61 protein-coding genes, 1 tRNA gene and 7 pseudogenes are annotated in these 53,336 nt (G+C 42.2%); 53 read left to right on the top strand and 16 right to left on the bottom strand.

All coding sequences use genetic code 11. The features are described 5' to 3' along the window. The 20 genes and pseudogenes from JCM10512_RS22170 to JCM10512_RS24310 form a co-directional block, all read left to right on the top strand. A partial coding sequence (locus JCM10512_RS22170) for a DUF4134 family protein (RefSeq protein WP_004315125.1) occupies positions 1-102 on the top strand: 102 nt, incomplete at its 5' end. A gap of 20 nt (positions 103-122) precedes the next feature. Continuing rightward, the gene (locus JCM10512_RS18355) at positions 123-458 is read left to right on the top strand and encodes a DUF4133 domain-containing protein (protein WP_081741475.1); all 336 of its coding nucleotides are present in this window, start codon (positions 123-125) and stop codon (positions 456-458) included. Beyond that, a complete protein-coding gene (locus tag JCM10512_RS18360; protein WP_044165187.1) occupies positions 451-2,955 on the top strand; it encodes a TraG family conjugative transposon ATPase in 2,505 nt (834 codons plus the stop codon). Before JCM10512_RS18355 ends, JCM10512_RS18360 begins: the two co-directional genes overlap by 8 nt. 41 nt (positions 2,956-2,996) lie before the next feature. After that, the gene (locus JCM10512_RS18365; protein WP_044165189.1) at positions 2,997-3,185 is read left to right on the top strand and encodes a hypothetical protein; all 189 of its coding nucleotides are present in this window, start codon (positions 2,997-2,999) and stop codon (positions 3,183-3,185) included. Positions 3,186-3,197: 12 nt separating this feature from the next. Further along, positions 3,198-3,503: a DUF3876 domain-containing protein gene (locus JCM10512_RS24955; RefSeq protein ID WP_081741470.1), complete on the top strand. Its 306-nt coding sequence runs from the start codon at positions 3,198-3,200 to the stop codon at positions 3,501-3,503. Positions 3,504-3,567: 64 nt separating this feature from the next. Continuing rightward, positions 3,568-4,188, top strand: coding sequence for a DUF4141 domain-containing protein (locus JCM10512_RS18375; RefSeq protein ID WP_044165193.1), 621 nt, complete (start codon positions 3,568-3,570; stop codon positions 4,186-4,188). Between the two features lie 26 nt (positions 4,189-4,214). Continuing rightward, a pseudogene (gene traJ, locus JCM10512_RS18380) lies at positions 4,215-5,260 on the top strand (conjugative transposon protein TraJ). 19 nt (positions 5,261-5,279) lie between these two features. Further along, positions 5,280-5,902, top strand: a pseudogene (gene traK, locus JCM10512_RS18385) (conjugative transposon protein TraK). A 7-nt stretch (positions 5,903-5,909) separates the two neighbouring features. Further along, on the top strand, positions 5,910-6,200 hold the full coding sequence (locus JCM10512_RS18390) for a TraL conjugative transposon family protein (RefSeq protein WP_158332239.1): 291 nt from the start codon (positions 5,910-5,912) through the stop codon (positions 6,198-6,200). Then, the gene (locus JCM10512_RS24285) at positions 6,178-6,957 is read left to right on the top strand and encodes a hypothetical protein (RefSeq protein WP_244437295.1); all 780 of its coding nucleotides are present in this window, start codon (positions 6,178-6,180) and stop codon (positions 6,955-6,957) included. The genes JCM10512_RS18390 and JCM10512_RS24285 overlap by 23 nt, the downstream gene beginning before the upstream one ends. 20 nt (positions 6,958-6,977) lie before the next feature. Next, a complete protein-coding gene (locus JCM10512_RS25165; RefSeq protein WP_439644388.1) occupies positions 6,978-7,187 on the top strand; it encodes a hypothetical protein in 210 nt (69 codons plus the stop codon). Further along, positions 7,166-7,558 carry a conjugative transposon protein TraM gene (gene traM, locus JCM10512_RS24290; protein WP_439644389.1) on the top strand — a complete coding sequence of 131 codons (393 nt, stop codon included), beginning with the start codon at positions 7,166-7,168 and terminating at the stop codon, positions 7,556-7,558. The genes JCM10512_RS25165 and traM overlap by 22 nt, the downstream gene beginning before the upstream one ends. Positions 7,559-7,618: 60 nt before the next feature. Then, positions 7,619-8,568, top strand: a pseudogene (gene traN, locus JCM10512_RS18400) (conjugative transposon protein TraN). Between the two features lies 1 nt (position 8,569). Further along, a complete protein-coding gene (locus JCM10512_RS18405) occupies positions 8,570-9,154 on the top strand; it encodes a conjugal transfer protein TraO (protein ID WP_044165197.1) in 585 nt (194 codons plus the stop codon). A 142-nt stretch (positions 9,155-9,296) separates the two neighbouring features. Continuing rightward, positions 9,297-9,617, top strand: coding sequence for a DNA N-6-adenine-methyltransferase (locus tag JCM10512_RS18410; protein WP_244437297.1), 321 nt, complete (start codon positions 9,297-9,299; stop codon positions 9,615-9,617). 29 nt (positions 9,618-9,646) lie between these two features. Further along, a complete protein-coding gene (locus tag JCM10512_RS18415) occupies positions 9,647-10,087 on the top strand; it encodes a DUF3872 domain-containing protein (protein ID WP_044165199.1) in 441 nt (146 codons plus the stop codon). Positions 10,088-10,145: 58 nt separating this feature from the next. Beyond that, on the top strand, positions 10,146-10,508 hold the full coding sequence (locus JCM10512_RS24295; protein ID WP_244437298.1) for a M23 family metallopeptidase: 363 nt from the start codon (positions 10,146-10,148) through the stop codon (positions 10,506-10,508). Then, the gene (locus JCM10512_RS24300) at positions 10,504-10,722 is read left to right on the top strand and encodes a M23 family metallopeptidase (RefSeq protein WP_244437311.1); all 219 of its coding nucleotides are present in this window, start codon (positions 10,504-10,506) and stop codon (positions 10,720-10,722) included. Before JCM10512_RS24295 ends, JCM10512_RS24300 begins: the two co-directional genes overlap by 5 nt. Positions 10,723-10,787: 65 nt before the next feature. Then, entirely contained in the window at positions 10,788-10,952 is a 165-nt protein-coding gene (locus JCM10512_RS24305; RefSeq protein ID WP_244437299.1) for a hypothetical protein, read from the top strand. Continuing rightward, positions 10,949-11,239, top strand: coding sequence for a PH domain-containing protein (locus JCM10512_RS24310; RefSeq protein WP_500778532.1), 291 nt, complete (start codon positions 10,949-10,951; stop codon positions 11,237-11,239). The genes JCM10512_RS24305 and JCM10512_RS24310 overlap by 4 nt, the downstream gene beginning before the upstream one ends. A gap of 94 nt (positions 11,240-11,333) precedes the next feature. Here the strand turns inward: JCM10512_RS24310 and JCM10512_RS24315 are convergent, their stop codons facing one another. From JCM10512_RS24315 to JCM10512_RS18460, 6 genes are read right to left on the bottom strand one after another with little or no spacing between them, the layout of a single operon-like run. Next, positions 11,334-11,702 carry a hypothetical protein gene (locus tag JCM10512_RS24315; protein ID WP_244437301.1) on the bottom strand — a complete coding sequence of 123 codons (369 nt, stop codon included), beginning with the start codon at positions 11,700-11,702 and terminating at the stop codon, positions 11,334-11,336. Positions 11,703-11,705: 3 nt separating this feature from the next. Further along, a complete protein-coding gene (locus JCM10512_RS18440) occupies positions 11,706-11,972 on the bottom strand; it encodes a DUF8466 domain-containing protein (RefSeq protein WP_044165203.1) in 267 nt (88 codons plus the stop codon). An 18-nt stretch (positions 11,973-11,990) separates the two neighbouring features. Then, positions 11,991-12,221, bottom strand: a complete 231-nt coding sequence (locus JCM10512_RS18445) for a hypothetical protein (protein WP_044165204.1) — start codon at positions 12,219-12,221, stop codon at positions 11,991-11,993. A 46-nt stretch (positions 12,222-12,267) separates the two neighbouring features. Next, the gene (locus tag JCM10512_RS18450) at positions 12,268-12,675 is read right to left on the bottom strand and encodes a hypothetical protein (RefSeq protein WP_044165206.1); all 408 of its coding nucleotides are present in this window, start codon (positions 12,673-12,675) and stop codon (positions 12,268-12,270) included. A 12-nt stretch (positions 12,676-12,687) separates the two neighbouring features. Next, positions 12,688-13,299, bottom strand: a complete 612-nt coding sequence (locus JCM10512_RS18455) for a hypothetical protein (protein ID WP_148298469.1) — start codon at positions 13,297-13,299, stop codon at positions 12,688-12,690. A gap of 11 nt (positions 13,300-13,310) precedes the next feature. Continuing rightward, entirely contained in the window at positions 13,311-13,538 is a 228-nt protein-coding gene (locus JCM10512_RS18460; RefSeq protein WP_244437303.1) for a hypothetical protein, read from the bottom strand. A 399-nt stretch (positions 13,539-13,937) separates the two neighbouring features. Here JCM10512_RS18460 and JCM10512_RS18465 point away from each other — a divergent pair, with 399 nt between their 5' ends. From JCM10512_RS18465 to JCM10512_RS18475, 3 genes and pseudogenes are all read left to right on the top strand, one after another. Next, on the top strand, positions 13,938-14,357 hold the full coding sequence (locus JCM10512_RS18465) for a hypothetical protein (protein WP_044165209.1): 420 nt from the start codon (positions 13,938-13,940) through the stop codon (positions 14,355-14,357). Between the two features lie 146 nt (positions 14,358-14,503). Further along, positions 14,504-14,820 (top strand): annotated as a pseudogene (locus JCM10512_RS18470) (helix-turn-helix domain-containing protein). Then, positions 14,810-15,106, top strand: a complete 297-nt coding sequence (locus tag JCM10512_RS18475; RefSeq protein WP_044165210.1) for a helix-turn-helix domain-containing protein — start codon at positions 14,810-14,812, stop codon at positions 15,104-15,106. Before JCM10512_RS18470 ends, JCM10512_RS18475 begins: the two are co-directional and overlap by 11 nt. Before the next feature lie 65 nt (positions 15,107-15,171). Here the strand turns inward: JCM10512_RS18475 and JCM10512_RS18480 are convergent, their stop codons facing one another. The 3 genes from JCM10512_RS18480 to JCM10512_RS18490 are packed head-to-tail and all read right to left on the bottom strand — an operon-like array spanning position 15,172 to position 18,014. After that, complete coding sequence (locus tag JCM10512_RS18480) at positions 15,172-15,555, bottom strand: virulence RhuM family protein (RefSeq protein ID WP_044165211.1); 384 nt, start codon at positions 15,553-15,555, stop codon at positions 15,172-15,174. Positions 15,556-15,566: 11 nt separating this feature from the next. After that, entirely contained in the window at positions 15,567-16,775 is a 1,209-nt protein-coding gene (locus JCM10512_RS18485) for a site-specific integrase (protein WP_044165212.1), read from the bottom strand. A gap of 21 nt (positions 16,776-16,796) precedes the next feature. Continuing rightward, a complete protein-coding gene (locus JCM10512_RS18490) occupies positions 16,797-18,014 on the bottom strand; it encodes a site-specific integrase (RefSeq protein WP_244437304.1) in 1,218 nt (405 codons plus the stop codon). Between the two features lie 245 nt (positions 18,015-18,259). Between JCM10512_RS18490 and JCM10512_RS18495 the strand changes: the two genes are divergently transcribed. From JCM10512_RS18495 to JCM10512_RS18525, 8 genes and pseudogenes are all read left to right on the top strand, one after another. Then, a complete protein-coding gene (locus JCM10512_RS18495) occupies positions 18,260-19,540 on the top strand; it encodes a site-specific integrase (RefSeq protein WP_081741472.1) in 1,281 nt (426 codons plus the stop codon). A gap of 282 nt (positions 19,541-19,822) precedes the next feature. Further along, entirely contained in the window at positions 19,823-21,040 is a 1,218-nt protein-coding gene (gene mobV, locus JCM10512_RS18500) for a MobV family relaxase (RefSeq protein WP_044165214.1), read from the top strand. A gap of 71 nt (positions 21,041-21,111) precedes the next feature. Further along, the gene (locus tag JCM10512_RS18505; RefSeq protein WP_044165216.1) at positions 21,112-21,687 is read left to right on the top strand and encodes a GNAT family N-acetyltransferase; all 576 of its coding nucleotides are present in this window, start codon (positions 21,112-21,114) and stop codon (positions 21,685-21,687) included. Beyond that, on the top strand, positions 21,680-22,150 hold the full coding sequence (locus JCM10512_RS18510) for a GNAT family N-acetyltransferase (protein ID WP_081741478.1): 471 nt from the start codon (positions 21,680-21,682) through the stop codon (positions 22,148-22,150). Before JCM10512_RS18505 ends, JCM10512_RS18510 begins: the two co-directional genes overlap by 8 nt. A 680-nt stretch (positions 22,151-22,830) precedes the next feature. After that, positions 22,831-23,019: pseudogene (locus JCM10512_RS22180) on the top strand (tyrosine-type recombinase/integrase); the annotation flags it as partial. 468 nt (positions 23,020-23,487) lie between these two features. Further along, positions 23,488-26,457: a SusC/RagA family TonB-linked outer membrane protein gene (locus JCM10512_RS18515; RefSeq protein ID WP_262482622.1), complete on the top strand. Its 2,970-nt coding sequence runs from the start codon at positions 23,488-23,490 to the stop codon at positions 26,455-26,457. Between the two features lie 12 nt (positions 26,458-26,469). After that, positions 26,470-28,137 (top strand): SusD/RagB family nutrient-binding outer membrane lipoprotein, encoded by a 1,668-nt coding sequence (locus JCM10512_RS18520; protein WP_044165219.1) that lies wholly within the window; start codon positions 26,470-26,472, stop codon positions 28,135-28,137. Positions 28,138-28,186: 49 nt separating this feature from the next. Further along, positions 28,187-29,038, top strand: coding sequence for a hypothetical protein (locus JCM10512_RS18525; RefSeq protein ID WP_244437308.1), 852 nt, complete (start codon positions 28,187-28,189; stop codon positions 29,036-29,038). A 159-nt stretch (positions 29,039-29,197) separates the two neighbouring features. Here JCM10512_RS18525 and JCM10512_RS18530 read toward each other — a convergent pair whose 3' ends face one another. From JCM10512_RS18530 to JCM10512_RS18550, 5 genes and pseudogenes are all read right to left on the bottom strand, one after another. Beyond that, a complete protein-coding gene (locus JCM10512_RS18530) occupies positions 29,198-29,860 on the bottom strand; it encodes a MarC family protein (protein ID WP_044165222.1) in 663 nt (220 codons plus the stop codon). A 10-nt stretch (positions 29,861-29,870) separates the two neighbouring features. Beyond that, a complete protein-coding gene (locus JCM10512_RS18535) occupies positions 29,871-30,563 on the bottom strand; it encodes a YjjG family noncanonical pyrimidine nucleotidase (protein ID WP_044165263.1) in 693 nt (230 codons plus the stop codon). Between the two features lie 93 nt (positions 30,564-30,656). Beyond that, entirely contained in the window at positions 30,657-31,514 is an 858-nt protein-coding gene (locus JCM10512_RS18540; protein WP_044165224.1) for a Cbp1 family collagen-binding glycoprotein adhesin, read from the bottom strand. Positions 31,515-31,548: 34 nt separating this feature from the next. Further along, a pseudogene (gene rsmI / locus JCM10512_RS18545) lies at positions 31,549-32,221 on the bottom strand (16S rRNA (cytidine(1402)-2'-O)-methyltransferase). 7 nt (positions 32,222-32,228) lie between these two features. Next, on the bottom strand, positions 32,229-32,879 hold the full coding sequence (locus JCM10512_RS18550) for a DUF8457 domain-containing protein (protein ID WP_044165225.1): 651 nt from the start codon (positions 32,877-32,879) through the stop codon (positions 32,229-32,231). 237 nt (positions 32,880-33,116) lie between these two features. On the opposite strand from JCM10512_RS18550, the gene JCM10512_RS18555 reads away from it, so the two are divergent. The 4 genes and pseudogenes from JCM10512_RS18555 to JCM10512_RS18570 all read left to right on the top strand — a co-directional run bounded on the left by JCM10512_RS18555 (position 33,117) and on the right by JCM10512_RS18570 (position 35,998). Further along, positions 33,117-33,710, top strand: coding sequence for a thymidine kinase (locus JCM10512_RS18555; RefSeq protein ID WP_044165227.1), 594 nt, complete (start codon positions 33,117-33,119; stop codon positions 33,708-33,710). Positions 33,711-33,725: 15 nt separating this feature from the next. Continuing rightward, positions 33,726-34,858: pseudogene (locus JCM10512_RS18560) on the top strand (AI-2E family transporter). Positions 34,859-34,951: 93 nt separating this feature from the next. Beyond that, positions 34,952-35,027: transfer RNA gene (locus JCM10512_RS18565), tRNA-Lys, on the top strand. A 206-nt stretch (positions 35,028-35,233) separates the two neighbouring features. Beyond that, positions 35,234-35,998: a LuxR C-terminal-related transcriptional regulator gene (locus JCM10512_RS18570; protein ID WP_044165229.1), complete on the top strand. Its 765-nt coding sequence runs from the start codon at positions 35,234-35,236 to the stop codon at positions 35,996-35,998. A gap of 30 nt (positions 35,999-36,028) precedes the next feature. Here the strand turns inward: JCM10512_RS18570 and JCM10512_RS18575 are convergent, their stop codons facing one another. Both JCM10512_RS18575 and JCM10512_RS18580 read right to left on the bottom strand, forming a co-directional pair. Further along, a complete protein-coding gene (locus tag JCM10512_RS18575) occupies positions 36,029-36,334 on the bottom strand; it encodes a TIGR04076 family protein (protein WP_044165231.1) in 306 nt (101 codons plus the stop codon). 79 nt (positions 36,335-36,413) lie between these two features. Next, positions 36,414-37,007 (bottom strand): nucleotidyltransferase domain-containing protein, encoded by a 594-nt coding sequence (locus tag JCM10512_RS18580; protein ID WP_081741480.1) that lies wholly within the window; start codon positions 37,005-37,007, stop codon positions 36,414-36,416. A gap of 129 nt (positions 37,008-37,136) precedes the next feature. On the opposite strand from JCM10512_RS18580, the gene JCM10512_RS18585 reads away from it, so the two are divergent. From JCM10512_RS18585 to JCM10512_RS22185, 18 genes are all read left to right on the top strand, one after another. Continuing rightward, positions 37,137-39,185, top strand: a complete 2,049-nt coding sequence (locus JCM10512_RS18585; RefSeq protein WP_044165234.1) for a HelD family protein — start codon at positions 37,137-37,139, stop codon at positions 39,183-39,185. Between the two features lie 80 nt (positions 39,186-39,265). After that, positions 39,266-40,099, top strand: a complete 834-nt coding sequence (locus JCM10512_RS18590; RefSeq protein WP_044165235.1) for an AraC family transcriptional regulator — start codon at positions 39,266-39,268, stop codon at positions 40,097-40,099. Positions 40,100-40,182: 83 nt separating this feature from the next. Next, positions 40,183-40,656, top strand: a complete 474-nt coding sequence (locus JCM10512_RS18595) for a DinB family protein (protein ID WP_044165237.1) — start codon at positions 40,183-40,185, stop codon at positions 40,654-40,656. 238 nt (positions 40,657-40,894) lie between these two features. After that, a complete protein-coding gene (locus JCM10512_RS18600; protein ID WP_044165238.1) occupies positions 40,895-42,187 on the top strand; it encodes an MATE family efflux transporter in 1,293 nt (430 codons plus the stop codon). Between the two features lie 13 nt (positions 42,188-42,200). Continuing rightward, entirely contained in the window at positions 42,201-42,842 is a 642-nt protein-coding gene (locus tag JCM10512_RS18605) for a CatB-related O-acetyltransferase (RefSeq protein WP_044165239.1), read from the top strand. 265 nt (positions 42,843-43,107) lie between these two features. After that, positions 43,108-43,341 (top strand): hypothetical protein, encoded by a 234-nt coding sequence (locus JCM10512_RS18610; protein WP_081741482.1) that lies wholly within the window; start codon positions 43,108-43,110, stop codon positions 43,339-43,341. Continuing rightward, positions 43,316-43,738, top strand: a complete 423-nt coding sequence (locus JCM10512_RS18615) for a hypothetical protein (protein ID WP_044165240.1) — start codon at positions 43,316-43,318, stop codon at positions 43,736-43,738. The genes JCM10512_RS18610 and JCM10512_RS18615 overlap by 26 nt, the downstream gene beginning before the upstream one ends. A 162-nt stretch (positions 43,739-43,900) precedes the next feature. Next, positions 43,901-44,233, top strand: a complete 333-nt coding sequence (locus tag JCM10512_RS18620) for a helix-turn-helix domain-containing protein (protein WP_044165242.1) — start codon at positions 43,901-43,903, stop codon at positions 44,231-44,233. A 282-nt stretch (positions 44,234-44,515) separates the two neighbouring features. Then, complete coding sequence (locus tag JCM10512_RS18625) at positions 44,516-45,100, top strand: BfmA/BtgA family mobilization protein (RefSeq protein ID WP_044165243.1); 585 nt, start codon at positions 44,516-44,518, stop codon at positions 45,098-45,100. A 4-nt stretch (positions 45,101-45,104) separates the two neighbouring features. Then, positions 45,105-46,055 (top strand): DUF5712 family protein, encoded by a 951-nt coding sequence (locus tag JCM10512_RS18630; protein WP_044165244.1) that lies wholly within the window; start codon positions 45,105-45,107, stop codon positions 46,053-46,055. A 114-nt stretch (positions 46,056-46,169) separates the two neighbouring features. Then, positions 46,170-46,388 (top strand): helix-turn-helix transcriptional regulator, encoded by a 219-nt coding sequence (locus tag JCM10512_RS18635; protein ID WP_044165245.1) that lies wholly within the window; start codon positions 46,170-46,172, stop codon positions 46,386-46,388. After that, on the top strand, positions 46,381-47,034 hold the full coding sequence (locus JCM10512_RS18640; protein ID WP_044165247.1) for a hypothetical protein: 654 nt from the start codon (positions 46,381-46,383) through the stop codon (positions 47,032-47,034). Before JCM10512_RS18635 ends, JCM10512_RS18640 begins: the two co-directional genes overlap by 8 nt. Before the next feature lie 11 nt (positions 47,035-47,045). Then, on the top strand, positions 47,046-47,687 hold the full coding sequence (locus tag JCM10512_RS18645; RefSeq protein ID WP_044165248.1) for a hypothetical protein: 642 nt from the start codon (positions 47,046-47,048) through the stop codon (positions 47,685-47,687). Between the two features lie 12 nt (positions 47,688-47,699). Beyond that, positions 47,700-49,481 (top strand): ATP-binding protein, encoded by a 1,782-nt coding sequence (locus JCM10512_RS18650; protein ID WP_044165250.1) that lies wholly within the window; start codon positions 47,700-47,702, stop codon positions 49,479-49,481. A 28-nt stretch (positions 49,482-49,509) separates the two neighbouring features. Continuing rightward, complete coding sequence (locus tag JCM10512_RS18655; protein ID WP_044165252.1) at positions 49,510-50,403, top strand: hypothetical protein; 894 nt, start codon at positions 49,510-49,512, stop codon at positions 50,401-50,403. 11 nt (positions 50,404-50,414) lie between these two features. Next, complete coding sequence (locus tag JCM10512_RS18660) at positions 50,415-51,953, top strand: RNA/DNA-binding domain-containing protein (protein WP_052517292.1); 1,539 nt, start codon at positions 50,415-50,417, stop codon at positions 51,951-51,953. A 64-nt stretch (positions 51,954-52,017) separates the two neighbouring features. Continuing rightward, the gene (locus JCM10512_RS18665; protein WP_044165267.1) at positions 52,018-52,764 is read left to right on the top strand and encodes a Shedu anti-phage system protein SduA domain-containing protein; all 747 of its coding nucleotides are present in this window, start codon (positions 52,018-52,020) and stop codon (positions 52,762-52,764) included. Between the two features lie 454 nt (positions 52,765-53,218). Next, the coding region (locus JCM10512_RS22185; RefSeq protein WP_244437313.1) for a TetR/AcrR family transcriptional regulator at positions 53,219-53,336 on the top strand (118 nt) is incomplete at its 3' end.

Raw genomic sequence — 53,336 nt, forward strand, 5'->3', positions numbered from 1 at the left:
AGTTCGGGCGACCCCGACACATCGAAAACCGCCGCGTCGTGGTTCGGCGCGTGTATCTTCCTGATTGTAGCCGCTACCATCCTGCGCTCCTTCTTCCTGTAATCTTCATAATAACAATGATTATGGAGTACAATATAAATAAAGGAATCGGAAAGAGCGTCGAGTTCAAGGGTTTGAAAGCGCAATACCTGTTTATTTTCGCGGGCGGACTGCTCTCCGTGTTCGTCGTCTTCGTCATCCTTTACATGGCGGGCGTCGATCAATGGTTTTGCATCGGCTTCGGCGTTATTGCCGCTTCCGCGCTGGTATGGCTGACCTTCAACCTGAATGCGAAATACGGCGAGTACGGGCTGATGAAACTGCTGGCAAAACGCCAGCACCCGCATTATCTGATTAACCGCAAGAACTCGCGCCGCTTCTTCCTGCACCGTAAGAGAAAGGAGGCCGTGTATGCGTAACACACTAAAAGCAGCCACCATCGAAAGCAAGTTCCCCTTGCTTTCGGTGGAACACGGCTGCATCATCAGCAAGGACGCGGATATTACGGTAGCTTTCCGGGTGGACTTGCCCGAACTGTTCACCGTAACCTCCGCCGAATATGAAGCGATACACTCGGCATGGGCGAAAGCGGTGAAGGTGTTGCCGGATTACTCGGTTATCCAAAAGCAGGATTGGTTCACAAAAGAGAACTACAAGCCGGAAACGGACAGGGAAGACATGAGTTTCCTGTCCCGGTCTTTTGAAAGGCATTTTAACGAACGTCCCTACCTGAACCACACCTGTTTCCTCTACCTGACAAAGACGACGAAAGAGCGGATGCGCATGCAAAGCAACTTTTCCAGCCTTTGCCGGGGTAACATCATCCCAAAGGAAGTCAATAAGGACACGGCGGTAAAATTTCTGGAGGCTGTCGGCCAGTTCGAGCGCATTGTAAACGACAGCGGGTTTGTCCGCCTCACGCGCCTTGCTTCGGACGAAATAACGGGAACGCCGGAAAGCGCGGGGCTTATCGAAAAATACTTTGCCCTGTCGCTCGACGACACAACCTGCCTGGAGGATATGGAACTCGGTGCGGACGGCCTTCGTGTGGGCGATAAACATATTTGCCTGCACACGGTGTCGGACGTGGAAGACTTGCCCGGAACGGTCGGAACGGATATGCGCTATGAACGTTTGTCCACCGACCGGAGCGACTGCCGGTTGAGTTTTGCCGCACCCATCGGACTGCTGTTGTCCTGCGATCATGTGTACAATCAATACATTTTCTTGGATGACAGTGCCGAAAACCTGCGGAAATTCGAGAAGTCTGCCCGCAACATGCAATCCCTGTCCCGCTATTCAAGGGGTAATCAAATCAATAAGGAGTGGGTCGATAAATATTTGAATGAGGCTCACTCGTTTGGTTTAACTTCTGTCCGGGCGCATTTCAACGTCATAGCGTGGTCGGATGATGCCGAAGAATTAAAGCATATCCGTAACGACGTCGGCAGCCAGTTGGCTTTAATGGAATGCAAGCCGCGCCACAACACGACGGACGCGGCAACGCTCTATTGGGCGGCGATGCCGGGCAATGCGGGGGATTTTCCGAGTGAAGAATCGTTTTATACATTCATAGAGCCTGCCCTGTGCTTCTTCACCGGGGAAACGAATTATAAATCTTCGCCTTCCCCTTTCGGGATCAAGATGTGCGACCGCGTGTCGGGAAAGCCCCTCCATGTGGATATTTCCGACCTTCCGATGAAAAAGGGAATTACCACCAACCGCAACAAGTTTGTCTTGGGGCCATCCGGCAGCGGGAAATCCTTCTTTATGAACCACCTTGTGAGGCAATACTGGGAACAGGGAACGCACGTCGTCCTCGTGGACACGGGTAACAGCTATCAGGGCTTGTGCGAAATGATACGCCGCAAGACCAAAGGGGAAGACGGTATCTATTTCACCTACACCGAGGAAAGCCCGATTTCGTTCAATCCGTTCTACACGGACGACTGTGTGTTCGACGTCGAGAAGAAGGACAGCATCAAGACGCTGCTGCTCACGCTCTGGAAGTCCGAGGACGACAGGGTCAGCAAGACCGAAAGCGGGGAACTCGGCAGCGCGGTATCGGCCTATATCGAGCGGATAAGGGCAGACCGTTCTATCGTCCCCTCGTTCAACACCTTCTACGAGTTTATGCGGGACGATTACCGCCGGGAACTGGAAGAAAGGGAAATCAAGGTAAGCAAAGAGGATTTTAATATCGACAACATGCTGACCACCCTGCGCCAGTATTACCGGGGCGGACGTTTCGACTTCCTCCTCAACTCGGACAAAAACATCGACCTGCTTTCCAAGCGCTTCATTGTCTTCGAGATAGATTCCATAAAAGAGAACAAGGAATTGTTTCCCGTGGTTACGATTATCATCATGGAGGCGTTCATAAACAAAATGCGCCGCCTGAAAGGTGTCCGCAAGCAACTGATTGTGGAGGAGGCGTGGAAAGCCCTTTCGTCCGCGAATATGGCTGAGTATCTGAAATATATGTACAAAACGGTAAGGAAATATTTCGGGGAAGCCGTCGTCGTAACGCAAGAAGTGGACGACATCATCGCCTCGCCCGTCGTGAAGGAAAGTATCATCAATAACTCCGACTGCAAGATACTGTTAGACCAACGCAAGTACATGAACAAGTTCGACAGTATCCAAGCCCTTTTGGGACTTACCGAAAAGGAAAAGGGGCAAATCCTTTCCATCAACATGGCCAACAACCCTTCAAGAAAATACAAGGAGGTGTGGTTTGGTCTGGGCGGGGTGCAGTCAGCGGTGTACGCCACCGAGGTCAGCGCCGAGGAATACATGACCTACACGACCGAGGAAACGGAGAAGCTGGAAGTGATGCAAAAAACCGAAGAATTGGGTGGCAATATTGAACTGGCTATTAAACAGATAGCTGAAAGCAAGCGAAATAAAAATTAAGTATTAACCGGGGCTTTACGCCCCATAACCACTAAAAAATCATGTCAAGTAAATTCAGTAAAGAACAGTTGGAAAAGCTGGCGCTCTACACCGCGGGAATCAACAGTATCCTGTTGGAAGCGTTGCTGGCTTCGCCGTCGCCGGAATCGGAAGACGGGGAAGGAGAACGGGATGTTGAGGTAGAAATCTTCATTGTCGAAAAGGACAAAGAGCCTAAATCCCAAAAGTAAGGAGGATGCGCCATGTTCAGGAACAACAGTAACGTACCAGACCCATGTACCACGCGGACGCTTTTTCCCCTGCGGGAAATCGCCGGACGGTGGGTAAGCCCCGGCGGGTCGCCGGAAGTGCGTATAGTTTTCACGGGGACGCGCTACCGGCTGGAGTTTTCATACGATGCCGCCACGGTCTTTACCTGCCCGATCCGCAGGCAGTGGGGAGTTACGTTCTTTTGCCTGTACGGGCGCATCAGGATAAGTTATGACGCCGAAAGGGACGTACTCATACTTTCCGACTACGGCGAATATATCCGGGCGGATGAGGAATAGCCCATACGTGGCTATTCCCACACCGGATAAAAAAATCAGTATTAACAATCAAAAAAAATCAAAAATGAAAAAGATGTTTTTATGCCTTATGGCAATCGCGCTTTGCTGTACTTTTCAGGCACGGGCGCAATGGGCGGTCATTGACCCATCGAACCTCGCGCAGAATATCCTGACGGTTTCCAAAACCGCCACCACTGCGACCAATGTAATTAACTCCTTCAAGGAAATGCAGAAAATCTACGATCAGGGGAAACAGTATTACGACAAACTGCAATCGGTGCATAATCTTATCAAGGATGCCCGAAAGGTTAAGGAAACGGTGGAAATGGTCAGCGAAATATCGCAGATATATTCCACCAACTTCAACAGGATGCTGACGGATAAGAATTTCTCCGTTGCAGAACTGGAAGCCATATCGTATGGGTATTCCAAACTGCTGAAAGAGAGCGGAAACCTGCTTTCTGATATAAAGGATATCGTTTCGGCCACCAACGGGCTTTCCATGACCGACGCCGAGCGTATGGACGTGATAGGCGGGATACATGCCAAAATGGTCGAATACCGCAACCTTGTCCGGTACTATTCCCAAAAGAGTATCTCCGTTTCCTTTATCCGCAGCCAGCAGTCGGGCGACATGGAGCGGGTACGCGCCCTGTATGGCAGTCCATCCGAAAGATACTGGTAACAACAATGAAGAATTAAAAATTAAAAATGATGTTGTTAGCAATAGATTTTGAGAACCTGCACCAGCTTCTTCGGAACCTGTATCAGGAAATGATGCCCCTGTGCGGCGACATGGTGGGTGTGGCCAAGGGCTTGGCAGGCTTCGGCGCACTGTTCTATGTAGCCTACCGCGTATGGCAGGCTTTAGCCAGGGCGGAGCCGGTGGACGTATATCCGCTGTTACGTCCGTTTGCGATTGGCTTATGCATTATGTTTTTTCCCACAATCGTACTCGGCACGATCAACGCCGTTATGTCGCCCGTTGTTAAAGGGACGCATACCATACTGGAGTCGCAGATAACAGACGTACACGACTTGCAGAAGCAAAAAGAACAGTTGGAATACGATGCGCGGGTGCGCGAGGGCAAGGCGTGGCTGGTCAATGATGAAGTGTACGACCAGAAGATGAAGGATTTGGGAATACTGGATGCAACGGAGAAGCTCGGCATGTGGGTGGAACGCGGCTTTTACGACATGAAGATGTGGTTCCGGCAGTTGATCCGGGATTTCTTTGAACTGCTGTTCAATGCCGCTTCCCTGACGGTCGATACCCTGCGTACCTTCTTTTTGGTCGTGCTGTCCGTATTGGGGCCGGTGGCCTTCGCCTTCTCCGTTTACGACGGTTTCCAGTCCACGCTGACCGGGTGGCTCTCCCGCTACATCAGCGTGTACCTGTGGCTGCCCGTAGCCGACCTGTTTTCGGCGGTGCTGTCCAAAATACAGGCGCTCATGCTGAAAACGGACATCGCCCTGCTGCAAGACCCGTCATACGTGCCGGACGGCTCGGACGGGGTACATATCATTTTCCTCATTATAGGGATTATCGGGTATTTCAGCGTCCCGACGGTGGCGAACTGGATTATCCAGTCGGGCGGCATGGGAAGCTCGATGAAGGGGGTTAATTCGATGGGAAGCAAAGGCGCTGCAATGGTTGGAGCGCAGCCGGAGCCGCTGCCGGGAATATGGCCGGACGCGCCGGGGGGGCTGTTAAAAATATCGCAGGACGCCTGCTGAACAGGTCGAAAAGTGAATAAGCAATTAATAATTAAAACAATGGAATTTAAATCATTAAAAAACATCGAAACAAGTTTCAGGCAGATACGCCTTTTCGGTATCGTATTCCTGGTTGCCTGTACCGCCGTCACCGGTTATTCGGTATGGTCGTCGTACAGTTTCGCCGAAGCGCAGCGGCAAAAGATATATGTCCTCGACGGGGGCAAGTCCTTAATGCTTGCCCTCTCGCAAGACCTTTCGCAGAACCGCCCCGTCGAAGCGCGGGAACACGTCAGGCGGTTTCACGAACTGTTCTTTACCCTTTCCCCGGATAAGTCAGCCATCGAAAGCAACATCACAAGGGCTTTGTTCCTGGTGGATAAGAGCGCTTTCAAGTATTATCAGGATATGGCGGAAAAGGGGTACTATAACCGGATTATTTCGGGCAATATCAACCAGACTGTTGCGGTCGATAGCGTGGCGCTTGACCTTAATGTTTATCCGTACATGGCTGTAACCTACGCCCGGCAGATGATTATCCGGGCGTCGAACATCACCGAACGCAGCCTGATTACACGCTGCAACCTGATTAATTCGGTGCGCTCGGACAACAACCCGCAGGCTTCACGATGGAGAAGTTTGAAATCATTGAAAACCGCGATGTGCGGGTATTGGAAAGGTAGGCAGGCTATGGTAAAGAAATTATTCAGCAAAATCAATGAGTGGCTGGAAGACATCCTGCGGGGCTTGCTCGGCAGGATGACCCCAGACCGCCGGGTGATCCTCATACTGACGATGCTCCTGGTGTTCGGCGGCCTGTCTATCTACATGACCGTAAGCAGTATCTACAACTTCGGCAGGGACAGGGGCGAAAAGATGCGGATAGAGCAGATTGAAACCCTTAAACTCCGGCTGGAGCAGCAAAGGGACAGTATTAACCTATTAAACAAATTTCACAATGGAACAGGAAAATTTGAATAAGGGGACGCAACCGCCGGAAACGGCGGCAGCGCCCGAAGTGAACAACGAGGCTAAACAGAAGCCTCCGAAACCGGATAAGCCGAAAAAGGAACTTACTCCGGCGGAAATGCAAAAACGAAAGAAAATGCTCATCATGCCGCTGTTCTTCCTGGTTTTCGGCGCGGTCTTATGGCTGATTTTCGCCCCGTCCGGCAAGGACAAGGAAAAAGAGGCGCAGCAAGCCGGGCTGAACGTCGAACTGCCGATGCCGACCGATGGCGGGCTGGTATCCGACAAGCGCGACGCTTACGAGCGGGAAGCCATGCAGCAGAAGCAGCAGGATCGGATGCGCTCATTGCAGGATTTTTCCTACCAGCTTTCCCAGGCGGAGGAAAAAGCCAAAGCGGAAGTTCCCCAGTCCGTGGACTATTACGAAGCCCCGTCCCATACTACAGACAGACAGCGTACTTCCGCTATCCAGTCCTCGGCAGTTGCTACCAGGAGATCAACAAACAGTTGGGCGCGTGGTATGAGCAGCCGAAAGCGGATGAACAACCGCAAGCGGCGTTGGAATCCCGCATGCAGGAATTGGAGCGCAAACTGGTGGAAGCCGAACAGCGTAAGGCCGCCGAAGATGAACAGGCGGCAATGCTGGAAAAATCCTACCAAATGGCGGCGAGATATATGCCGCAAACCGTACAGGAAGCAAACGGAGCGGCAACGGGCGAAACTTCCGCTACGGCGGGGCAATCCGGTAAAACGGCAATCCAACCCATAAAACAGGTTCGGCAAAACGTCGTGTCGCTGTTGTCGGCTCCCATGAGTAACGGGGAATTTATTTCGGCATACAGCAAACCGCGTAACCTGGGCTTTTTGACCGCTGCCGGGAACGAAGGCGTTCAAGATAAAAACAGCATCCGCGCCTGTGTCTATCAAACCGTCACGCTCACAGGCGGGAAGGAGGTGCAAATAAGGCTGCTTGAACCATGCGGGCGGGGGAAACGGTAATACCCGCCAATGCCATTATTACCGGGTCGTGCAAGATTACGGGCGAACGGCTGGACGTTGCGGTTAATTCCATACAGTATGATGGTAACATTATTCCTGTCGAACTTTTGGTGTACGACATGGATGGCCAGCGTGGGGTGTTCGTACCCGGTTCGGACGAAATAAACGCCGCCAAAGAAGTCGCCGCAACGCTGGCAAATTCCGCCGGAACAAGCATTATGATTTCCGACAACGCGGGGTCGCAACTTGCCGCCGATATGGGAAAGGGACTTATTCAGGGAGCATCGCAGTATGTGAGCAAGAAAATGAGCGTGGTCAAAGTAACGCTGAAAGCGAATTACCGTCTGCTCCTGCTTCCGAAAACGCAATAAATAATCGCAAAACACCACTAAAAAAAATCTTTTTGTCAAACAATTTAAAATTAAAAAGCAATGAAACATCTTTTGATTCTGCTTGCCTTCGTGGTAAGCGCCTTTACTGCCAATGCGCAGGAAAAAACTACCGACACGGTAGCCGTACAAACGATGCCCTCCACAGGGGATTATTACCGGGGCTATACGCGCCCGCTGACCTTCAACCGGATGATTCCGCCATACGCTTTGGAGGTAACGTTTAACAAAACGGTGCATGTCATTTTCCCGTCCGCCATCCGCTATGTGGACTTGGGGAGCGCCGATCTCATGGCAGCCAAAGCCGACGGCACGGAGAACGTGCTGCGAGTCAAAGCTGCCCTGCGCGACTTTTCGCAGGAAAGCAACCTTGCCGTGATTACCGAAGATGGGGCGTATTATGCCTTCAACGTCAAATACGCCGATGAGCCGGTAAAACTCTCTGTTGAAATGACCGACTTCCTGCACGATGGCGAAGCGGTAAACCGCCCGAACAATGCCTTACAGGTCTATATGCAGGAATTGGGGCAGGAATCGCCGCTGCTGGTACGCCTGATTATGCAGTCCATCTACAAAAACAACGACCGCGAAATCAAACATATCGGCTGCAAGCGTTTCGGCATACAGCATACGCTAAAGGGGATTTATACCCATAACGGGCTGCTGTATTTCCACCTGCAACTGAAAAACTCGTCCAACGTGCCGTTCAACGTCGATTTTATCACTTTCAAAATCGTGGATAAGCAGGTAGCGAAGCGTACCGCCATTCAGGAACAGGTTCTGTGGCCGCTCCGCGCTACAATAATTTGATGTTGATTGGAGGGCAGCGTACCGAGCGAATGGTCTTTGCCTTGCCGAAATTCACCATTCCCGACGATAAGATGCTGGTCGTGGAACTCAACGAACAGAACGGCGGACGGCATCAGCGGTTTACCGTCGATAACACCGATTTGGTTCGCGCCCGTGTCATTAACGAATTAAAAGTAAAGTAAAATGAAACGGATAACAATTATCCTTACGCTTGCCCTATGCTTCGCCCTTCCGGGCGGGGCATACGCACAGCGTTGCTTACCCGGTATGCGGAGCATACAGGTAACGGGCGGCATGGCGGACGGTATTTATTCGTCTGCAACTCAAAATGAAACGGGCTATTACTTCGGCGCTTCGATGGCTACCTACGCCAAAAACTGCAACAAATGGGTGTTCGGTGCGGAATATCTTGAGCGGTACTATCCCTATAAGGACAGCCGTATCCCTGTGGCGCAATTCACGGGAGAGGGCGGGTATTTCCTGAATATCCTCGCCGATGGCTCCAAAACGTTTTTCCTTTCGCTGGGCGGTTCGGCTTTGGCGGGGTATGAAACATCGAATTGGGGAGAAAAAACCCTGTACGACGGTTCTGCGCTCCGGAACAAGGACGCATTTATCTACGGCGGGGCAATCACCCTCGAAATCGAAACTTACCTGACCGACCGGGTTATCCTTTTGATAACGGGACGCGAGCGGGTATTGTGGGGCAACTCTACGGGACGTTTTCATACGCAGTTCGGGGTCGGTTTACGCTTTATGGTTGATTAGGCATGAAAACGAGCGACGAGTGGTACACGCCTGCGGAGATTATACAATCGTTGGGCGAATTTGATTTAGACCCTGCATCCTCACCGGAAGCTACCGGCAGAACCGTTCGGCAAGGCATTTCTATACCGCCGAAGAAAACGGTTTGGAAAAAGACTGGCACGGCAGGGTATGGCTCAATCCGCCTTATTCGAATCCGCTGGTACAGCAGTTCCTAATTAAGATGGCCGGGCACAATAACGGTATCGCTTTGGTTTTTGCCAAAGTAGAGGCCAAGTGGTTCCACGACATTGTGCTGCGGCACGCTGCGGCAATCAAGTTCCTTTATGACAGGGTGCGGTTCTTCAGGCCGGACGGGACACAGGGCTTACAGCCAAGAAACGGCTCCATGCTTATCGCATACGGGATGGAGAACGCCCGGATACTCTCCGGCAATACCCTGAAAGGGAAATTTTTGTATTTATAAAATCAGTTCATCAATAAAAAATAATCACAATGAAAAAGATAAAAAGTTTTTTCGGGATAACAGCGTGGCTGGTGGCGATGATGCTGCTGGCCTTAGCCTGTAGCGACGATTTGGATATTCATACACGCTACTTATTTGATTTGGAAACTATGCCGGTTCCTAAAAAGATTGTGCAGGGCGAAACGGCGGAAATCCGCTGTAAATTAATCAGGGAAGGCGAGTACAGGGAGGCGCGGTACTGCATTCGTTTCTTCCAAACGGACGGAACGGGGGAATTGCGCATGGACGACGGCAGGATTTTAACGCCTAACGACCTGTTTCCGCTGACAAAAGAGGTGTTCCGGCTGTACTACACTTCGCATTGCACCGACCAGCAGGTGATTGACGTGTATGTGCAGGATTCATTCGGACAGGTTATTCAAAAAACCTTTTCATTCCAAAACGAGGGGACGGAAGACAAAGAAGAATAAAACAAGAGAGGCAAGCGCCCGGAGAAATTCGGGCGCTTACTGTATTTACATATTGATTATGAGATATATAATGATATTCTTCATCGCCTTGCTGCATTTGCCCGTATGGGGACAACCAGACAGGAAACCGGAAATAGAAAAACTCACGAAAAAGATTTATTCAGCAAAGGACTTTCGGCGGGTAGCGGATTCATGGCAACTATCCGTAAATGAATTATCCTGCTATCCGGTTATTTCTCCAGTCAGGAACCCGACTATCTCATCCGGTTTCGGAATGCGCAGGCATCCCATTTATAAAACGCGAAAGTTCCATACGGGAATTGATTTTGCACAAGTAAAAGGCGCTCCCGTGTATGCCACAGGAAACGGGGTCGTAACCCGCAAAGTACAATTCGGGATATGGGAATTTTATCGAAATTGAACACGCAGGCGGTTTTCGCTCGTTCTATGCGCATCTAAGCAAAACGCTGGTAAATGCGGGGGATTCGGTAAGGATGGGTAAACACATTGCCTGTGTGGGAAACAGCGGGCTAACGACAGGTTGCCACCTGCACTATGAAATCAGGAAGGGCAACCGCTTCCTGAATCCGATTAGTTGGTGCTATTGCCTGTTTGAAATAGTGAAAAACAAGTGATTCTTCCTTATTCTGTTTTGAAAATATGTATCTTTACAACGTTTTTAAATAAAAATCAGGTTCTTATGAATTATATAGAGCAAAACTTACAACCCGGAGAAGAAATAAAATATGTTGCAAAACTGCATTTCTTCCTGTTCGTGCAACCGGTTATATTGCTGCTTATCGGGGCTTTACTCGCATCAAGCCCTAAAGAAATATCAGCTATGACCACTATGCGGGGTTATTGATCCTGTTTTTCGGGCTTGTATCGCTCGTACAGAGGCTACTCGTAAAAACAGGTTCGTCTTACGCCGTAACCAACAAGCGGGTGGTGCTTAAAACTGGCATTATCAGCCGCTGTGCGGTAGATTTGATATTGGCAAAGTGTGAGGGCTTGCATATCCGGCAAAGCGTTTTAGGCAGGATATTCAACTTCGGCACAATTACGGTTACTACCGGAGGCGTTACAAGTTCATACCCGTATATAGCCGACCCGCTTGCTTTCCGGCGGGAGGTTAATACCCAAATAGGGTAACGCAGTTTTTTATCGGGCTTTTTGTTACTCTTTTTCTCCCGCATTATTTTTTCGCTCATGGAAAAAGTAACGGGCGGTTTCCCGCCCGAATAGTTTATTTGATGTCCGTCCCGAACATCCGATTAAAATGTTCTATCATTTGTTCCCGCGTATAGTGATGCCAATAGAGGCTGGCGGGATGGTAGGCTTCATACCGTCCGATTTCATACCCCATATCCGATTTGGTGAAGCGTTTACCCTCATCGTAACGCTTTTGGGTGCTTGCCAACCATCGTTCCCGCCGTTGCCGTTGTTTGATTGCCTCTAATTGAGTGAGCATAAACGTATGGTTCTCGCCTACGGTATGACCACACGGCATTTTATAATGGCTGTCCCTGCACATACGGCATTGTTTAATGGCTGCATCAAGGTCGGTAACTTCGATGCTTGCCCCTGTGATGTCTGTAATCGTTATCATTTCCATAACTCAAAATTTTACTATTAATACCCTGTTGTCCAGTAATTCGCGGCATTTGTAACCCGCCCGCTGGTGTACCCATAAATGGTGCGCCCCAAAGCCCCATTCAAAAAAATGGTGCGCTTCTGCGTTTTCCGCTCCGGTGCTGATTTCTTTCAATCCTCCGCGCAATTCTTCTTCGGTCTTGCTCCATAAGGCCACATTGACAATTTGTGTAAATGCCCATGCCGTTCCGTTATAAAAAATAGTTACCGGAGCTTCCAATGTTATTTCCATCGCTTTGTCATTTAGTTGTTATTCTCCGTAAATGTCCTGTATCCCGCTGCCGATCTTTGCCAATGCCTTCCGCTGTTCATCGGTTAGCCGCAGTATAAAATCGTCACTGCTGTACCATTCCCCGCTCGGTTCGGGTTCGTGGAAACACCGGCGGTTGGCGGTATCGACAATCGCCAGTATCACGTCTGTTTCCGTTGCGGTCAGTCCGCTAAGGGTAACGCTACCGTTTTTATTTATCGTCATTTTCATACTCTATTGGGTTGTTTGTTATGGGCGGATTGCTCCGCCCTGTTTGTTATTGAAATAAATTATTCAGCATCCATTCTGTTTCATACGACCAGAGATTATAATCTTTTACAATCCTGCGCCGGATGACTTCTTTTTGCCCAACCATTTCGGAAGCCTTTTCAAGCAGTTCTTTATCGCTGAATGCCTGTGCCCTGTCGATAAGAAAATCAACCATTTCGTTTTTCTGTTCATGCAAGTCGTCAATCTCATTGCAACGTTCCCCGTATTGACCTTTCAGGACACAAATCGTTCTGAAAAGTTCTGCAACAAGGCGGCTATCCCCGCACTTCTTAAATTCTTTACAGAACCCGTCCTTATCCATTTCGCCGGTTGCCATGTATATGGCTTCAATTGTTTGGTACTCTTCGCTTGTCGGAGTTAAACCTGTTCTTTCGATAAATTCCTGATAATTCATACCTTTTGTTTTTTAGTTGAATAATAGTGTTAATTGCCTAGCTACGGTCGTTTCCTGCAACATGGCCTGTACCTGCTTCACAATGGTGTTCGACAGGGTAGGGTTAAAATTGGAAGGGTCATTTTTGAGGCGATCCCGTTGCTCTGCATGGCGGTTTAACAATTCCCGTAAAGCGGCTGTGAGGCACTCTTTCCGGCTGTTACAAACCTTTCCCCATATTCCCATACCGTAACCGCCACCCGATCCTCCGGTCGAATAGCTGACTCCATACGTCCATTTTCCATTTGCGCCCTGACCGATGGTGATGTAATTGAACGCCGCCCAGCCTTTGCGGTCGATAAATTCAATCCGTTCCACGTCCTGAAATTCGGGGGTTGCCAGCCAGCCGTGTTCATTCAGGGTTTTGCCGGAAAATCCGAATATCCGTTGCTGGTCGTATGCCCTGCGGTTCATTATGATGTACCGGGGATCGCCGCCAAAACTTTCGTATTCGTCAATCATCTGCCGGTCGTTCCGGCGCAAAGCGATCAGGTAAACGGCCATGTATCGCCTTTCTTCTTTATATGGGCGGTATTCCCGTACCTGCGTTATCTTCTCGGATGTCGATAAAATCCTGTATTCCATGACTGTAATTTTTAGAATATTAAAAGAATGATTGTTACTACTAAAAGCGTGATTACCACCGCAATAATGAGAAGCGAGAGAAGACAGGAAAGAAGCCCTTTGAGGAACTTGAACCCGATGTAAAGTCCCGCCATTACCGCCACGAAAGCCCAACCCCACAGTGCGATTCCTGCGGCTATAAAGGCTATTTTCAAAACCCAACCTATGCTAATTGGAAGGTAGGAGGTTCGATGTTTCATATTTTTTTCTGCCCGTATCATAATTTCTGACCTTTTTTTTTAACGCTATGCCGTATCGGAGCCGGTGAGGAGTATTCGAGTTTCAGGTGCTTAAAAAAGGTAGTGTTCAGCCGACGCAAGGTTTTGGCGAATAAATACGCTCGCCCGAATAATTTAGGGAGGGAAAGAGGAAGATTTTTCGACAAACCCGTAGGGCTCGACCTTGCGGCGGCGTGAAGAACACGGAAATACCTTTGCGCCTGAAATCGAATGCTCATTAGGCTTCGATGGCATTGAAGCTAAACGGGGAAGAAATTATAGAAAGATACAGGCAGGAAAAAACGAAAAATAAACTCCACGTTTGTAGAAACAGTAGAGTTTAATCGCTAATTTTGTCTTCGTTAATTAAGGATATATTTTATGGAACGATTTTATCCCCTGTTTGATTTTTCAACCCAACAGTTATGTGAGTTGTTTGCAGATGCTTGCAAGGTGGGCAAGCACCTTGTGGAATATGACAAGCCGGGCGAGGAAGGAAGTTATGAGATTCCAAATTTCCCAATGGATGAGATATTTTGCAACATAAGTTCCGGTTGCCATACCAATTACTTCGTCTATATGAAAAACCATGAAGATTGGCCGGACGGGATAAGAATCGGGATGCCCCTGCTTGAACCAATGCATACGACTGCGTATGTGGATATGGATATTTCCCATTTGGATTGGTTTGTGGAAAAATATAAATTGATACCGCAGCCCGATAATGAAATAAGTGCGGCAGAAAGTTTGATTATGGATTTTGAGTTCAAACGACTTCGAGAACCTTCTTCTTTAAATTAGCATACCAGCCTCTTTTCGGAGGCTTTTTTGGCTCTGTCCCGCGCCACTCGCTGCCTGATGCTTCCATCGCTTATTTACTTGACAGCAAGCTGAAATAATCGGTTTATCTTTGCTCTCCCGTGAAATAAACCGATAAAAAATGAGCAATGGAAATAGTAATGGTAGAAGCCCGTACATACGAGGCGGTGATGTCCCGCTTCGAGCATTTGCCCGAAAGGTGGAAGCCCTGTGCGAACGGCATCAGGATAAAGCGTTGAAGCAATGGATGGACAACCAGGATGTGTGTATCGTCCTGAACATAAGTCCGCGCACATTGCAGACCTACCGTGATAATGGAACCCTGCCTTATTCGCAGGTAAACCACAAAATGTATTACAGGCCAGAAGATGTGCAAGCAGCGCTCCGGTTAATCGGAGAAAAGCGCCCGGAACGCGGACGAAAGGAGGCGCCTTATGGAAGATAACCTGATAACAAAGGACAATGAGCGCCTGAAATCGTTTTTCAAAGCGCTTGACCGGATGCTGGCAGGATTGGAAAAAATGGCTGGAAGCTATCGCCCGCCGTTGAACGGCGAACGCTTCCTGACCGACAGGGAAGTTACCCGGCAGTTGAAAGTCAGCCGCCGCACGTTGCAGGAGTGGCGTTATAGCGGACGGATACCCTATCTCCAGATAGGCAACAAGATACTTTTCCGCGAAAGCGACATTCAGGCAATGCTCGACAAAAATCTACGTAAAGCGTTTAAGTAAGCGGCTCTCCGTTCAATAAAACAGCCGTAAGGTTTCCTTTGAGGGATATTCTTACGGCTGTTTTTTTAATTGTACAAAGCCCTGTTTGATAATTGGATGATGAGTTTTTGCGGTAACGGGTTGGCCGTTATTCTTCGGATTACATACTTCCTGAACAATTCTGCGTTCAAGGAATTAACCCTGAACGCGAGTGCGATTATCATATCCAATCCGTAAACTTCGGGCATGAGGATATTTCCCGTTACGGTTACAGACCGAGAAATATCCGTTTTGATTACTCCTGATTTCAAAACCGCTTTGATATGGGCATTAATTGTTTGGGTATAGACCTCGAACAAAGCGGCGATTTCAAATGCCGTCATTCGTACTTCGCCGAATTGCGGTACGGATACCATGCCGTTTCCTATGGTTATTATTTGGCTGTCGCCTATTTTTAAATCCCTTTTCATTGTTTTACTTTTTAAATGGTGATTGATTGACTGTTTTCATTCCTGCGTGTCAGCAGTTTATCCATATCATTGGAAATTTTCGTGTCCGTTACTTGAGCGTAACCCTGTGTGGTAGCAATGTTTGCATGCCCCATCATCTTGGCGATACTCTCTATCGAAACGCCCGCCGAAATCAACAACGTCCCGAACGAGTGCCTGCTTTGATGGTATGAGAGATTTTCCTTCAATTCCATCGTAACACCGATTTGGTTGATATCGTACCAAATCATATCCCGGACAGGCAACGGAAATACAGGCTTGCTGTCATCGGTAGTATTATAAAGCGAAAGTATCTGCTCTGCTATCGGATGTAAGGGTATAAATGCTTCCACATTGGTTTTCACTCGTTGCTTGCGGATGTAGAGCCTGCCCTCCGCCGTTTTTCCGATATGGTGCGGATACAACCGGTGCATATCCACATAAGCCAGACCGGTCAGCGATGAAAAGATGAAAGCCCTGCGGATCAGTTCCAGCCGTTGGTCAATCATCGGGGTTTCCATTATCCGCTTTAAATCGGATTTGCTTATGTAGCGGTGATTGGTCGGCTCTTTCTTCTCGTACCTTACGTCTTCAAGCGGATTACTTCTCAATACCTCTTGGTCGATGGCAATGTAGATAAGGCGGTTGAGCCACGTCAGGTTTCTGTTTATATAGGAAGACTTTCGGTTATATACTGTTTTCAGATGGATTTTTAACGACTCCCCGAACTCCTCGGTAATATCGGCAAATGCAATATCATCCATCCCTCTGGAGCAAAGGAACTCTTGCAGGTTGGATTGCATAAGTCTCGATTCCCGATAAGTTGAATTTGAGTTTATTTCTTTCGAGCGAATCCGCAGGCGTTCTATCTCCACCTCGCCTGCCTGTAACAGCATAGTCGGAATGGAATTTACCCCTACAACCGTATTTTTCAAAAGTTCGCTGCTGACCACTCCCTGTTCTTTAAGGATATGCTCATAGGTCTCTTCCAAATGCCGACGGAAATCGGTAAGCCGGTTGTTGTCCCTTTCGGATTTGATGACGCCTTTCTTGGCGTTCCATTCTTCGGGCCGGCAATAGATACCTGTTGCAAGCGTGGAATTTTTGCCGTCGATACTGATTCGGCACGTGACGGCTGTCGTACCGTCGGTTTTCACTTTATTCCGATTAATGTAGAATAATAGTTTGAATGTACTTCTCATTGCGGTATGATGTTTAATTGTTTAAAGAACTAATTTCAAATCACGGGTGGTTTCGATGAACTTGTCCATATCATCGAAAAGTTTCTTCGGAGTAACGCGGGCATAGATTTGAGTGGTTTGGATATTGCTGTGTCCGAGCATCCGGCTGATGGTTTCTATCGGTACGCCTTCTTCGAGCGTAATAAGGCTTGCAAACGAGTGGCGCCCTGAATGATAGGTCATTGGCTCTTTTATGTCCGCCATCATCCGCAACCCCTTCATGTTGGCTTTTACCATGTCTGCGGATTGCATCGGGAACAGGGTATCCCTGTTTTCGTCCCTGTATTTTTCGATTAGGGCGATAGCTTCGGGCAATAGTTTGATACGCGCCCGGTAGTCCGTTTTCTTCCTTGCATATTTGAGCCAAAGGCTGCCTTCTTCATCCGTAAACAGGTTTTCTTTGGTAACGCGGACTACATCTGCGTAAGCTGTCCCCGTGTAGCAGGCGAACAGGAACAAATCCCTTGTGAAACGGGTCGAAGGGCGGTTTTTGGGAATATCCAAATCCCGAATTTTCTCGAAACTCTCCCGGCTTAATGCTTTCGGGGTGGTTTCTTTCTGTTTGGGCAGCTTGTAATGGGCAAAGTGAAACCGCTCGGAAATGCCCTCCTTGAAAGCAATCTTGCAGATTTTCTTCAAAATAGCCAGATAATGGCGGACAGTATCCATCGCATAGCCCTGTTCACCCAAAACAAAATCCTGGTATTCCCGGATGAACTGTTCGTTCAGTTGCCCGAATGCGACATCTTTCGTCTTGAACTTCTTTTTAATGAACTTGCCGAGTGAACGGTGTGTATAAAAATAAGTGCTTAACGTAGTTGGAGCGCAGTCTATTCCGACACGGGCTTTCAACCCTTCCATGTACCGGTCGAGAAGGGAAAGCAGGGTCATTTGGGTGTCCATGCTTCCCTGATAGAAGACCTTTACTGCCTCTGCGTCAAAAGGCTTTTTGCGTTCCACGAGGCTGTCAAATGCCGAATGCACCGCCAGCAAAAGTTTCTCGATTTTGGCATTCACTTCGACGGCTTCACGGCTCTTGCCGTCCAACCTGCTTTCGCGGGGATTCCACAAACCGGGGGTGCAGGACAGTTTCGTACCGAACTGCGCCATTGATCGGTTTACAGTAATGCGTCCCATAATCGGAGCTTTGCCCGATTTATCCAAACCGCTCTTTTTGAGGTAGAATATCCTACCCAGCAAGCAAATTTCGGGGAAACGGGGTAACTTATCTGACTGTCAGTGAAATATGCTTTAATATGTGTTATTTTACCAATAGCGGAAAACACGAATAAAGCAGAATAACGCAGCCTGACGGTTTCCAAATCGTTACCCGGCACAGGCATCAATGGTTTTCGCAACTGGTTTTTATTCAGTGATTTGCGTAATTTTGCATAGCGACAGATAACTCAATGTAAAGTAATTTTGTAATCAAAAAAAATTGAGTTATGCGGAACACATTTAAAGTGCTGTTTTACGTGAACAGCAGTAAGGAAAAGAACGGTGTTGCACCCATTTTAGGGCGGATCACAGTAAACGGGCAGGCTGCCCAGTTCAGTTGTAAACAAACGGTTGCCCTCTCCCTTTGGGATGCTAAAGCCAACCGTGCGAAAGGCAAGGGAGCCGAAGCACAGAAAATCAACCATGCCCTGGACAAAATCAAGGCGAAGATTATCGAGCATTACCAGCAAATCAGGGAGCGGGAGGGGTTTGCCTCCGCCGAAATGGTCAAGAACGCCTGGCAGGGCATCGGCAACGAATACGAAACCCTGTTATCCGCTTTCGACAGGCACAACGCCGATTTTAGCAAGCGGGTGGGCAAAGACCGCTCGAAAGGCACATACCAGAAATATTGCATCGTGCGCAACCATCTGGCAAGGTTCATCAAATCGTACTACAAACGCAATGATATGTCGATGAAGGAACTCACGGAGGAATTTATCCGGCAGTTCGATATCTACCTGCGTACCGAAGTATCCCTTTCCCCGTCCGGCGTGTGGATGTACACTGTCCCGCTGAAGATGATTGTTACCCGCGCCCATTGCGATGGGCATCTGCACCGCAACCCCTTTGCCAATTACCATGCCAGCCCCCAAGTAAAGGAACGCCAGTTCCTGACGGAAGAAGAATTACAGACGATGATTAATCACCCGTTTTCCAAACCCTCATTTGCCAAGATGCGGGATATATTCGTATTCGGTTGCCTGACCGGTATCTCGTTCATCGACATCAAGAACCTGACAACCGATAATCTGGTAAATATCAATGGCAATTGGTGGATTGTGGCGAATCGGAAGAAGACAAAAATTCCGTTCCGTGTGATGCTGTTGGATAGTGCATTACGGATAATAGAGCGTTACGAACCTTTCAGGAAAGGCAACTATTTGTTTGATTTTCTTGGCAACCAACATGCGAACCGCAAGCTGAAACAGATAGCCAAAGCCTGCGGTATTGAGAAGCATCTGGTCTTTCATTCAAGTCGGCACACGTTCGGAACGCTTGCGCTGGTCAAGGGTATGCCGATAGAGAGCGTAAGCAAAATACTTGGGCATACGAAGATTACCACCACACAGATTTACGCCAAGATTACCACCGAGAAATTGGAGCATGATATATCGGCATTCGGCAAGAAACTGGAAGCTGGGTTAGCTGTGAAACCGCAATCTTTGGCACAACCTGAACGGGGAATATCTCCAGTGAAAAAAGAAAGAGCAGTCGGGCGATTATAAATTGTCGGCACACTGCACCTGCTATACTTAGTGTAGCAATGGTAGCCACCAAAGGAAGTAAGAACGCTGCTATCAGAGTTTAACCGCAGCGACCCCAATGGGCTTTTAATAAAAGCCGTAGCTTATTAGGGCATTTTTTTTAACGCTCCGATAAATCTACACTAAAAATGCCCCAATAAGCCGATGGGTTTCACCCCTCTGGACACCCCTTAGCGGTCTTTCGACCGTAGCCGCACTGGGCGGCTATTAATGAAAATTAGTTCCAATTTTAACAGCAAGAATATGGGATTTGTAGTCTTACATATAAAGAAGCCGAAGGGCAACGATGCCCGGACAACGGCGCATATCGAGCGGACGGTACAACCCGCCAATGCAGACCCTGCACGCACACACCTGAACCGGGAGCTTATAGATTTTCCCGACGGGGTGGAAACCCGAACGCAGGCGATACAGCACCGGATAGAGCATGCCGGGATAAGCCGTAAAATAACGGATAATCAGGTGCGGGCGTTGCAGGTCATGCTGTCCGCTACCCATGAAGATTTACAGCGCATACAAAGCGACGGTAAGCTGGACGACTGGTGCAGGGATAATATTGACTGGCTCCGGGACACGTTCGGCAAAGACAACGTTGTTTCCGCCGTCCTGCATATGGACGAGAAAACACCTCATATACACGCTACGGTAGTTCCCATCGTTCAGGGCGAAAGGCGCAAGGCAAAGCGGGAAGAACAGAACGGCAAGAAAAGATACCGTAAGAAGCCGAAAGATGCTGTCCGGCTCTGTGCCGATGATGTGATGACCCGTGATAATCTGGAACGGTTTCAGGATACCTATGCCGAGAAAATGGAAAAATACGGCTTGCAGCGTGGTATCAGGGGGTCGGAGGCAAGGCATATAGATACGCCCAAACATTACAGGGATTTATATGTAAAAAACGAGGAGCTGAAAGAAAAGATAGAATATCTCGAAGAAGAAAGGCAGGAGGTTTACGAAAAAGTCAGGGACATGTACGACCGCAAGGACGAAGCACGGGAGAAGTTCCTGAATATGCACGAGTATAACAAGCAGAAAGAAACGGAAATATCCGTGACGGAATCCCGGTTGGAGCAACTCCGACAGGATTACGAGCCGTACAGGGCGCAGGAAGATATGGATTTGTTTTTCGGCGTATTCCCAAAGCTAAGCGAACATTTGCGGATAGTACAGTTATGTAAGGGCATCGGATTGACAATAGAGAGTATTAGAAAGTTATTCAACGGCGAAGCCGTACCCGTTACAGGCAAGCTCTATTCGCCCGAACACGACCAAGATTTCAGTGTGCAGGATGCCAAACTGCAACTATTCAAGGAGCAGGACAATTCCGACAGGTTTCGTCTTTCTCTCAACGGGCAGAATATCATCGACTGGTTCAGGCAGAAGTTTCAGGAGGCGAAGCAGGCGACAAGACCGCATATCAAGCCCCCGGAACCGAGTAAAAGCAAAGGTTTTAAGAGATAATCATGACAGTTTTGCAGATATTCGCTAACTTTGTCCCTATAAAATCTCGTTAATATTAATAAATTAAAATTATGTTATCTCATTTAGGAACCCAAACAATTGATACAGAGAGGTTAGTGCTTAGACCATTTCACTATACAGATGATGATGATATGTTAACCTATTGGATTAGTGACCCTAAAATCCAGTCACTATATTCTGAACCAACATATAACACTAAAGACGAAGTTAGAGAACTATTAGAGAAATATATTAGCTCATATGAGAGATTAGATTATTACCGTTGGGCTGTTATAGAAAAAGAGTCTAATATCTGCATTGGACAGCTTGCGATATTTCTCGTGGACAACAAGAATCATTTTTGTGAAATAGAATACGCATTAGGTAGTAAATTTCATCGCAAAGGTTATGCCTCAGAAGCGGTAAAGTCAATCTTAGACTTTAGTTTTAAGAAAGTGAATTTCCACAAAGTTCAAGTGTGTCATAAAGAAGGGAATATTGCATCTCAAGGCGTTATTAAGAAATGCAATTTCACCTATGAAGGCACTTTACGGGATTTCTTTTTTATGGATGGAAAATATGTAGATCGGTTGTATTATTCGATGCTTAAAGACGAATACATAAATGAACAACTTAGAGATAAATAAAATCCGCCAAGCAAACCTGTCTGATATTCCGGTACTGAAAGAGTTATATCAGAATACAATTCTGACTGTGAACAGAAAAGATTATACAGTCGAGGAAGTGAAAGATTGGGCTTCGTGCGGAGATGATACTACACATTTAGTTGAGTCTTTCGAAGAACAGCATTATGTAGTAGCAGAAAACGGAAAAGGAGTGATTGTAGGTTTTGCCTCTGTAAATGATACCGGTTATATACATACGTTGTTTGTGCATAAAGATTTTCAGCATCAAGGCATTGCAACATCTTTGTATAAATACATTGAAGTATATGCGAAAGAAAAGGGTGTGAAAAAAGTAACATCGGAGGTTAGCATCACGGCAAAACCGTTTTTCGAGAAACAAGGCTTTCAAGTTGATGAAGAGCAAAAGCGGAAAGCAAATCAATTGTGTCTCATCAATTACAAGATGAGTAAGCAACTTTTTTAATTAATAAGTATGGTATATTCTTTATTATCTGAACACAAAGGTATATTCCAAGAATAAAACGTCAAGGCTGAAATGAATTTTATCGGAAATCTTCCTTTCTCGTACCTCGAAAGCGTATTTCCGATAAAAGCCTTGCCTTATTTATTCTTTCCATAAGAGGGGTGTTTATCAGATAAAAAAGGAAAAATATATGCTTGAAGTTCCCAAGAAAACCTTACCTTTGCAACGAAGGTTATTTGTCGGTATTGCACCGCAAAACGCTGAAATAAGAACGGTCGCCAAATCGTTACCCAAGTCCTTTCAAAATACAACTAACGCCCTGTTAGTGAGAGAATAATAATCTCATTGTTTGTGTTCAGGTAGAGCAACACCTTGAATTTTTCTACTTTCATACGCTTGTTTTTTATGGGCAAAGTTACCCGTTATTCAAGCGTTCTTTGTTATGCAAAATACTGTCAGACAGCGTAAAAAACACTGATTTGATTTCTTTTATCCGTACCCTGTTACCTATTCGTTTTTCGGTAACAACTGGCTAACGGTTTGGTAACTGAAATACCGCGATTTTATGTCCGGTTCTGCATTTTCTGCAAGACGGAAAAATCAACCAAACTTGCTTATTCTAAACCGATTGCGTTTCGTTTGCCCTGTCTTAGGATGGCTTGCTTTTGGAGGGAATTACTCACGCGGCTCGTCACACGAATGCTACCTTATTAATATATAGTGGTGCTAACATAACTACTGTACAAAAATTATTGGGACATAAGAGTGTCAAAACAACTCAGGTATATGCGAATATAATGGATATCACTCTTGTACGCGATCTTGAGAAGGCGAGCTATTCCAAAACCAATGCCGGGCACATAATCTGACATAACAAACCAGCAAATCACAAAATAGAATATGTACCAGCAAGAATAAAGTTACAATTAAGACTTGAACTAAGTTCCTTAATAAGATTGAGATTAAAACACACATTCTTTTAGAACTTATTGTTTTCGAGTTCACTTGGAGGGCACTAAACGTAGCTCAGGACCAACGCAGAATTATTGGTTACAATTTGTAGTAGAAGAATGAAGAGCATGATAAGAATAAGACTCGATTACCAAGTAGCGACTACCGAAAACAAGCGAGTAATACACTGCTTATCAAATACTTAATCGTAAATTTTGGATAGAAAAGCAGTAGCATAACCATAGTAATGATATGATCTTATAAAATGTAACATACTGATTCTCTAGGGTATACCAAGAAAGTGATAGATCAGGTTTACCTTTCCATATACGTTATAAGGTATTGAAGATAGGTAAGTTATGATATAACTTAGTTCTGCAAAGACTCTGCAGATCTCGTATATTGGTATGCACTCGCAAGAAGTTGCGATTAAACCTACATTGCGGGTTGTGTTGAAGCCTGACAATAAGGTACTTGACGAAGTTGTAGTGACAGCTATCGGTATTCAACGCGCTGAACGTTCCCTAGGATATTCTGTTTCAAAAGTAGATGCTGATGAAGCTATCCAGAAAGCGGAACCGGACTTAATTCGCTCATTGGAAGGAAAAATCCCAGGAGTTTCTATAAGCTCCCCTTCAGGAGCTGCCGGTTCTGCTACCCGTATGACCATCCGAGGAAACTCGTCCTTTTTAGGCAATAACCAGCCATTGTATGTAGTAGACGGAGTACCTTACAGCAATAATGAGGTTGCCTCCTCCAACCAAGCTACTGAAGCAGGAGGAGCATATGGTAGTGGTATTTCAACCCTTGACCCAAATGATATTGAGTCAATGAATGTACTAAAAGGAGCTGCTGCTGCTGCGCTGTATGGTTCTCGCGCTGCCAACGGTGTTATACTAATCACGACTAAAAGTGGTTCGAAGAGCAAAAAGAATATAGGCAAAGGCACCGAAATCACGCTCAATGCTTCTTACACCATGGAGAAAATAGCAGGTCTTCCCGATTACCAGAACAAATTCGGTTCCGGTAATAACTTCATTCCGGGAGGATCAAATGGATCATGGGGAGCAGCATTTAGTGATGTTACAGAGGTACCTCTAAGCATTTACTCTAATAATGTCTATGGAAAAGCCTATCCGAATATGCCTGAAATGATCCCTTACAAAGCATACAAGGACAACGTAAAAGACCTGTTTGACACAGGCGGTATCTATGATTTATCATTAAACCTGAATCGTTATACAGAAACTGGTAATTTCACAACAACCCTTTCTCGAATGGATCAAGACAGCTATATCCCAAATGCTAAATTTGGTAGATATGCTATCAGCGTTGGTGGGAATCAGGTTTTAACGAATGGCTTGCGCATCGGTGGAAATGTATCTTATTCACGTACTGAACAAAACGGACCGATGTTTGGTAACAATCAATCATCAAATATCGGTGCATCTTCTTTTGCGCGTGCATTAATTTTGGGTAGAAACTGGGATATGTCTTTACCTTATGAAACCCCAGATCATAAATCCTTGTTCTTTGTTGGTGACCAAGCTGACAACCCACTTTGGTCATGGGAATACAACAAGATCAAAACAACGATGGACAGAACTGTTGCTAATGTCAATTTAGGTTATGACATTACTAAATGGATGGCAGTAGATTATCGTCTAGGTATCAATGATTATAAAATGGACCGTAAAGAAGTCTTAAACCTAGGTTCTAGAGGTCTAGGAGGTAAAGGACGTATACTCGTAGAAAGCTACGACACACAAGAAATTGAATCAACTTTTTTACTACGTTTCGACCTTCCTAAGGTTTATAAAGATTTTGGACTAAAAGCAACTGTCGGACAGAATGTTAATCAGTTTACTTCCACCAACACTCAAACTATCGGATTGAATATAATGTCGGCAGGAGTTTACAATATAAATAATACCGAGTCCCAGACGTCAGAAGAAGAGTACGTTCGGACTAGACTATGGGCTATTTTTGGTGATTTAACACTAGATTATAAGAATTTCGCATTCTTGAATATCACTGGAAGAAATGACTTTTCTTCTACGCTACCGAAGAATCAACGCAGCTTCTTCTACCCATCCATCGCCGGTTCATTTGTCTTTACTGATGCATTTAACATCAACGAGGATATTATTAAATTTGGAAAAGTACGCTTGAGCTGGGCAAAAGTAGGTAATGATGCAGGAGCTTACTACAAAAACGGAACATTTACTTTGGGACAACCTTTCAACGGACAGGCCATACTTTCATTACCATCTTCTATGTATGACCCGAACTTGAAACCTGAATTTACATCGGAAGTTGAATTTGGTGCAGAATTACAATTCCTAAAGAGCCGGGTAAACCTTGATTTCACTTGGTACAACCGTAACTCTACGAACCAAATCGCTCCTCTAAGTTTGCCATATTCTACAGGATATGGAAGTTATTACACAAACTTCGGTAAGCTGAATAATCATGGTATTGAAATTGGCTTAAATGTAATTCCAGTGCTGACAAAAGACTTTAAGTGGGATATGTACTTCACGTATACACAGAATGATAGTGAAGTTAAAGAGTTGGCAGCAGGTGTTGAACGGGTATCTCTAAACACAGGCTTTTCTACTCCAGGAGCTGTGCTCGAAGTGGGACAACCTTATGGAATGCTAGTTGGTGAAAAATATGCACGAGATGAAGAAGGAAATATTTTGGTTGACCCACAATCCGGTTTCTACTTAGTAGATAACGAAGAAGGCTATTTGGGCAATCCGGCACCCGACTGTAAAATGAGTTTAAATAATACGTTTACTTACAAAGGCATTTCTCTTTCATTCCTACTTGATGCCCAAATTGGCGGATGCGTTTGGAGTTCGTATGTTACAGACTTGCTAGGACGTGGGGTTACAAAAGATACCGAAAACCGTTACGGTTCGCGTATTTTACCAGGTAACCTTGGTGACCCTGAAACAAAGAAGCCTTTACTGGATGGTAATGGCAACAAAATACCGAATAATGTTCAGCTAACTGAAAGCGACTTATGGTTCTCTGCCAGCTCCAGCGTGTCTTCATTCGCTATCAACGGGGTAGATGAAGCAGCCGTTTATGATGCTACAACTTTCCGTTTGCGCGAATTGAGTATTGGATATCAACTACCGAAGTCTTGGTTGGCAAAAACATTTATTGGTTCTGCCAGTGTATCGTTTGTTGCACGTAATCTTTGGTATTGGGCTCCTAATGTTCCCAAGCATACCAACTATGACCCAACTGCCAGCAGTTACGGAGGAGGTAATGTACAGGGTATTGATTATACTTCAGCTCCTAATACAAGACGTTATGGATTCAATCTTAAACTCACATTCTAAATTAATTAACGTATGAAAATTAGAAATTTGATATATACACTAGGAGCAACCTTGCTACTAAGCTCTAGTTGCTCGGGATATCTTGACATTAACGATAACCCCAACAAGCCTACAACTGCTGAACTTACTAAATTATTATCAGGAGCTGAGTATGATGTTGCAATGTCTTATGCTCCAGGAAGCTATATAGGCTCTCTTTTACCTTCGTATGTGTTTCATCTATCCTCTCGCGAAGTGGATAATTACAGCATTGCGCCTTCAGCGGCAAACTTAGGAAATACGTGGCAGCAAGCTTACGCTTATGGTTTGAAGAATACGAATGCAGTTATTAAAGCTGCAGAATCCTCTGATAATTCAATTTATGCCGGTATAGGAAAATTGCTGAAAGCATACTCTTTTGCCAATGTGGTAGACCTATGGGGAGATGTACCTTACACGGAATTTGATATAGAAGGTAACTATGCTCCAGCATTAGATCCAAGTAAAGACATCTATAATCATTTGCTAGCATTAATTGACGAAGCTATTGGTGACATAAACAACACCGAATCTGCAAACCTAACAAAGCCTGCCAGTGATGACCTAATCTATAAAGGAGATAAAAATAAGTGGATCAGAATGGGAAATACACTGAAATTGAAACTCCTGGTACAATCTCGTAAAGCTAAATCGGATATATCCGGCTGGAATGAAAAAGTATCTGCGCTATTGACTGAAAATAATTTCATCAAAGAAAATGAAGATTTTGAATTCAAACATACGAAAAAAGATAATCCGGACGAGCGTCATCAAGCATATGTAGATGAGTACTTAGGTGGACAAAGCACTTATTACATAAGCCCTTGGATTTACGAAACAATGAGTGGGATGAATTTAAACGTAACAGATAATCCTTTCACAGGCGTAACCGACCCGCGTATTCCATATTATTGGGTAAATCAGATCACAGCGGATGCCAAAGCACAAAACCCGACAGATTATCGGAGTGGTGCTTTTGTATCGATCTTCTTTGGATCTAACTCGTCTTCAGCAGGCTTTGACCAACGTTCGACCTCAACCTATATTGGTATCTATCCTTGTGGTGGAAAATACGATGACGGAAAAGGCGGTAAATGTGATAAGTCGGTAGGAAATGGAGTTGCACCCGAAAAAATGCTTCAAGCTTATTCTGTGCCTTTCATGAAAGCAGAACTTTATCTAACAGGAGAAGCTACCGGAGATGCCAAAACTGCTTTATCTAACGGTATAAAATTAGCTCTAAGCCACGTCAACACGGTATCCAAAGCATCCGATGCAGAAGTTCCTCTAATTGCATCTTCCGCTATTACAGCATTTGTTGATAAGATTGTGGATAGATATAATGCGGCTGCTAATGATGAAGAAAGACTTCGTATTGTGATGACTCAGAAGTGGATTGCCAATTTCTTCAACCCCATAGAAGCATATTCTGATATTCGCCGGACTGGGTATCCTAAAATACTTGCTCAAGGTACTGCAAATGCAAAATCTCCTTATAAGAGTTCACAAACACCGGAATTAGGACCAAGTGATATTCCTTTGAAAGGTATTAACGCTTTTCCACGCGCCATGTGGTATCCAACAAGTGAAGTCACTCGCAATCCGAATGTAAAAAATGAAGGAAGAGTTCTGAGTACTCATATATTATTTTGGGATAAGTAGAATGTTTAATCATAGAAAAATAGAGAATATGAAATATATAAAAATATTTATGGCGACGGTCGTTATGGCTTTGCTAACTGCCAGTTGCGACCAAGATCTTCCATACCCATTGGATGATGTCAAAAATGGGGTTGTCATCGATATCATACGAGTAGAGGGCACCGATGGTATACTTTCTGCCGGAACAACTGATGGTGACTACAAAGTGAAAATATCCATCCCGACACAGCAAGGAGATTATTCTTCGCTAGATCATGTGCAGCTAGTGTGTGTATTTACTGGTAAAGATGGTAAAACCACATCAAAAATCGTAAAAGATAACATTACAGAATTTCCTTCTACAATCGCTCTCGATTTAGAAGAAGTATATAAGCTATTTAACCTGGTAAGCCCGTCTTTAGGAGAGACATTGTACTTTACTACTAATGTCATACTGAAAGACAAATATGTAGTACAAGGATGGAATGAGTACTCAGGGTTTAATAACAAAGCATTTACCGGATGGCAAATAGATGGAAGAGCTTATTCTTATAATGTCAGATATCCGGTAGCATGTTCGCTAGTGATTGATGACTTTGTAGGCGATCTTACTATTACCGATAATAGTGTATTCTATGAAGGTGCTAGCTATCCAGCTACAGGAGTGAAAATTTCCGATACCGAAATTGAGATTCAGGGTTTCTTTGAAGATACTAATCTACGAATTAAAATAGATCCTACTGTACATACGCTATCAGTGCCTAAACAGGTTCTCTATGAGACATTTGGTAATTACACCAATTTCTACGTCATGGGTTCCGGTACAATTGATGCTTGCAACGGCATTATTTCCTTTAATGGAACTGTAGGAGTAGATCAAGGTACTTATGACACCAATGCTAGCTGGAAAATTAAGAATTAATGCTTGATATTTTAAAACAAGCAAGAATGCTCTAACAGCATTCTAATTTTATAGCCAACCAATTGAAATCGAGTGATTCAAATTGGTTGGCTATTTTTATATCACAATTTATTTCCCCAGTAGTCGAAATAGCTACATTATAGAAAAGGAATACAAATGTTATAATACACCAGGCAATGTTACACCTTGCTTTACAATGTCTACTAGTATAGGCTTTACACCACTCACAAAACATTCCACGGCAATTACCATCAAAATAAGCCCCATTAAACGCATCATTACATTATTGCCTGTCTCACCTATCAAACGAACCAGACGAGTGGATGCACGAAGAATAAAGAAGGTTATAACATAGATTAAAGCGATCACACCAATCAACACCCCTTTCATCTCATAAGATTGAGCATCCTGCATCAAAACAATTGCATTTGCTATTGCTCCGGGACCACATAACATGGGAATACCCAACGGAGTGATAGAGATATCATCCGCATAAGTCTTAATCTCCTCATCTTTCAGTTTCATTGCAGTATAGCGAGCCTGAAGCATATCGAACCCTATCTTAAAAATAATGACTCCACCCGCTATTCGAAAGCCGTTGGTAGAGATCCCAAAGAACTTAAAAAGGAACTGACCGGCAAAAACAAAAACCATCAACGTTATAAACGATACAATAGTAGCTCGGCGAGCGATCGATTGTCGTTCTTTGTCACTCATCCCATGGGTCATAGTCAGAAACACCGGCATGGTCCCCAATGGGTTAGTCAATGTAAAAAACGAGGTAAAGCAAAGCAAGGCAAACGGAAAAAGTGAACTATTCATAAAGCAAAGGTTACAACAAGTTTATTAAATCTCTTAAATCATCGATTTGGTAGGTCGGAGAGAAAGGCAATTCGGTACGTCCTGCGGGATTGTAAAACACTTGGTTCATCCCTACACCATTAGCACCTGTAATATCGGCTTCCCAACTGTCACCGATCATCAAAGAATCACGTAATTCTGATTGAGTAGCGGATAAAGCAAAATGGAAGATCTCCGGCCAGGGTTTTAGCACGCCCAAATCGTCCGAAAGGATAACCTTCTTAAAATATTCGGCGACTCCACCCGAATGCATTTTCTGAGATTGCAATTCCCGAAAGCCATTGGACAAAATATACAAATTATACTTGGGCGATAAATACTCCAGCACTTCTTTCGCATGTGGCATCAATGTACTCTTAGTAGGTATAATTGCAAAAAAGTCATTAGAATAACGTTCCGCCAATGAATCATCATTTACTCCTACCGCCTGCAACGGAAAGGAAAAACGTTGTTTATTCAACTCCTCTTTGGTTATTTTACCATCGCCATATTCAGCCCATAACTCTACATTGCGCTGCTGATAAATTGTATAGTAGTGGTCGAAAGAATCAAAATAGCGTTCGAAATTATAACTGTCGTATACTTCTTCAAAAGTATCACGCGCATTCTGTGAAAAAGCCCAAATGGTGTCGTCTAAATCAAAAAAAAGATTCTTATACTGCATAATATATAACAAGTCAAAAAAAACAAAAAGCCAATGTGCTAATCTCGTTGTCCGGGCATCAGCACATTGGCTCTCAAAAAAAGGTTTCCCGTTTTATTTCACCTGGATAACCAAGTATTTGGATACACTCCAGAAATCACTCGGACTAGAGATCTTTAATGTCAACTGTCCTTTATCATCTTTTGCCAATTCGAAAGAACCAGCCGGATGAGTGGTTAACAAGTCTGCACGCTTAGAGTACAGTTTAATCTCTTTAGTAGTACGAACATCGATCTGTGTGAAGTAGTCTTTATTAAAGTCTGAACTCTTCAGCACATCGCCACTCTGAAGAATCTTCTGAGATTTCAACTCTGCTTTAGTACCGAATACAAACCAAGCTGAATTCAGGTTCTTATCCTGTTCGGCCACTGTTTTAGATTTTGCTTCGTTTTCAGCAGTCAATGTCTCCTTCGTAGCAGATAGATCACTTACAGCAGCATCCAATTCCTGAATACGAATATTCTTAGAAGCCAATTCAGCTTGAAGCTCTTCGATACGTTGTTGTTTGGCATTCAACTCTGCTGTCAAAGCCTCAACCGCTTTCTTCAGTTGTGAAGAGTTATAGTTACTGTTCTTCAACTGTGATTGCAGTTTAGCTATCTGAGCTTTATTCTCTTCCATTTGTTTAGAGATAAACTCGATATCAGAAGCAATCTGCTGTTTAGCACTTCCCGAATTTTCAGTTATCGTTCCGCGCTGCAAATCTACACGACTTTCGGCTGCATTAATCTGTCGGAATCCTTCCTGAATTTCATTGAAAGTTCCCATCATATCATCCAGTTCAGCATTACGCTGTGTTAGTTCCATTAAAAGAGAGTCATTCTCAGCTTTCAGGTCTTTATTTCCACCTTTAAAGCCATCACACGAAGCCAACATGGCTGCGCCTACAAATAAAATTGCTAACTTTTTCATACGCTTACATTTTACGTTTTTAAATGAAGTTATTTTAATTGTCTATTCCTGCAAGTACTATTACAATCTCGCCTCGAGGGGCGATAGCGGTAAAGTGCTCGATTAATTCCGCTAAAGTTCCGCGAAGCGTTTCTTCATGAAGTTTAGAAATCTCACGGGATACTGCTGCCTGACGCTCACTACCGAAATATTCGGCAAACTGCAACAACGTTTTCAACAAGCGGTGGGGAGATTCATAGAATACCATCGTACGAGGCTCCTCGACCAATGCTTTCAAACGCGTCTGTCGTCCTTTCTTTTGTGGCAAGAAGCCTCAAAACAAAACTTTTCATTGGGCAGTCCAGACGCAACCAAAGCCGGGACAAAAGCAGTAGCACCCGGTAAACACTGTACTTCAATGCCATTTCGCACACATTCACGTACTACCAGAAAACCCGGATCGGATATTCCGGTGTACCTGCGTCCGAAATCAAAGCAACCGTTTCACCAGCCTTTATCTTATTAACAACACTCTCCACCGTTTTATGTTCATTAAATTTATGGTGAGATTGCATTGCATTCTTTATTTCAAAGTGTTTCAGCAAAATTCCGGAGGTACGTGTATCTTCTGCAAGGATTAAATCCGCTTCCTTCAAAACCTTAATAGCTCGAAAGGTCATATCCTCCAGATTTCCTACAGGTGTAGGTACTACATATAATTTTCCCATCTATGTCTTATGCCGATTGATTAAAATATCTCTTTAGTAATTCCAGGAAGTCGTTCATAGACTCGTTTTTTTCATCCACCGTGACCTTCGATGCCAGAAAAGCAACCGCAGTACTATACGAACTCATTGCCGAAATTTGTTCTACCATACGATTCATAAATTCGCTGTCACCGCTAAATACATCTTGGGAGAAACGAAAAGAATCGTTCAAACTAATTGACTGCCGCAATGTTCCACCCAATCTAATACGTTCACCCAACACAGAAGTTCTGGGCGTTTCTATTTCAGGGTCTTTACATTCTTCTATAGCCACCACTTCTGGCTCAGTCACCTCTATTCTAGCAGATTCCAACACCTCAGTTATTTCTGTTTTATCTTCTTCAGCCGTTAGTTGAGGAACATCTCCTACAATAGCTTTTTGAGAAGGAACTTCTACAACGAGATACTCCTCTTCCAAAGCCACCGGAGCGGTTGGTATTTCCGTCAAAGGAGTCTCTTCCACCTCTTGCAAAAGCAATTCCAAACGCTCTTGCAGCTGTAGGATATTCCGCTTCAACAGTTCGGATAACGTAACAGAAGACTCCTTAGAGAAAGATTCCATAAGGTACTTCAAACCCTGCACGTCCAACTCAATATCTGTCAATAGCTTCCGTTTCATACCACACATTCTGATTTACGGTGCGAATGTAAGAATTATTTAGATAGGTAACTTTAAATAATGAATATTTTAACAGTTCTTGCACTATCCAACGCCTATACAGCCACTATTAGCATTTGAAGCCACTCTTTCCTCCTGCTACTACAAAAATAAAATAACTTCGTTCATGAACGTTTTTTCCTAGGTTATATTACCTTTGTAAACGTATTCATTTTAACTAACGAACGAACATATTTCATGGTATTATACTCAGAAGACCACACTCAAGAAACTAAAAGAAGAGGCAGAATTGAAGTTATTTGCGGTTCCATGTTCTCCGGTAAAACAGAAGAACTAATTCGCCGGATGAAAAGAGCGAAGTTCGCCCGTCAACGTGTAGAAATATTCAAACCAGCCGTCGACACCCGTTATTCGGAAGAGGACATCGTATCTCACGACAGTCATTCCATCGCCTCCACTCCCATCGACACATCCGCCAGTATATTACTCTTTACTTCCGAGATCGATGTAGTGGGTATTGATGAAGCACAGTTTTTCGATACAGGCCTAATCGATGTATGTAATCAACTTGCCAATAACGGAATTCGAGTCATCATAGCCGGCTTGGATATGGACTTCAAAGGAAATCCTTTTGGTCCGATGCCTCAGCTATGCGCCATAGCCGATGAAGTTTCCAAAGTACATGCAATTTGTGTAAAATGCGGCCAACTAGCTTGCTTTTCACACCGCACGGTGAAGAATGACAAACAGTTCCTTTTGGGAGAGACTGCCGAATACGAACCTTTATGTAGAGGATGTTACCTTCGGGCCGTGGAAGCAGATAAACAATAGTAACCCTAAATCATTATGGAAAGAAAGAAGATAACGTTCGATAGCTTCATCCGTGGTACCATCGGATGTGTAATTGTAGTAGGAATATTAATGCTTGTCGAACGACTGAGCGGAGTCTTACTTCCTTTTTTCATCGCCTGGCTCATAGCTTATATGATGTATCCACTCGTTAAATTCTTCCAATACAAATTACGCCTAAAAAGCCGGATTGTCGCTATCCTATGCACCTTCTCGTCATTACGCTTGCCGGAGTAGGCATCTTCTACCTATTAATACCTCCCATGATTTCTGAAATCGGACGGATGAACGATCTGGTAGTGACTTATATTACCAACGGCGCCGGAGGCAATGTGCCCCGCCAATTATCCGAATTCATCCACGAGTATATCGATTTACGTGCACTTAATCAGCTTTTAAGCGAAGAGAACATTCTGGATGCATTAAAAAACACAGTGCCTCAAATGTGGTCTTTAATAGCCGAGTCCATCAACATCATCATCAGCATTCTGACCTCGTTCATTATACTGCTATATCTTATTTTCATCTTGTTAGATTATGAAGCGATAGCCGAAGGGTGGCTTCATTTACTTCCTACGAAATACCGTAAATTTGCTTCCAGCCTTGTTTACGATGTACAAGAAGGAATGAACAAATACTTCCGCGGCCAAGCACTGGTTGCTTTTTGCGTAGGGATTCTTTTCAGCATTGGATTTTTGATTATTGATTTTCCGATGGCAATTGCCCTTGGTTTATTTATCGGAGCACTGAATATGGTTCCGTATCTTCAAATCATAGGTTTCCTACCTACTACCATGCTAGCCATCCTGAAAGCCTCTGACACGGGCCAGAGCTTCTGGATAATCATTGCCGGTGCATTAGCCGTCTTTACCATCGTTCAGATAATCCAAGATACACTACTTGTACCTAAGATCATGGGGAAAATTACGGGATTGAATCCTGCCATTATCCTGCTCTCACTCTCTATTTGGGGCTCGTTAATGGGTATATTGGGTATGATCATTGCCCTCCCCCTAACCACATTGATGCTTTCTTACTACCAACGCTTCATCATCAACAAAGAACAAATACGAACCGAAGAAGTAGAAATCGCTGATAATCAAGAAATAAAGCAAAACGATGAAAAATAATTCAAACTTTTTATCATGAAACACTTGCAAATTAAATAAAAGAGGCTACCTTTGCACCCGCAATCAGGAAATAACTGATTCGCAATAAGGACCGATTCGCTAGCTCAGCAGGTAGAGCACAACACTTTTAATGTTGGGGTCCTGGGTTCGAACCCCAGGCGGATCACCAAAAAGACAAAAGCCCTCTTTCAGGGCTTTTGTCTTTTTATATGCTGCTTATATAAACCTCAAAACAGGGATCATACCGAATTCCTGCCTACCTTTGGCTTTATTCATTTAAAATACTCCGATGAACTATTGAAAGTTTGGACGCATTCATTTAGAAAGTCAAATAGAAATAGAGATACGAAATGTTTTATCGCTTATCTTTGCCACATGACTACCAATAAGATAACCCCCGAAGAATTATGGGCGAGACAGCAGATCAGTCCGCTTGATGTGAACTATGATTTGTGGAATGAGCACAGAGTATCCATACAGACATTCTCACAAATGAGCCAAAGTTGCATCTTTACGGTAGATGTCTTCAAAGAGCGATACGATTTTGCATCCGACAATTTCGCTAACATATTCGGATATAATCCTACATGGATAAAGACTATTCGGAAACAAGGTGATTTGCTAGAAGAACGGATTCATCCGGGTGACCGGGCGCAACTCATCGAATACCAGATTGAGCACGGACAGTTTATCTATTCACTTCCGCAGGAGCAAAGAAATGATTATCAGCAAATATTCCAAATCCGTATGCTGAATGCCCGGCAAGAATATGTGAATGTATTCAGTCGCCACCAAGTAATTCAGAAAGACAAAAACGGAAAAGCATGGATGATTATGGGAGTGATGGATCTTTCACCCGATCAAATACCTATGGAGCGAATCAAGCGGACGGTTATTAATCGGAAGACAGGTGAGATACTTACATCGGCAGTTGTTCCGGCAGACCAACAATTAACCAAGCGGGAAAAGGAAATACTCTTATTAATCCGACAGGGATTTTTGAGCAAGGAAATTGCTTATAAACTGAACCTTAGTATTTACACGGTGAACAATCACCGCAAGAATATATTGGCAAAACTGAATGTCGATAATGTGATCGAAGCCATCAACCGGGCAGAAAGTTTCGGTATTCTCTATTAACTAATCACTGGCGTTTTATCTTAATGTACATCATTGTTCAATCACTTCAATATAAAAACTAACAGGACGAAAGCCATCGTTACACGAAATCATTGCTGAGTGCGGATTTTTCATCCAACCATCATAGAAATTGCCACCTCCATTGGCTAATTCCGTAACAAAATAACTCATTGAACTCCATGCGCTTTCACACAATTCTTCCGGTTTCTGCCCATCAACTGAAATAAAGGTCTTACCTTGTTCAATATCACAAGTGTGTTCAATAGGATTTTCGTACATAGCCGACAAATCACTATGCTGCACCCTTCTTATAGCTGTTATTCTAATCTTTTTCATTTTCAATATTTATTACATACGATATATGCAAGGTTACTCACTTATGGTTATTCGTAGGGCTGCTTTAAACATATTTCCATTACGGCAACCAATCCAAGCTATTTGTCAGCGGATTGTTTTTTCTCCATTGTTCCAGTTCTTCGTAAGTGCGAACTCCACCCACGAAAACAGCATGATAGATTTCTATGCCGGGAATCTGTACACCGTCCGGCACATCGAATTTAATTTGAAGGATGGTTTGCTTGATTTCCCGGGTAAGTCGGTTCGTTATGGCAGCAGTTACTTTTTCAACCACACCGTCATATTTTGAGCCTTTACGAATGTGGATCATGTCGAACTTCCATGTGTTCCTGTCCTCATCTTCGTAGAGGACGTGCCATTCGATACACTCTTCTTCTGTCTGAATCAGATTCTTATAGTGAACTTCCTTTAAAGAGAGCCGTTCAGCAAGATTTTGCATGACGGAAAAACTTTCTGCAATATCGAGCTTATCAGTATATATATGCAAGTCTATATCCCTACTCTTTGCCAACAGACCGGATTTAAGCGAGCCTACCAGATGAACAGTTGCCCCAATATGTTCCCATGCCGGAATAATACCAGTATGTTCCAGTATCTTCCAAGCGGTTTGCTGATTATGTAGGGCAAGTTCAAGAATATCCATATCGTTCATTTTGAGCGTGCAAAGATACAAAACTTATGGATATATAGCTATAAATAGCCATTTCCTATCCTACCCGATTGCAGTAATTTTGCGCACCGTTTTGACTCTATTTTCATCCTTTAGCAATAAATTACTACGATGTTCAATCAAACAGAGAAGCAAGAAAGAAGCTATTTACAGCAAATAATTGGTCGGCTGAAGAAGATAATCAGCCATACAGATGTGTCCGTGAAAGACCATGTAGATACATTGGCAGAGTACAAAGACTACCTTTGGAGTAATAAAGATATTGATCCGCATGAGATACGCTCCATGCGTGAAAGCATCCTGAATCATTTTGCCATAGGCGAAAGTGTAATTGACAAACGCCGACGGCTTGCCAAAATAGTGGATATTCCCTACTTCGGACGAATCGACTTTCAAGAGAAGAGCGAGAACCGTCCGATAATCCCTGTTTATATCGGCATCCATACCTTTCACGATACTGAAAGCCGGACAACCGTGATTTATGATTGGCGAGCACCTATTTCAAGTATGTTCTACGATCACGAACTGGGCGAAGCATCTTATCAATCCCCATCGGGAGAGATAAAAGGGGATATTTCGTTGAAACGCCAATACCGGATTCGGGCTGGAAAGATGGAATTTATGATTGAGAGTGCGCTGACCGTCCACGATGATATTCTGCAAAAGGAACTGAGTGCTAATGCAGATGATAAAATGAAGAACATTGTCGCCACCATCCAGCGGGAGCAGAACCGGATAATCCGTAATGAGGAAGCCCGAACGCTCATCATTCAGGGTGTAGCGGGTTCGGGTAAAACTTCTATTGCCCTGCACCGCATCGCCTACTTGCTGTATGCTTTTCAAGGTAGTATCTCTTCAAAAGACATCTTGATTATTTCTCCGAACAAGGTGTTTGCCGATTACATTTCTAACGTCCTGCCCGAACTGGGCGAAGAAACCGTACCGGAATCCAGCATGGAACAGATACTTTCCGAAGTACTGAATCACAAATACAAATACCTTAGCTTTTTTGAGCAGGTGAATGAACTACTGACAAAACCAACACCGGACTTTATTGAGCGAATCGAGTATAAATCCTATTTCGATTTCATCGCCAGTCTGGATCGCTTCATTCTACACATCGAAAACCACTATTTTAGAGCGGAAGATGTGAAGCTAACCAAACATATCACCGTCCCGGCTGAATTTATCGAAGAGCAATTCCACCGTTTCAACCGCTACCCCATGCGCCAACGGTTCGAGGCAATGACGGATTATATTCTCGATATGATGAAAGTACAGTATGCTTTTACTGTGACGACTGCCGAACGGAATTTCCTAAAAAAAGAGATTAAGCGAATGTTTGCTGGAAACAATGACTTGCAAGTCTATAAAGATTTCTTCGCATGGATGGGTAAGCCGGAACTGTTTAAAATGCGGAAGAACCGCACACTTGAATATGCCGACTTAGCACCATTGGCGTATCTGCATATCGCTTTGGAAGGTGGTACAAAGAACTATGTTAAGCATTTGCTGGTAGATGAAATGCAAGATTATTCTCCAATCCAGTATAAGGTAATACAAAAGCTATTCCCTTGTCGGAAAACGGTATTGGGCGATACCAGCCAGTCGGTCAATCCTTATGGCTCGTCTACTGCAAATATGATTCAGAAAGCTCTTGTCACAGGTGAAGTGATGAAGCTATGCAAAAGTTACCGCTCTACTTGCGAGATCACTGATTTTGCACAGAAAATACGGACAAATACCGATCTTGAACCAGTCGCACGGCACGGAGAGAAACCACGAGTACTACAATATAATAATGAGAAAGAAGAACTATCTTCCATCAAAGAATTAATTGTGACCTATCAGGCATCCGCCTACAAATCGCTGGGGATTGTCTGCAAAACCGAATCGCAAGCCTGTAAGATGGCAGATAAATTGCAAATTCCTGATATTCATTTCCTATCGAACCAAAGTTCGGCTTTTGTGCAGGGTATTGTTATCACCTCTGTACACATGGCAAAGGGTTTGGAGTTTGATGAGGTAATTATTCCACAGACAGACGATAGGAATTATCATTCAGAGATCGACCGGAGTATGTTATATGTGGCGGTAACGAGGGCAATGCACCGTTTAACACTGACATATAGCGGAACAAAACACACGCCATTCATCTAAATTTTCGGCTTACTTTATTGTCATGCGGAGATTAACCTCTATATTTACCGCCATGCGCACAGCAGATTAGCGAAATAACGATGAGAGAAAGCAAGATTTTATATCCGTCACCTATACTTTCCCAATACATTAAATACTATTGGGTGTTAAAGACCGATGAAGTAGAGCCAGTAACGGTACAGACTATTCCATCGGGGTGCATACATCTTGTTTTCCATCGGGGTGAGAATCTGAATATCCTATCAAAAGGTTTACAGCCAAAGAATTTCATTCGGGGACAGTTCTCAACTTATGGGAGCTTGATTTCAGAAGGTAATATTGATATGATTGCCGTCATATTTCATCCTCTGGGGCTAAGCCCATTTGTGCGGTGTTCTATGAGTGAACTTTACAACCATTATATAGATGTAGAAGATTTTGAAGATATTGAACTGAATCACCTGAAACGAAATATTTCTGCCGAACCAGCTGTTGAAACCTGCATCCGGTTAATTGAACGCTTTTTCATGCAACGGTTGGTCGATGCAGATTGTAATTACCAAAGAACGCAGCACGCTATCTGCCAAATAATCAATCAACCGCAAATTGATGTGAATACCCTTGCGGAAAGTACCTGTTTGGGATATAGGCAATTCAAGCGAGTATTTACCAACTATTTAGGAATGAGTCCTAAAGAGTATTATCGGGTAGTTCGTTTTCAGCGAACACTGTATCTATTGCAGAATAATCCGGGGATGGAGTTCGTAGACTTGGCTTATTCGTGTGGCTTTTATGATTCTTCGCACTTGGTGAAAGACTTTAAAGAGTTTACAGGCTGTTCGCCTACTCAATATCTATCTTCTCGCTCTCCATATTCTACATTCTTTTCCGAAGATTGTAGGCTGAATGTTATTAAATCGCATAATCGTGCGTAGTCATTTGTGATAAAGTCAGTTTTTTACAAGTGGATGATAGGCAAAGAACTTACTTTTGCAGAAGTATTTAAAATTAGAAAGTTATGCAAGAAAATAGTTTTACTCACGTAACCACTGGCATCGCACAGGTTATTGAAACAGAAGAGAGTTTGTTAAGTAGTTTGCCCGTAGAGATTATCACACAAAGGCGAAATACGCAGAATCGCACCATCAAGCAGATTCTCGGTCACTTGATTGATTCGGCATCCAATAATCACCAACGCATGGTTCGGTTGCAATATAGCAAAGACCTGCTTTTCTTCCCTGATTATACACAGGATAATGACTTGTGGATAGCTTTGCAAGATTATCAGAATGCAGACTGGGCTAACTTAATCCAGTTATGGAAGTGTTACAATCTGCACATCATCCAGGTGATTCACTCGATAGATAAGAGTAGACTGGATAGTAACTGGTGCGACTTTACAGGAGCAAAGGTTACATTAAGAGAAATGATAGAGGGATATTTGGGACATTTGCACCTACATATAAAAGAAATCCATGAATTGATAGATTGAATTTCTTAATTTTTCATACATTTGCGTTATATCAACTAACAAATAGTATTCACTTCTTATGAAACTCTGCATATAGCTACGCTCCTGCGAATAGCCCCCTTCAAGAAAGCTATTCAGCTATTTGACAAATAACGATTTATTTGCCACAGAGATTTTATATCCTTTTATTTATGAATTTACGAGCTGGCAGACCATGTTATGCAGGTCTGTTCGTATCGTGCTATTTTGCAGTTGAGCAATGAATTATACATATAAACAATTATGGCTCATCAACTTTCCAGTAATGATGAGCATTTTAATGGAGCAGTTAATCAATATAACGGATGCTGTCTTTTTAGGTCACGTAGGCGAGGTGGAATTGGGAGCATCCGCTATAGCCGGAATTTATTATCTGGCGGTCTATATGCTGGGCTTCGGGTTCAGTATTGGATTGCAAGTAATGATTGCCCGCAGAAACGGGGAGCAGAATTATAATGCAACAGGAAAGACTTTCTTTCAGGGGCTATTCTTTTTATCGGGATTAGCCGTCTTGCTTTGCCTATTGATTCATGCCGTTTCTCCATATCTATTGAAACGATTAATTTCCTCGCCGGAGATTTATCAAGCGGTAGTCCGCTATTTAGACTGGCGCAGCTTCGGGCTGTTGTTCTCATTTCCTTTTCTGGCTATCCGGTCTTTCTTCGTTGGGATAACGCACACAAAAGCCTTATCGTGGTCGGCTGTTACTGCGGTGACGATTAATATCCCGCTGAACTACTTTTTAATATTTACACTGGAATTAGGCATTTCGGGAGCAGCCATCGCTTCATCTTTAGCGGAAATGGGTTCTTTGATTGTGCTTTGTATCTACACAAAAGCGAAGATTGACAAAGACAAATACGGATTGAAGCCCGTTTATGATGGACGGTTACTTATCAAAGTCCTGAATTTGTCTGTGTGGAGTATGCTCCATGCTTTTATCAGTGTAGCTCCTTGGTTTCTATTTTTCGTAGCAATCGAGCATTTAGGGAAAACAGAGTTGGCTATTTCCAATATCACCCGAAGCGTATCGGCAATCTTTTTCGTAATTGCCAATTCCTTTGCTGTCACTACGGGTTCATTAGTGAGCAATGCTATTGGAGCAGGAGGGAGAAAAGAACTTTTCCCGATTTGCCACAAGGTTCTGAAATTGGGATATGCTGTTGGCATCCCATTCGTAGTAGTAGCTTTGCTCTGCAACCGTTGGATTGTCAGTTTCTACACCGATAATGAGCTATTGATAGAATTAGCATTTGCTCCTTTCGTGGTGATGCTATTGAATTACACGTTTGCACTACCCGGCTATGTATATCTTAATGCTGTCGGGGGAACAGGAAAAACCAAAATCACCTTTCTGTTTCAGGTGACAACCACCTGTGTCTATTTAGTGTATCTCTATTGGTTGAGCTCCTGTATAGATGCATCTTTACCCCTCTACTTGACGGCAGAATATCTGTTTGTGAGCCTGCTAGCACTTCAATCTATCATTTATCTAAAAAGTAAACACTATTAAAACGAATCAAGTTATGATGACAAAAATATATCCACGCACCGGAGATAAGCAAACGGTATATCTGAATGCCGTGATTAAAGATTCACAGATAGAGGTAGGCGATTATACCATTTACAATGATTTTGTAGCTGATCCCTTGCTATTTGAGAAGAACAATGTACTTTATCATTATCCCATTCATCAGGAGAAGTTAATCATTGGCAAGTTCTGTTCTATTGCCTGTGGCACGAAGTTTCTGTTTAATTGCGCCAATCATACATTGAAATCTCTGTCTACCTATACCTTCCCTCTATTCTATGAAGAATGGGAATTGGAAAAGTCGAATATTACTACTGCATGGGACAACAAAGGCGATATTGTGATCGGCAATGACGTATGGATCGGCTACGAAGCTGTGATTATGGCGGGTGTTCATATCGGTGATGGTGCTATTATTGCCGCACGTGCCGTAGTGCCGAAAGATGTCCCACCTTATACGATTGTGGGCGGCACTCCTTCCAAAGAAATACGAAAACGCTTTGACGCAGAGGTAATTCAACAATTACTCATACTGAAATGGTGGAATTGGTCTACTGATAAAATACGCCAGTGCTTACCATATATTGCAGAGGGAAAAATGGATGAATTACTTACCAGAAATAAAGAGAGATTATGAACTATATAAAGAAACGATTGACAAGGATTGATGCAAGTTTCAGTTCTTCTGTATAGCTACATTTCGCTATTTTAGAACTCATGCCAGTGGATTATATTTGTAAGAAGCAGGAATTTGAAGTTCACCATTTCTGGAATTGCGACCAATAAGGCTGAATACCCCTTGAATCATTCTGATTAACAGAGGAACTACAAACAAAACAAGAAATCATTCAGCATACAAAGCTAGTGCTTTGATATATATAATTTATTCACAATTAAATTTTATGCCTATGAATGATTTATTGAGAGCGAGGTTTTTCATCTTACTGGCTGACACCTCAGAAGAAGTTATTAACACAGAAATGCAAGATGCTTATGAAGATTTTGTGAAGCAAATAGTAACAATTAACAATTCGGAAGATTACACTCATATCTTCCGGATGCTTAATCTCACCCGTATTGAGATAGCCCCATTAAAGGGGTTGTATCAGGATGGGCAGGGGAAAAAATGTACCTAAAAATCTATACATTCACAAAGCATTATCCTTAATTGATGCAGAATTAGAGTTACTCAACCTGAAAATTACCCATCCCGAACAGTTTAATTCGCCTGTGTCTACAGAGTTCAAGTCAGACCTGTATGTAATTCCTAAGTCAAAAGACTTGGGATTTATTGGTATTGCTGAAATTGTACTTGGTTTGTTTCTTCAAGGAGAGATTACCGGAAAGAATGGAAAGCCCGTATCAGAGGCTTGTTTAGCTCGTGGCTTTGAGCAACTTTTCAATCTGAAATTTGGTAGTATCTACGATAAGATTGGTGAAGTGTTTACTCGTAAACCGTACAATCTTACTAAAACATTGGACGCTTTGCGAAATGCTATTGGTAGAGAAGACCGTAAACGGAAGAATAAATAAAGATTAGAAAAGATGATTCTGCAAATTGTTTATTTATAGCAGTTTATAAACCATTTTTCGGGGAGTAGGTAACTACTCCTCTTTTTCTGCAACCTTGTTTTGCAGAACTTTGCTTCATCAATCGATTGAAAACAATAATGTTAAACTAAAAATTGAAGCAAAATGTATATAGACAACGAAAACTTCGAGAAGTGGATGGAGAAGCTATCCAAGAAACTCACCGAGATCGGGCAAGACCTGAAATCTCTTATCAATATCGATACTGTATTCGATGAAAACGAAAAGCTATTGGATAATCAAGACTTAGCCTTTCTGTTGAAAGCATCTTTCAGAACCCTACAACGCTATCGGGCGAAAGGTGTACTTCCCTACTTTACCATCGGGCGAAAAACGTATTATAAAGCCAGCGATATCCGGGCTTTTGTTCGTGAATATGCCGATTCTCAAACCTACAAACAGTTTGAAAAAGCAAATCAGTTGGCAAATCAGCCCTGATAGCAAAAAGTAGCAGAGGAAAGCAGCCTGTGTTCGGGCTATTCCTTTGTGCTGCCACCCCGATTTAGCAGAAACTGCTTCACCTATCGGCTCAGCCCGTTTCGCTAAATCGAGCAAGAGGGAACTGGACAAGTCCTGTTCTTCCCTCTTGCTGCGGGGCAAAGCCTTCGGCTTTAGCGTGTTACAAGAATACGCTGTAATGACACCTGTAATAAGCATTTTCTTTGCAATACTTATTATCAGGTATTTATCTATTCATATTTCTATAATAAAGTAATTACTATGCCAAACAGCAGTCGAAAAACGATATTCACTACCATTTCCATAGATCAGGAAACGGCAGCTTTGGTAGAGAAGATATGCAAACGCTATTCACTGAAAAAGAGTGAAGTTGTAAAGTTGGCGTTTGGGTATATAGATAAGGCACGTATCAACCCATCCGAAGCACCTGAATCAGTAAAATCGGAACTGGCGAAAATAAATAAGAGGCAGGATGATATTATCCGCTTCATCCGTCACTATGAGGAAGAACAACTGAATCCCATGATACGGGCAACAAATTCTATCGCTTTGCGTTTCGATGCTATCGGCAAAACTTTGGAAACTCTTATTCTCTCTCAACTGGAAACCAGCCAGGAGAGACAAACAGCCGTACTGAAAAAGTTAAGCGAACAGTTCGGCAATCATGCCGATGTGATAAACAATCAGTCCAAGCAGATTAACGCACTCTACCAGATACATCAAAGAGATTATAAAAAGTTGCTTCGACTGATACAACTTTATTCAGAACTATCTGCTTGCGGTGTGATGGATAGTAAAAGAAAAGAGAACCTGAAAGTCGAAATCAATAAATTGATAAATACATAGGATTATGCACATAGACTTTGCCTCGCCATCAAACGGAACATATAATAATTCTGGGAGCTGCCGGCAGCTAGCTAATTACTGTGAGCATGAAGATTTAGAACGTATGGAGAAAGGAATCTATACCGAAGGCTTTTTCAATCTGGCAGATGATAATATCTACAAATCAAAGGTTATTAAGGATATAGATACCAATATCGGGCAATTACTGAAAACGGATGCTAAGTTTTTTGCTATCCATGTCAGCCCATCGGAAAGTGAACTTCGGGCAATGGGGAACACTGAACAGGAGAAAGCCGAAGCGATGAAACGCTATATCAGGGAAGTATTCATTCCTGAATATGCCAATAACTTTAACAAAGGGCTATCCGAAGCAGATATAAAGTTTTACGGCAAAATTCATTTCAACCGTAGCCGTTCCGACAACGAACTGAATATGCACTGTCATTTGATTGTGAGCCGTAAAGACCAGACTAGCAAAAAGAAGTTATCACCGCTCACCAACCACAAGAACACCAAGAACGGAGTAATAACAGGTGGTTTTGACCGTATGAACCTATTTCAACAGGCAGAACGAGGATTTGATAAGCTATTCAGCTACAACCGCCAACAATCCGAATCGTTCGACTATCACAACACGATGAAGAATGGATCTATATCCGAGCAGCTTAATTTGCAAGTACAAGAATTTCAATCCAGTGAAAGAAAAATAAAAAACTTGCTTTCTATCAATCTTGAAAACAAGGAAGCAAGTTATCAGGCTTTCAATACTAAATGTAAAATTGATGAAAAACAAGATAAACATATTCCTACTCATCAATTCAACGATCAAAAAAACAATCTATCTTCTGGTTCGCTAATCTCTTTTATTTCATCAGGGACTGATTCTTCACTAAATCTCATCATTCAGGAAAAACATATACCCAAAAAGAAAAAGAAGAAAGGTCGTAGGCTATAATTTTCCGATCATCATTCCATCTAAACAAAAAAAGCTGTATAATTTGGCAATTCTAAAGCCAATGACTATCTTTGTCGTAATACGGATATTTATAATCATATTACATAAAATAGTATGCATAAAAAGGAACTCAACCGTTTAAGAGTTGTACTTGCAGAGCAAAAAGTTACTAATAAATGGCTTGCAGAACAAATAGGTAAAAGTCAAACAACAATATCTAGATGGAGTAAAAATGAAATGCAGCCATCCATTGAGACATTGAACTATATTGCTTCAGTGCTTAAAATAGATATAAGAGATTTACTAAATCCAACATTGAAAAAATATGAATAATATTGATTATTCTATTATAAATGCTTTCGATGGAGTACTTGAAAGTTTAACCGATGGAGAAAAATATCATCTGCTACCTCCACGTGGTCCAAGAGAAGATGTTGCAGTCTTGTCAGAAGAAGAACTTAAGGCAAAACGTTTGAATGAAAACGGTGAATCTTTGGCTATTGATAATAATTACGACCCTATAAATTTTAAAAATATAAATATTGATATTGAGGATAGTATGCTGCCAAAAGAAATAATATGTCCTGAGGCAGTTGAACTAGACGGAATTAACATTTGTGGAATAAATGGTTCTAATCAAAAAATTGAAAAGAACTCATTTTTTCTAATTTTAGCTAGAGCCTCCATTGTTAATTTTAAATACTCAAAGGGAGTTGAACCACCATATTTCTATAGAAAGCACAAAGATGCAACAGCGGTTACATGGGTAGATGGTAATATCTTTACCGAAGAAATTAGCTTATATACAAATAGGCAACTAACCCGAGAGAAAAATAACGATGGAGTTTCTATCTATCCTGCATTAAAAGCACAGACGGCAAACAATAATCCATTCTTAGTAAGATATGATCATAATAAAAGTGACAAAAGCCCCTCATCACATGCATTGGTTGGGCAGTCAAATTCCAACAAGCATTAGAGTTACTATGCTTGAATGAAATTGAAACTAAAGAAGGGAGAACTATATGCATTAAAAATGGTCCTATTTTTTCTACAAGTAGTTCAATAAAAGACATAGCAGATGGATTAAGACCTATTATAACATGGAATAATCAAACATTAATATGTGTTTCTTCAAAAATAAATGATTCAAAGCTGTTTGTTGAGTCTCTTTGTCGTTTTCCTGATTTACGCAATATTTATTTCCCCGGAGATGAAATAACACAAGATACAATTCTTTCTATTGGTACGGACTCTCTTTTACTACAAAGGATATTGAAGCCAGGGCACAGAACCCCTTTAATTAAAGCGGTTCCAATGAATAGGCAAAAAGCGTGTAGTGAAACAATACGTGCTTTAGACAAAGATATTACCCCTCTTCATTGTGTTTATAGAGGCAGGATAAACCCACAATCATTTATCCGTATGGAAATACCTTTTTTTATGTGGGAACAGAATAGAGAACAAGTAGAGGAAGCCATTAAAATCGTTGCTTGGCAACATGAATTAAATGGAAATACTCCATTTATACAAACTGTTGCAGATGAGCTTTCACAACTGACTTATGAGAAAGATTTGTTAGAAAAGCAAACTCTTGCAATGTTAAATTCAAAAAAACTTTCATTAGCATAAAAATAAAGTAATATGGAACTAGAACAAAAATATAGTGCGAGACCTTATCATGATCTCAATTCACCATTTAGTGTTGATGAACGTGGAGCTTTTGCGGAATATATTATTCACGATCCAAACAAAATGCCATCTTTAGCATTAGGAGCCACCATTGTAATTAAAGATAAAAGAGAGAATTCTGATGTCTGGATTGCAGGAAGAATTGTAGGTTTGAAATCTATCTCTCCATTTAATCCACAAAGACAAAGCCTATTATATCATTCAGATGAGACATATAATCCTAATTCCCCAATTGATCTATTGAATGGGCCACATACCCATCAGCCCATGATTATTAGGGTTGAATTAACAAGAGAAATGATAAATAAAGAAGATGGATCTAATGATTTTATTTCATCTGCAATTCAACGCCCACCTTCTGCAGCAAGTAGACTTATCTTTCCTAATGTCACTGCAGTTACAGGAGATACCTCGCCTTCTCTTGAACAGATATTAGATATAAAACAAAACGGTCTTGAATTAGGAATGGTTGGTTTTGGCAATTCTCCATATGAATCTAATAATAAGTTTTTAACATATAGGTGGGATATTGATAATCTTGATAATAAACATATATTTATAGTTGGGGAAAGTGGTTCAGGGAAAACAGTATTACTGAAGAACTTGGCATTTCAAATTCGTAAACACGACAAAAATAATAGAGTTATTTTAACTGATGTGCAAGGTGATATTTCTCAATTATTATTGTGGGATATGGATAATATTCTAAAACCACGGTTAGCTTGGCAAAGAAAAGTCTATGAAATGTTTGAAAATAGCAAATCTATCAATTATGCAAAAGAATATTTGGCTCCATTTCAATTAGTAATCCCGAAAATTAGAATTGAAGATCAAGATACAGATATTGTTGCACTGAAAAAATTGGCTAATAAACAAGGAGTAAGTGTTCAAGAAATTAGTTTACGGCTTCATGATCTAAACGCACCTTCTGATGTCGAATATCTATATAGAATATCTTCACCGCAAGTTGCAGGATTGCTTGATGACATTGCGGAAGATTTACGTAATAGGGGAGAAAAAATAACTATTGAACGATTAGACTTAGCATTGAATAGATTGTTATCTCGTAATACTGGGGCTACAATTACATTAACTACAAATGGATTAGCTTATTATCGAAGCACTTTTGAAGCAGCAAGAAGAGCTCTATTCAATCTAAAGTACTATTTTGACAAAGACCAAGAGTCTCTAAAAACAGAACAGAATCCTTTTGATATTTTTAAAGCTGAAGGTACAACTATTTTATATTTAGATCATCTGAATTTAGACGAAAGACTAATGTGGGAAATGCAGTTAGTAAAATGGCTTTATGAGAAAAAGAAAGAAATGAGTAATACTTATGTCTTTTTTGACGAGGCTCATCAAATCATTCCTAGTTCTGAAAAAAACAGTTTTGGATCGCCAGGCGTTTTTGAACGTCTTCGCTCCAACTTTGAAAAGTTAGCAAGGGAAGGTCGTAAGTTTAGAATTAATTTAATATTGAGCACGCAAAATCCTAAAGACTTGCATGAAATTGTACCAGAACAATGTCCTACAAGAATTGTAATGAAAATCAATCCTAAAAATGCTAAATATGCATATTTAGATGATGGATTAGAATACATTGCAAATAGTTTTGGCCAAGGACAATTTTGGATTCAAAGTCCTTTTAATGGAACTCCAGATTGGGTAAGGTACATAGCGTTGCCCCCCCTCTACCGCATGAGCCAATGGAGTCTTTTAGAAAAAACTTAGAAAATAAAATCAACGAAAGGTAAGACTAGTGTTAGAACGAAGAAAAGCATATAATACTCCTATAGATTGGAGTATAGAGGAAGAAAAGTCTCTTTTAGAATTTCTTGAAGAGCACTCTTTTGATTCTAAAAAATTAAAGGAAATATTTCCTTTAAGAACATTACCTAGCATCCGTAGTAAAGTAAGAAAACTACGGATTAAATATGATCTATTTGGTGCTAGCTATAGAGATGAAAAAGAGTTATTTACAACGGAGATTGCCAAAGAGATTCGTCCCAAAATTGTATTTGATGCCTATGCAGGAGCAGGTCATCAAACATTCAAGTGGATAGAATATGCCGATATTATATATGCTTCTGAAAAAATGAAATGGAAACTAATTCAATTTGAAAATTTAGCAAAGCATAATCAATTTAAAAAGAGAAAATATTCCGACAATCTATATGTATTCAGAAAGAACAATAAGAAAATATACTTATATCTTGGAGATGCATTAGACGTCGCAGCTGAATTGAAAGTTAAAAAGATAAAGGTTGATTTAATAGATCTTGATACATGTGGATCAACTTTACCTCTTTTACCAACTTTATTACTTTTAACAAGCCCCAGCCATTTGGTAATTACTCATGGAGAATTTCACTCTATGAGATTTAAAAGGGAGGATGTGTTAAGGCGATTATTTGTTCATAAAGACATTTCTAATAATCCTTTGCCTATAGGAGTTGATGAAATGAGTTGTGAGTTAGATAAAGCAGTCAAAGTTGCAGCCCTGCGTGCTCACAACGAAACGACAGATTCTTTTTGGCTCGATCTAAAAAAAGAGGTATGGCTTGGAAGCCGCTTTCATGGTATGCTAAGACGCTATTACAAAGTAAACAGACCTACAGCAACATCTGATTGTATTAATGAAATATCAAACTAAAAAAAATAATTATGGCTTTACCAATAAATATAAGTGACTTAATCAATTCTCACACAGTAGAATCTGTACGGATTGAGTTTAAGAAAGGTTGGAATCCAGAGGAGATTATCCATTCTTTGTGTGCTTTCGCTAATGATATTAATGAATATGGAAGCGGCTATATAATAGTTGGTATCGAAGAAAAGGATGGTAGTCCAATACTGCCTCCTTTGGGTTTATTGCAAGAACAGATAGATTCAATTCAAAAGAAGTTCATAGAACTTTGTAATCTATTACGTCCAAAGCTATTTCCCATTATAGAGCCTGTAGAGTTTATGGGTAAATTCATAGTGGTAATTTGGATTACTACGGGAGAAGAAAGACCTTATTCTGCACCAATAACATTTGGTAAAAACACCCAATATAAAATGTATGTCAGACAAGGTTCAACAACAATTCCTACGACTCCATTATTAGAAAATAGGCTAAGAGAATTATCTGCCTATCGGCACTTTGATGATAGAATTAATACAAAAGCCAATATTGATGATTTTGATTTGGGATTAATCCAAGCCTACTTGCAAGAAATCAAAAGCAACCTATATAGTGAGACCTTAAAACTCTCGTTATCAGAAATTGCTCTAAAAATGCAAATTGCAAGGAAGTATGGAGAAAATATATATCCTTTAAATGTAGGGCTGTTACTCTTTTGCAAAGAACCGCACGAATTCTTTGAAGGATGTAAAACCAATTTGGTTGAATTTGAAGATGAGTCAGGTACTAAATATTCAGAAAAAACTTTTATTGGTCCTATTCATGTGCAAATTAGAGAAATAATGAGTTATTTAAATAGTAATATTATAAAACAATTCACTTATAAATCTTCTACAAAGTCAGAAATTGATAAATTCTTTAATTATCCATATCAAGCATTAGAAGAATTAGTTGTCAATTCTCTATATCATCGTTGTTATGAGAATCCTACTCCAAACGAAATAAGGATATATAAATCATTTAAAAAAGGCGTTACTAATGCAGCAGAGATTGATGATTCAAGAAGAATTGAGATACTAAGTTATCCAGGTCCATTACCTCCCATTGATGAAAAAGCATTAATTCAACTCAAAATTACAGCAAGAAATTATAGAAATATAAAATTAGGAGACTGGCTTAAAAACTTGCGACTTGCAGAGAAGTATGCAACGGGAATACCTACTATAGTTAATGCTTTAGCTTCTAATGGTTCTCCAATTCCTGTATTATCTACTGATGAGGCTAGGTCATTCTTCCTTGCTGTTATTCGTATAAATGAAAATACACCAATAGAAGTGGATGAAGATATTTTAGAAATAGAGAGAATACCCTTGTCAAATATACAACAAGAAATTTTAGAAAAACTTTTAAATGAACCATCTGTCGAAGATGAGATTATTAAAGAACTAACAGATGAAGTTAAAAAGGATATTGAATATCTCCTTGATAAAAAACTAATATCTTCAAAAAAAATGGGTGATATTGTTCTTTATCATATAACATCATCAGGGGTGGAATCATTAAAACAATCATTCTAAATATATGCTCCAAATTAATAAAAAATATAATTGGTTTAGTTTAGAAACAGAGAATTCCACAATTATGTCTGCATTAGTGGAGCGTTGGAAGAATACGCTAGATTCAAATTTGAAAGAGTCGGTTTTTCATCAATTTATCCACGACCATGCAGGTTTTTTTTTCGGAAATGATAATTGTTACTTAACTATTTCAAAATTGAAGCTCGGTTGTGATTATGAGACTGATTTTGTGAATGTTATAGATCAGCGAAGTAATGGAATTATATACGAACTAATTGAAATAGAAAAACCTAATAGCAAACTATTTACAACAAGTGGTGTGCCTGCAAAGGATTTAAGTAGCGCAATGCAACAAATTAGAGATTGGAAAAGATTCTTGATTGAAAATAAGGCATGGTTTAAAAAGTATCTTCCATCCCAGACAACACGTGTAATCAATAATTCAGGAGTGATATTTACAATTATTATTGGAAGACGTTCAGAAAATGCTTTAGAAATAGAAAAACGCAATCAAATAGCTAATGAATTAAGGATTAACATCCGCTCATTTGATTATCTTACTGATCTTCTTGAACGTAGGAGGTTTTTTAATGATGCATGCTTAGATGTAAATAGCGAACTGTGGTTAGAGAATCAGATCGAAAATCCTTTTTACAAAGCAATTAATGATTCTAAGTGGAGAAAATTTTGTTCAACTAAATTCAATTGGACTCATTTTTATAAAAACAACTGTGAAGAAATTATTAAGATTCGTGATTATAACGATTTGATACATGATTTCCTCAATAGTTCAATATCTGTGGAAAAATAAAATAGATAAAGACAGAAGCACATATTGTTTTGTTAGCAATTATAGTAAAAGAAAAGTCCTGTATGATTTTACAAAATTATAAAAAAACTATTATCTTTGCCGCAGTATTCTCCATGAGCAAACTACAGCAAAAGCACGTAGCAAATTAGTGGGATAATTCATGGGATATGCTTGAAGCTAAAAATATAAAGTTTTAAATATCAGCGTGGTAACTTCGACAGGAGAATCCCAGGCGGATCACTAAAGTTACTAGAAAGTCCTGGAAACAGGGCTTTTGTCTTTTTATATGCTATTCAATCCTCCTCCACACATTAGTTGAAATAGCTTTAGCTGACTAGAGAAATCAAAATAGAGATTATGCACTGAAAATGTTAAAGCTTGCCACTTTTTACTTACTACTAAGTAAATTGCATATATTTGCGGCATGAATGATACAAGGAGTGAAATAATACGTATGGCAGACGAGCTAATAAAGACTATTGGTTACAATGCTTTTAGTTATGCTGATATATCCAAACAGCTTAACATAAAAAATGCTGCTATACATTATTACTTTCCTACTAAATCAGATT

Source organism: Bacteroides reticulotermitis JCM 10512 (assembly GCF_000517545.1).
In the GTDB taxonomy this organism is placed as follows: Bacteria; Bacteroidota; Bacteroidia; order Bacteroidales; family Bacteroidaceae; genus Bacteroides; species Bacteroides reticulotermitis.

Coding starts and splice junctions, on each gene's coding strand:
- JCM10512_RS18355 (WP_081741475.1), top strand. CDS start 123: ATGGAGTACAATATAAATAAAGGAATCGGAAAGAGCGTCGAGTTCAAG.
- JCM10512_RS18360 (WP_044165187.1), top strand. CDS start 451: ATGCGTAACACACTAAAAGCAGCCACCATCGAAAGCAAGTTCCCCTTG.
- JCM10512_RS18365 (WP_044165189.1), top strand. CDS start 2,997: ATGTCAAGTAAATTCAGTAAAGAACAGTTGGAAAAGCTGGCGCTCTAC.
- JCM10512_RS24955 (WP_081741470.1), top strand. CDS start 3,198: ATGTTCAGGAACAACAGTAACGTACCAGACCCATGTACCACGCGGACG.
- JCM10512_RS18375 (WP_044165193.1), top strand. CDS start 3,568: ATGAAAAAGATGTTTTTATGCCTTATGGCAATCGCGCTTTGCTGTACT.
- JCM10512_RS18390 (WP_158332239.1), top strand. CDS start 5,910: ATGGTAAAGAAATTATTCAGCAAAATCAATGAGTGGCTGGAAGACATC.
- JCM10512_RS24285 (WP_244437295.1), top strand. CDS start 6,178: ATGGAACAGGAAAATTTGAATAAGGGGACGCAACCGCCGGAAACGGCG.
- traM (WP_439644389.1), top strand. CDS start 7,166: ATGCGGGCGGGGGAAACGGTAATACCCGCCAATGCCATTATTACCGGG.
- JCM10512_RS18405 (WP_044165197.1), top strand. CDS start 8,570: ATGAAACGGATAACAATTATCCTTACGCTTGCCCTATGCTTCGCCCTT.
- JCM10512_RS18415 (WP_044165199.1), top strand. CDS start 9,647: ATGAAAAAGATAAAAAGTTTTTTCGGGATAACAGCGTGGCTGGTGGCG.
- JCM10512_RS24295 (WP_244437298.1), top strand. CDS start 10,146: ATGAGATATATAATGATATTCTTCATCGCCTTGCTGCATTTGCCCGTA.
- JCM10512_RS24305 (WP_244437299.1), top strand. CDS start 10,788: ATGAATTATATAGAGCAAAACTTACAACCCGGAGAAGAAATAAAATAT.
- JCM10512_RS24315 (WP_244437301.1), bottom strand. CDS start 11,702: ATGGAAATGATAACGATTACAGACATCACAGGGGCAAGCATCGAAGTT.
- JCM10512_RS18440 (WP_044165203.1), bottom strand. CDS start 11,972: ATGGAAATAACATTGGAAGCTCCGGTAACTATTTTTTATAACGGAACG.
- JCM10512_RS18445 (WP_044165204.1), bottom strand. CDS start 12,221: ATGAAAATGACGATAAATAAAAACGGTAGCGTTACCCTTAGCGGACTG.
- JCM10512_RS18450 (WP_044165206.1), bottom strand. CDS start 12,675: ATGAATTATCAGGAATTTATCGAAAGAACAGGTTTAACTCCGACAAGC.
- JCM10512_RS18455 (WP_148298469.1), bottom strand. CDS start 13,299: ATGGAATACAGGATTTTATCGACATCCGAGAAGATAACGCAGGTACGG.
- JCM10512_RS18460 (WP_244437303.1), bottom strand. CDS start 13,538: ATGAAACATCGAACCTCCTACCTTCCAATTAGCATAGGTTGGGTTTTG.
- JCM10512_RS18465 (WP_044165209.1), top strand. CDS start 13,938: ATGGAACGATTTTATCCCCTGTTTGATTTTTCAACCCAACAGTTATGT.
- JCM10512_RS18475 (WP_044165210.1), top strand. CDS start 14,810: ATGGAAGATAACCTGATAACAAAGGACAATGAGCGCCTGAAATCGTTT.
- JCM10512_RS18480 (WP_044165211.1), bottom strand. CDS start 15,555: ATGAAAAGGGATTTAAAAATAGGCGACAGCCAAATAATAACCATAGGA.
- JCM10512_RS18485 (WP_044165212.1), bottom strand. CDS start 16,775: ATGAGAAGTACATTCAAACTATTATTCTACATTAATCGGAATAAAGTG.
- JCM10512_RS18495 (WP_081741472.1), top strand. CDS start 18,260: ATGCGGAACACATTTAAAGTGCTGTTTTACGTGAACAGCAGTAAGGAA.
- mobV (WP_044165214.1), top strand. CDS start 19,823: ATGGGATTTGTAGTCTTACATATAAAGAAGCCGAAGGGCAACGATGCC.
- JCM10512_RS18505 (WP_044165216.1), top strand. CDS start 21,112: ATGTTATCTCATTTAGGAACCCAAACAATTGATACAGAGAGGTTAGTG.
- JCM10512_RS18520 (WP_044165219.1), top strand. CDS start 26,470: ATGAAAATTAGAAATTTGATATATACACTAGGAGCAACCTTGCTACTA.
- JCM10512_RS18525 (WP_244437308.1), top strand. CDS start 28,187: ATGGCGACGGTCGTTATGGCTTTGCTAACTGCCAGTTGCGACCAAGAT.
- JCM10512_RS18530 (WP_044165222.1), bottom strand. CDS start 29,860: ATGAATAGTTCACTTTTTCCGTTTGCCTTGCTTTGCTTTACCTCGTTT.
- JCM10512_RS18535 (WP_044165263.1), bottom strand. CDS start 30,563: ATGCAGTATAAGAATCTTTTTTTTGATTTAGACGACACCATTTGGGCT.
- JCM10512_RS18540 (WP_044165224.1), bottom strand. CDS start 31,514: ATGAAAAAGTTAGCAATTTTATTTGTAGGCGCAGCCATGTTGGCTTCG.
- JCM10512_RS18550 (WP_044165225.1), bottom strand. CDS start 32,879: ATGAAACGGAAGCTATTGACAGATATTGAGTTGGACGTGCAGGGTTTG.
- JCM10512_RS18555 (WP_044165227.1), top strand. CDS start 33,117: ATGGTATTATACTCAGAAGACCACACTCAAGAAACTAAAAGAAGAGGC.
- JCM10512_RS18570 (WP_044165229.1), top strand. CDS start 35,234: ATGACTACCAATAAGATAACCCCCGAAGAATTATGGGCGAGACAGCAG.
- JCM10512_RS18575 (WP_044165231.1), bottom strand. CDS start 36,334: ATGAAAAAGATTAGAATAACAGCTATAAGAAGGGTGCAGCATAGTGAT.
- JCM10512_RS18580 (WP_081741480.1), bottom strand. CDS start 37,007: ATGAACGATATGGATATTCTTGAACTTGCCCTACATAATCAGCAAACC.
- JCM10512_RS18585 (WP_044165234.1), top strand. CDS start 37,137: ATGTTCAATCAAACAGAGAAGCAAGAAAGAAGCTATTTACAGCAAATA.
- JCM10512_RS18590 (WP_044165235.1), top strand. CDS start 39,266: ATGAGAGAAAGCAAGATTTTATATCCGTCACCTATACTTTCCCAATAC.
- JCM10512_RS18595 (WP_044165237.1), top strand. CDS start 40,183: ATGCAAGAAAATAGTTTTACTCACGTAACCACTGGCATCGCACAGGTT.
- JCM10512_RS18600 (WP_044165238.1), top strand. CDS start 40,895: ATGAATTATACATATAAACAATTATGGCTCATCAACTTTCCAGTAATG.
- JCM10512_RS18605 (WP_044165239.1), top strand. CDS start 42,201: ATGATGACAAAAATATATCCACGCACCGGAGATAAGCAAACGGTATAT.
- JCM10512_RS18610 (WP_081741482.1), top strand. CDS start 43,108: ATGCCTATGAATGATTTATTGAGAGCGAGGTTTTTCATCTTACTGGCT.
- JCM10512_RS18615 (WP_044165240.1), top strand. CDS start 43,316: ATGGGCAGGGGAAAAAATGTACCTAAAAATCTATACATTCACAAAGCA.
- JCM10512_RS18620 (WP_044165242.1), top strand. CDS start 43,901: ATGTATATAGACAACGAAAACTTCGAGAAGTGGATGGAGAAGCTATCC.
- JCM10512_RS18625 (WP_044165243.1), top strand. CDS start 44,516: ATGCCAAACAGCAGTCGAAAAACGATATTCACTACCATTTCCATAGAT.
- JCM10512_RS18630 (WP_044165244.1), top strand. CDS start 45,105: ATGCACATAGACTTTGCCTCGCCATCAAACGGAACATATAATAATTCT.
- JCM10512_RS18635 (WP_044165245.1), top strand. CDS start 46,170: ATGCATAAAAAGGAACTCAACCGTTTAAGAGTTGTACTTGCAGAGCAA.
- JCM10512_RS18640 (WP_044165247.1), top strand. CDS start 46,381: ATGAATAATATTGATTATTCTATTATAAATGCTTTCGATGGAGTACTT.
- JCM10512_RS18650 (WP_044165250.1), top strand. CDS start 47,700: ATGGAACTAGAACAAAAATATAGTGCGAGACCTTATCATGATCTCAAT.
- JCM10512_RS18660 (WP_052517292.1), top strand. CDS start 50,415: ATGGCTTTACCAATAAATATAAGTGACTTAATCAATTCTCACACAGTA.
- JCM10512_RS18665 (WP_044165267.1), top strand. CDS start 52,018: ATGTCTGCATTAGTGGAGCGTTGGAAGAATACGCTAGATTCAAATTTG.